The organism is Marinobacter sp. L-46, assembly GCF_056859535.1.
The window spans coordinates 1-56805 of sequence record NZ_JBSXOP010000057.1 but is presented as its reverse complement, the minus strand read 5'-3'; the positions used below and the strand labels follow the sequence as shown (position 1 = coordinate 56805).

Below are 56805 nucleotides of genomic sequence, written 5' to 3'. Positions count from 1 at the left end.
AGCCGGTGACATTCCGGCGCTGCCCCCGCAACGGTAATCAGGTGAAAGGCAATCCAGTACGCCACTGTGCCAATGGCATGGGAAGGTGGTTGCCCCGGAGCATCGGCTCCGCCTGTAAGCCCGGAGACCGGCCTGAAAGACGGAACCGTGAGTTCCGGACACCAGACGTTGCGGAGGGCGACGGCGGTGGGTGAACCTGGCTCGCAATTACTGACACGCCCTCCACCCCCGTCTGAGCAGTCTGTCTTCCTCCGCAGTTAATTGATCGACCGTACGGGTGCGTGCGGTGAACCGTGAGTGAAGCTATGAGTACTGCCAAAGCCCTTCCCGCCCTGATGTTGTTACCACTGGCGTTGCCTGCTGTTGCCGCCGATGAAGCGTCGGACGAGCGCAAGCTGGAACCGATTGTCGTTACCGCCACCCTTGGGCCTCTGACCGCGGGTGAAAGCCTGTCATCGGTCACAGTTATTGACGAAGAAACCATCCGCGAGCAAAGCCCCTCAGAATTCACCCAGCTTCTGCGAGGACAGCCCGGGATCAACGTGACCGGCAACGGCTCCTTCGGTAAAACCACCAGTGTCTACACCCGCGGTACGGCCAACGACTCCACGCTGCTGCTGGTTGATGGTGTGCGCCTGCGTTCGGCCACATCCGGTGGTCCTTCCTGGCAGTACTTCCCCGTTGAACTGATCGAGCGGGTGGAAATCGTCCGGGGCGCCCGGAGCTCACTGTACGGTTCCGATGCTGTCGGTGGTGTGGTGCAGGCCTTTACGCTGGACCCCGAAGACACGCCGGCAGGTTGGGTAGAAGCCGGTGCAGGCAATTTCAACACGCAGAAAGGCAGTGCCGGTGTTGCTGCCCGCGCCGGAAATACCCGTTTCAGCCTGAGTGGCTTGCATAAAGAAACCGATGGTACAGCGGTGATCACCGATGGTGACGACCGGGGTTTCCGCAACACCGCCGGTATCGGACGTGTAGTCCATGAGCTGGACTCCGGCGGAGAAGCCAGCCTGGTGATGGTGCAAAGCGAGGGCAACACTGAATACGAAGGCGGCGAAATTGATTTCATGATTCGCACCATTGGTTTCGGGCTGGAAACGCCAGTGAGTGACTACTGGCGGCATTCACTTCAGTTCTCTGAATCCCGGGACGAGACCGACAACGTCACGCCCACATTCAGCAGCACCTTCAATACCCGTTCACAGGCAGCGCGTTGGGACAATACCTTTACCTGGAACGTCCATGAGCTGGTGGTTGGGGCAGAGTTAATGACCGACGAAGTCAGCGGTACCACCGATTACGCTGAGACCAGCCGCACCAACACCGCCCTGTACAGCCAGTTGCGCCTGAACTTCGGCCCAACCGACCTGCAGCTGAGTGTGCGCGGTGATGACAACGAAGCCTACGGCAAGAATGAAACCGGTGGTATCGCCCTTGGCCATGCTCTGGATCGATCCCACCGAGTGCGGATCAGTTATGGTACGTCTTTCCGGGCACCCACCTTCAACGATCTGTATTTCCCGGGTGCGAACCCGGACCTGGAGGCAGAGGAGTCCGGCACGGTGGAGTTGGGTGCCAGTGGTCACTATCAGACCTGGTTCTGGGATGCAGCCCTGTTCCAGCTGGATGTGGATAACCTGATTGCCTGGAGCCCGACCCCCAGTGGCTTGTGGACGCCAATGAATGTCAATGAAGCCCGAATCCGTGGTGCCGAGTTCAGCGCGGGTTTTGAGCGGGATGGTTGGCGCGGTGATGCGGCGCTGACGCTGCTGGACCCGGAAGACCGGGAAACCGGAAACCGACTCCAGCGCAGAAGTGGCAAAACCCTGCGCCTTGACCTGAGCAAGCGCGTTGGTACCTGGGACTTCGGTGGCACAGTGGTGGCCGAAGGCTATCGTTATGATGACCGTGCCAACGACGACAGGCTGCCCGGTTTTGCGACTCTGGACTTGCGGGCCGGCTGGCGCTTTGCTCCGGACTGGTCAACCCGGTTGACGCTGGCTAACGTGCTGGATAAGGAATACAGCACCGCCCGCGATAGCCTGAATGACGTGGACTACATAGCAGCTGGCCGCACCGCCATGCTGACAGTGCGTTACGATATCCGATAAAAACCGTTAAACCGGGGGAGGCCTCTGTGGCAGATCTGAAGGAAATGGCTATGATTCTGGGCGGGATGCTGCTGGCATTCCCCGCCCTGGCATCGCCGGTCTGTGCCACGGATGATCTGGGTAAAGAGATTTGCCTTGAGCAACCGGCAGAGCGCATTGCCGCGCTTTCCCCCGGCGCCACCGAGCTGGCCTGGGCTGCAGGCGCCGGCGATCAGGTGGTTGCAGTTGTCGCCTACAGTGACTATCCCCCGGCCGCGAAAGAAGTAACTTCGGTTGGCAGCCACACTCGCATGGACATGGAGCGCCTGCTGGAACTGCAGCCGGACCTGGTGATTGGCTGGGTAACCGGTAACCCGACTGAGCAGTTGGCGACACTCAGAGAAATGGGTGTGCCTGTGTTCTCCATCGAGCCCCGCAGTTTTGAGGCGGTGTCCCACACCATTGAACGCATCTCTACCCTGGCCGGTACCGATGCCGAGGGTTTTGCCGAGGCGGAACGATTCCGCAAAGGCATTACAGACCTGCGAGCCAGGTTTTCCGATGCCGACCCAGTGCCGGTGTTCTACCAGGTCTGGGATGAGCCTTTGATGACGGTCAACCGTGACCATCTGATTGGTGAAATGATTGAGCTGTGTGGGGGTGACAACGTGTTTGGCCACCTGGAGCGGTTGGTGCCCAGAATCAGTGCCGAAGCCGTTATTGCAGCCAATCCCGAAGCTATCCTGGCGGGCGGGAAGGGGGAGGAGAACCGCCACTGGCTGACTCGCTGGCAGTCATTCCCGAGCCTGACCGCCACGGAGCGGGACAACCTGTTTTTTATTCCGCCGTCTCTGGTACAGCGACCAACACCGAGAATGCTCGAAGGTACGCGCCTGTTTTGTGAAAAACTGGAGGTGGCCCGTGACCGGCGACCTTAATGGAGTCCTTGCGTGATCCGGCCGATCACTTTGCCATTGTTGGTGCTGGCTCTGGCCGGCGTGCTGGCGATGGTGATCTCGGTCGGTGTTGGCAGCGTGGCGATATCACCTGCCGATGTGTTGTCGGTATTTCTGGGTGAAGGCTCGGACCTGCAGCGCACGCTGATCCTTGAGCTCCGGCTACCCAGAACCTTGTCGGCCTTTGCCACCGGAGGCCTGCTGGCCGTGGCCGGCGCCCTGATGCAGGTATTGCTGCGTAACCCACTTGCCGATCCCTACGTTCTGGGCCTGTCCGGCGGCGCGGCTGTTGGTGCGTTACTGGCGATGCTGGCGGGACTTGGCGGCGCGGTTATTTCCGGTTCTGCCTTTGCCGGTGCCCTGCTCGCGACCTTGATGGTGTTTGGGCTGGCCCATGGCACTGGCAGCTGGACGCCCTCCCGCCTGTTACTGACCGGGGTGGTGGTGGCCGCTGGCTGGGGTGCGGTGATTACCCTGATGTTGGCGATCAGCCCGGCCCGGGAGTTGCCGGGCATGCTGTACTGGCTGATGGGCGATGTTTCTTACGCCCGGATACCATGGCCCGGACTGGGATTGTTGACTGTTGTTTGTGTTCTGGTGGTGCCACTGGGTCGGAGCCTGAATGTGTTGGCTCGGGGACCGATGCAGGCGGCGGCATTGGGTATTTCGGTGCGCCCGCTGGAATGGCTGATTTACATACTCGCCAGCTTGCTCACCGCCACGGCGGTCACCATGGCGGGCAGCATAGGCTTTGTCGGCCTTGTGGTTCCACATATGCTCCGGTTGGTGTTGGGCAATGATCAGCGACTGATCCTGCCAGCCTGTGCCTTGGCCGGCGGCACACTGCTGGTGCTGGCGGATACCCTGGCGCGGGTGGTGATCGCGCCGGAACAGCTACCGGTGGGTGTGATCACCGCGTTGCTGGGTGTTCCCACCTTCCTGTACTTGTTGTACCGGAGTCGCTGATGAACGCCATGCAGAGCCGCCAAATGCAGACCCTGAGTACCCGGAACCTGGTGATTGATATTCCCGGCCGCGCCGATGGCTACCCGCTGGATTTAACGATCGGCTCCGGTCAGATCTGGGGCGTGCTCGGGCCCAACGGTGCCGGCAAGACCACTTTGCTGCATACGCTCGCAGGCCTTCGGCCGCCTCGCGCTGGTGCTTTGTATCTTGATGATGTTTCGGTATCCGGAATAAAGCGCCGTGTGTTCTCTCAACAGCTGGGGCTGGTGTTCCAGGACCGGCAGGACGGCTTCCCGGCAACGGTACTGGAAACCGCGCTGATCGGTCGCCATCCCTGGTTGTCTCCGTGGCAGATGGAAGGGACAGACGATCTGGCTATGGCGGAAAGAGCACTTGAAGCACTGGATGTTCTGCACCTGAAAGACCGTCTGGTCAGCACCCTCTCTGGCGGGGAACGCCAGCGTGTGGCGATTGCCACCCTGATGACCCAGTCGCCTCATACCTGGTTGCTGGATGAACCGACGAATCACCTGGATCTGCATCACCAGGTGGCCGTCATGAAACTGCTCACCGATCGTGCGGCAGCAGGGAACGCCATTTTCATGTGCCTGCACGATCTGAACCTGGCTGCCCGCTGGTGCGATCATATTCTGCTGATGTATCCCAACGGCGAAGCCTGCTGGGGCCCGGCAGAAAGGATGCTGGTGCCGAACGCTCTGGAACGTTTGTACAACCAGAAACTGGCAACGGTAGAAGTGGATGGCGCGCCTTTTTTCGTGCCAAAACGAGATTAACTCAGAAGTATCGCGAGGGTAGCGGGGCAGGGCTTTCCGGGGCCGTCTGCAGCAGGGATGCTGCAGTCAAGCGTACAGGGATGTATTCACAGCGTGTCCCGGAAAGCCCTGCCCCGCTGCCCGTCTGCACCAAACTCAGACGACAGGGAATAGCAACACATGCCAGACAACAAAATCCCGGCCGCCATGATCACAGCCCCGGGCTCCGGCCAGGGCAAGTCCATGGTCACCGCCGCCCTGGCCCGACTGCACCGGAACGCCGGCCGGAACGTCCGGGTGTTCAAACACGGGCCGGATTATCTTGATCCCATGGTGCTGGAGGTAGCCTCCGGTAACCCGGTTTACCAGTTGCACCCCTGGATGACCGGCGAGGACGAGTGCCGGTGGCGGCTGGCGGAGGCTGCCCAGAGCGCCGACCTGATTCTGGTGGAGGGCTCCATGGGCTTGTTTGATGGCAGCCCCAGCAGCGGCGATCTGGCCAAGCTGGCGGGTATTCCGGCCTTGCCCGTCATTGACGCCAAAGGCATGGCCCAGACCTTCGGCGCGGTTGCCCTGGGGCTGGCTCGCTTCGACGCGGAATTGCCGGTTCATCAGGTGATTGCTAACAAGATTGGCAGTCCCTACCACGGCGAGCTACTGCGGGAGAGCCTGCCGGAAGGTATCAGCCTGCTGGGCGCAATACCCCGAAACGATGCCATGAACATTCCGGACCGGCACCTTGGTCTGGTCCAGGCGGCTGAAATGGACGACCTGAGTGATCGACTGGATAAGGCTGCCGAAGTCCTGATGTCAGCGGGTCTGGATGTGCTGCCCGAGCCCGTGTCGTTTCATTATGAGGCACCTTCCCGGCCAGAACAGCTACTGGCGGGACATCGGATCGCGGTTGCCAGGGATGCGGCCTTCAGTTTTATCTACCGCGCCAATCTGGATCTGCTCACCGCCATGGGCGCTGAGCTGGTGTATTTCTCGCCCCTGACAGATTCGGAAGTACCGATGGTTGACGCATTGTGGCTTCCGGGCGGCTACCCGGAACTGCATGCCAGCATCTTGGCGGAGAACCTCTCCATGCTGGCGTCGATTCGCGCCTTCCACCAGGCCGGCAAGCCCATTCTGGCAGAGTGCGGTGGTCTGATGGCCTGTGCCGAAGAGCTGGCAGATAAAGACGGCAAAGTACATCGTCTGCTGGGCCTGGTGCCCGGGCGGGCGACCATGGCTAACCGACTGACCGCATTGGGTCTGCAAAGTCTGGAAACCCAGCTCGGCGGGCTGCGGGGCCACACCTATCACCATTCCAGTCTTGAGACCCCGTGGCAACCTGCCGCCAGGGCTAAGAAGCAGGCTGGCTCTGAAGGTGAGGCCGTGTATCGCGACCAGAAACTGGTGGCCAGCTATTTTCACGGATACTTCCCGTCAGCGCCTGCTTTGATTAGCGCGATCTTTCGCGGTGAGGAAGTCCGGTTTTCCTGAGCAACTCGAACGCCTTAACCCAAGGAGAGTCATCATGCGTGAACGCGCCAAAGACCCCGAACGCCATGCCAAGCGCATGGCCGCCAAACAGAAAATCATGCAAGAGCGCATTGCCAGTGCCCAGAAAGAACAGGGCGTGTTGCTGGTGCTCACCGGCCCCGGCAAAGGCAAGAGCAGTTCCGGCTTCGGCATGGTGGCCCGGGCTCTGGGCCACGGTATGAAAGTGGGCATCGTCCAGTTCATCAAGGGCGCTTTCAGCACCGGCGAGGAAGCGTTCTTCCGGAGCCTGCCGAACGTGACCTACCACGTGATGGGCCAGGGCTATACCTGGGAAACCCAGAATCGTGAGCAGGATGTGCAGAGCGCGACCGATGCCTGGGAAGTCGCAGCTGACATGCTCAAAGACGACAGCTATGACCTGATTCTGCTGGACGAACTGAATATCGCGCTGAAGTACGACTACATCGATCTGGACCGGGTGCTGGACGACCTGCAGGCTCGTCCCGAAATGCAGCATGTGGTGGTCACCGGGCGCGGGGCTCCGCAGGAACTGGTTGATCTGGCCGACACGGTGACCGAGATGGGCGTGGTCAAACATGCCTTCAAGGATCAGGGCATCAAGGCCCAGAAGGGTGTGGAGCTGTAAATGCCCACCCTGATGGTGCAGGGCACCACCTCGGATGCTGGCAAGACCACGGTGGTGGCGGCCCTGTGCCGCTGGCTGGCGCGTCAGGGGGTGTCGGTGGCACCGTTCAAACCCCAGAACATGGCCCTGAACAGTGCGGTCACCGTGGATGGTGGCGAAATTGGCCGCTCCACGGCGTTGCAGGCACTGGCCTGTGGTCTGGAGCCCCACAGTGACATGAACCCGGTGTTGTTGAAGCCCCAGAGCGATTGCGGGGCCCAGGTGATCTTGCGGGGCAAGGTCCATGGCAATATGGATGCCCTGGATTACCACGCCTACAAAGCTGAGGCGATGAATTCGGTGATGGCGAGCTGGCAGGCACTGAGTGTCCGCTACGATGTGGTCATCGCCGAAGGCGCCGGCAGCCCCGCGGAAATCAATCTGCGGGCCAACGACATTGCCAACATGGGTTTTGCCGAAGCTGCTGATTGTCCGGTGTTGCTGGTAGGGGATATTGACAAGGGCGGGGTTTTCGCCCAGCTGGTGGGTACGCTGGAGTTGATTTCCGACAGTGAGCGGGACAGGACGGCGGGTTTTATCATCAACCGGTTCCGGGGCGATATTGCGCTGTTGGAGCCCGGGCTGGACTGGCTGACGGAACACACGGGCAAGCCGGTGTTCGGGGTTTTGCCATACCTGCACGGGTTGGTGATCGACTCAGAAGACAGCGTCAGTGCCGCCGGCACCAGTGAGGCCGGCGCCCTGAAAGTGGTGGTGCCGATATTTCCGAGGATCAGCAACCACAATGATTTTGATCCGTTGCGACTCCACCCGGGCGTTGACCTGGTGTTCGTGGGGACGGATGAACCCATTCCGCCAGCGGATCTGATTATCTTGCCCGGCAGCAAAAGCACCCGGCACGACCTGCAGTGGCTGAAGCAACAAGGCTGGCCGGAAGCCATCCAGAAACACCTGCGGTATGGCGGCAAGCTACTGGGTATCTGTGGCGGCTTCCAGATGCTGGGGCTAAAAGTGGAAGACCCGGAAGGGCTGGAGGGTGAAGCCGGCACTACCGAGGGCCTGGCCCTGTTCGAAATGGTTACCCGTATGGTGCCGGGCAAGCAGCTCCGAATGGTAAATGGCGGGCTGACCTCTCATGTTGCCAGCACGGCGGTGACAGGCGCTCTGAAAGGCTATGAAATGCACAACGGTGTCACCGAAGGCGCCGCGCTGGTGCGCCCATTTGCAGAGCTGGAAGGCCGGCCGGATGGCGCCGTCAGTGCGGATGGCCAGGTGGCGGGTACCTACATCCACGGCGTCTTCGACGAGCCAGCCGCCTGCCATGCCATTCTGGCCTGGGCAGGCCTTAAAACACAGGGCGAGCAGTCGGTGGACTACCAGCGTCACCGTCTGCAGCAACTTGATCGCCTGGCCGATCAGGTGGAACAGTGCCTGGACACAGACCGGTTAAGGAGGCTGTTGCAGTTGTGAGTAACCCGAATGATCCCTTCACCGATGCCCAGCGCGAAGGCCTGTACCGGGCCATCTTCGAGCGCCGGGATGTGCGCTCCCAGTTCCTGCCGGATGCCATTCCGGAGGCGGTTCTGGCGCGCATCCTGAGAGCTGCCCACCACGCCCCGTCGGTCGGCTTCATGCAGCCCTGGGATTTCATCGTGATCGACAGCCTGGCGGTGCGCGAGCAGGTGCTGGACAGTTTTAACGAGGAAAACGCAAAGGCCTCGGAAAACTACACCGGCGAGCGCCAGCAAACCTATCGGAGCCTGAAACTGCAGGGCATTCTGGAAAGCCCCATCAACCTCTGCATCACCTGTGATCGATCCCGCGGCGGCCCCAATGTCCTGGGGCGTAATTCCATTATGGAAATGGACCTGTTCAGCACCTGCCTGGCGGTGCAGAACCTCTGGCTGGCGGCTCGGGCCGAGGGTATTGGCGTGGGCTGGGTGAGCATCCTGGATCAGGATGTGCTGTCGAATATCCTGCAGTTGCCGGATCATGTATACCCGCTGGCCTATCTCTGCCTGGGCTATGTCAGTGAATTCCTGGAGCAACCGGAATTACAGTCCAAAGGCTGGCGTTCCCGGCTGCCGCTGGAAGATCTGGTACATGGTAATACCTGGGGTGGCGCCCTTGATCAGGAGTCCCTGCTGGCCCGGTTAAAGCAGGTCTGACATCGGGGTGGACGTCAGTTTCCTATTGGCGGCAGATCCCTCACCAGTGATTGCAGCTCGCGAGTGATCGCAATCAGCTCCTTCAGCAATTGGGGGTTCACGTCCATGTGGCCCTCGTATTCGGCCAGATTGCGGGCCGAATGACACTTGTCCAATACGCGCCATTTGGCATTGGGTAAGCCAATGGTGTGTTGCAGGCACTGGAAGACGATGTAGCGACTTTCGGAACGATACCCGTGCCATCTCAGGGCGGCGAGCGATAATGCGTGGGCGGCGCCATAAGCCAGAGAGAACTGGCTGTCCTCAGACAATCCCTCAATGCAGGCGTCCCGGAGTTTGGTGTCGGCAGCCTTGAGCATGCCGTCGAACTCCCGGGCATCGGGTGGTTCTGCCTTGAGTCGTCGGATCCTGACCAGATTATCGAGTGCTTCCATGCAATGTGTCCTGTCTCAGTGGCTGAAGCGGAGGTCGAGGCGGGGTTGGTCCAGCACCCGGGTGACAAAACTCTGATTGTCTTTGATACGCTGCTCGAACTCGGCGGGAGAGTATAACGTGGGATTGATGGTTCGTTGTAATTGTTGTTCGGCGGGGGCCAGCAGTTCCATAACCTCGCTGTAACTGAGATCGTGGCCGATCAGCATGACATCGACATCGCTGCCCGCATGGGCATCCCCTTTTGCCACGGAACCGTAGATAAAGGCCTGTTCGAGGGTATCCGCCAGTGGCGCCAGGGCATTCCGGAGCACATCGGAAATACCAAAGGTTTTCTGGACGATGTGTTTCAGCTCATCGAAGATCGGGTTGTCCGGGTTGGCCTGGTAGTGGTTCTGGTTGCCTTGGCGGGTCATGACGACCAGACCGGAATCGGTCAGTTTGGCCAGCTCCCGGACAACGGTGCCGCGCCCTATATTTGCCTGCCGTACCAGTTCATTCAGGTAAAGGCTCTGGTCTGGATGGCCGTAGATAAGCGATAGCAGGCGCTGTTGGGTTTTGGTAAACAGTGCGTCACCGATACTGGTTCCGGGCATGGTCAGGTTGCATCTCATGAGTCTCAATATGGGTACTTTAGTACCTGATTTGGGTATTTTCAATCCCATATTGGGCTCTTTAAGTCCCAATTTGGGGATCCATGTGGAGGGTCTATGAATTTTTCTGTGTTTTACCAGCAGGCCTTGGCCCGGAAGGGTGGCGAGCAGGTCCTGAAATCCCTGTTGCCTCCGGTCACCGAAAAGCATCGTCTGGCGGAGATCAGCGACGACCGTTACCTGTCCGAGATCACCCGATGCATTTTCAAAGCTGGTTTTGTCTGGCGGGTGATCGAGAACAAGTGGCCGGATTTTGAGGCGGCCTTCGAAGGGTTTGTGCCCGCCTACTGGCAGCAGGTGCCGCCGGAAGTGCTGGAGCAGCTGGCTACAGACGAACGTATCGTTCGCAACATGCAGAAGATCCGGACTGTGCCGGAGAACGCCCGGATGATCATGGATGTGGCGAAAGACCATGGCAGCTTTGGTCAGTTTCTGGCCCAGTGGCCGTCGACCGATCAGGTGGGGCTGCTGCTCTACTTGAAGCGTAACGGTGGGCGTCTGGGCGGGAACTCGGCCCAGTATTTCCTGCGCCGGGTGGGTTGGGATGGCTTTATCCTGTCCCACGATGTGGTTACCGCCCTGACCCGGGCCGGAATTCTGGATGCCTCACCGGCCAGCAAGAAAGGCATGAGCCAGGCCCAGGAGGCGTTCAACCGTTGGCACGAAGAGACGGAAATGCCCATCAGCCACCTGTCCCGGATAGTGTCGTTCACGGTGGATAACTGACGATTTCCGGCGTGTTAGAGAGCCAGCAACAGCGCCAGTTCGCTGAACACGACAGCTGCGCCCAGGGTGTCGCCGGTGTAGCCACCGAGCTGGCTACGAAGATAGCTGCCCCAGAACACAGCAACCAGCAGCACGGCCGTTATGGCTGCGGGAATCAGTAACGGCTGCCAGAGTGATAATCCGGATGCCAGCAACAACACAAAGCCTGCCGCCGCCAGCAAACGGCTGCGGGAGAAACCGTCTGCCACCGGCTTGGATTTACTCTTGTCGGGGTCAGTGACGTACGGCAGGCAGGCCATCAATATCAGTGGTGTCAGCCGGGAAACCGCAGGTGCCACCAGCAACGCAAGCCAGATCAATTCAGCCTCAGCCAGCAGGGCTACTTTCAGCAGCAAGGCCATCACCAGTGCCACCGTGCCATAGGTTCCGATCCGGCTGTCTTTCATGATCTCCAGCCGTTTTTCCACGGTATAGCCGCCGCCGAGAGCATCAACACTGTCCGCCAGGCCATCTTCGTGGAAGGCCCCGGTGATAAACAGGTGCAGAATAACCACCAGGATAATGGCCGCCAGCGGGCTGGCCACCAATGAGAACAGAAGGTAGGCGGCGCAATAGCCAAGGCCGAGCAGAAGGCCCACCAGAGGAAAATAGACGCTGCTCTGGTTCATCAGGCGCTGGGAGTAATCAATCCGGACGAGCATGGGGATACGAGTCAGGAATCCCAGTGCCAGCCAGAAAGCCTGCCATTCATGTGCAATCCGCGAGCGAGGGAGCAAGGGCGCCTCCTTGAGAATTCAAAAGCGCCCATTGTACGTGAGATCAGCAAAGTTTGCGGTGTTCTCAGAGTCGCATCAGTCCAGCCACTCCCCGGGGTTTTCGGTGGTAAAGCGTGTCACCTTGTCCGGGGGTTCACAGCTGTCAGTCATGTCCTGGTCGCTCCGGAAGCGCTGGATGGCTCGGCCTACAGGTCTCTGGGTAGTCTATGCTACCAGGTGCCGGGATGTGATCCGGTGCCCGGCGTGATGCATGGGGCTTATCGCCTATATAAGAAAACAGAATTTCACCTTATATATCGTTTCAGTATATCCTTAGATCAAACCATAGATATCGGCGACATCCAAGGTGAATACCATGACCCAGCCTATCGTTCAGCATTTCTTCGACGAACCCACCAATACCTTCAGTTACGTGGTGCGTGATCCGGACAGCCAGGCTTGTGCGATCCTGGATTCGGTGCTGGATTTCGACTACGCCGCCGGCCGCACCGACGTGCGCTCCGCAGACGAGATCATTCAGTACGTGCGTGATAACGACCTGCGGGTTGAGTGGATTCTGGAAACCCACGTGCACGCGGACCACCTGTCTGCAGCACCCTATCTGCACGAACATCTTGGCGGAAAGACGGGAATTGGCGCAAAAATCGTCGATGTTCAGGAAATTTTTGGTAAAGCTTTCAATGCAGGGACCGAATTTGCACGCGATGGCAGCCAGTTCGACCAGCTGTTTGAGGAAGGCGATACCTTTATCATCGGCAACCTGCAGGGCCGGGTGCTGCATACCCCGGGCCACACCCCCGCTTGCCTGACCTACGTGATCGACGACGCTGCGTTTGTGGGCGATACCCTGTTCATGCCCGACTACGGCACCGCCCGCTGCGATTTCCCGGGTGGCGATGCGCGCACCCTGTATCAATCGATCCAAAAGGTGCTCACCCTGCCGCCGGAGACCCGTATCTTCCTGTGCCATGACTACAAGGCGCCGGGCCGGGATGAGTACCAGCATATGACCACGGTGGCGGAGCAGCGTGAGGCCAATGTGCATGTGCATGAAGGTATCTCCGAAGAGGAGTTTGTGAAAATGCGCACCGAGCGGGATGCCACCCTGGACATGCCCCGGCTGATCCTGCCCTCGGTTCAGGTGAATATGCGGGCCGGTCATATGCCACCGGCAGAGGATAACGGCCAGGTTTACCTGAAAGTTCCGGTCAACCGGTTCTGAGCCGGATATGAATCTGAAACGCTACCTGCCCATCCTGCAGTGGGCGCCACAATACGGCCGCAGTCAGGTCACCAGTGATCTGATCGCGGCCGTGATTGTCACGGTGATGCTGATTCCACAGTCACTGGCCTATGCCCTGCTGGCCGGCTTGCCTGCCCATGTCGGGCTGTATGCCAGTATCCTGCCGCTGGCAATCTACGCGGTGTTCGGCACCAGCCGAACCCTGTCGGTGGGGCCGGTTGCCGTGGCTTCATTGATGACAGCGGCTGCCCTGGCGCCACTGGCGGAGGCCGGCACGCCCGAATACGTTGCCGGTGCGGTGTTGCTGGCGGTGATGTCGGGCCTGATGCTGACTGTCATGGGGGTGATGCGGCTCGGTTTCCTGGCCAACTTCCTCAGCCATCCGGTGATTTCCGGGTTTATCACCGCCTCCGGCATCGTCATTGCCGCCAGCCAGCTGAAGCACCTCTTCGGTATCCAGTCTTCCGGCCACAACCTGATTGATATCGTCGGTTCGCTGTTAAGCGGCCTGGCTGATACCAATCTGCCCACTCTGCTGGTGGGTGGCGGTGCCCTGCTGTTCCTGGTGTGGTCCCGTCGCTATCTGAAATCCTTGCTGAACAAGCTGGGGCTGGCGCCCAGGGCGTCGGATATCTTCACCAAGACGGCACCGATTCTGGCGGTGTTGGTCACAACCTTGCTGGCCTGGGCTCTGCGGCTGGATGAGCAAGGGGTGCGGCTGGTGGGTGCGGTGCCCTCGGGTCTGCCGGCCTTCACCATGCCCAGCCTGGAACCGTGGCTGTGGTCCCAGCTGGCGGTAAGCGCCCTGCTGATCAGTGTGGTGGGCTTTGTCGAGTCGGTCTCTGTCGGCCAGACCCTGGCCGCCAAGCGCAGGCAGCGCATCGACCCGGACCAGGAACTGATCGGGCTGGGAACCGCCAATCTGGGCTCCGGATTCTCCGGTGGCATGCCGGTAACCGGTGGCTTCTCCCGCTCGGTGGTCAATTTTGATGCCGGCGCGGAAACACCGGCTGCGGGGGCTTACACGGCTGTAGGTATTGCCCTGGCCACCCTGTTCCTGACGCCTGCCATTGCCTGGCTGCCCCAGGCCACGCTGGCAGCGACGATTATCGTGGCGGTGGCTACGCTGATTGACCTGCCGGCGCTGGCTCGCACCTTCCGGTATTCCCGTACCGACTTTGGCGCCATGCTGGCCACCATTGTGCTGACCCTGGTTCACAGCGTGGAGGCAGGCATTATTGCCGGGGTGGCGCTGTCCATCGGGTTGTTCCTGTATCGAACCAGTCGGCCCCACAGTGCCGTGGTAGGGCGGGTGCCGGGCACCGAGCATTTCCGCAATGTGTTGCGCCATGACGTGGAACTTTGCCCGAAGGTAACCTTCCTGCGGGTAGACGAGAGTCTGTACTTTGCCAATGCCCGTTTCCTTGAGGAAACAGTGATGGACCTGGTCAGCCGGGAACCGGAGCTGACAGACCTGGTGCTGGTGTGCCCCGCGGTTAACCTGATTGATGCCTCGGCGCTGGAAAGCCTAGAAGCCATCAATGAGCGCCTGCACGATGCCGGCGCAAGGCTGCACCTGTCTGAGGTGAAAGGCCCGGTGATGGACCGGCTCAAGGGCACGGAGTTTCTGGAACACCTGGGCGGTGGCGTGCACCTGAGCACCTATGAGGCCTGGCAGGCACTTACCAACCGGCCGGCGATCGCATGATCTGAGCGCAGTGATCCCATTGACCGGCGCGGGGGTATGTTGAACACTGCCCCGGTGTTTCTTGGCGCTAGTAACCGGTGACCACTGATGGGAATGACTGACAACCTGCTCTCCACTGGCCAGTGGCTGTTCACGGCACTGCTGTTTGTGCTGGTTCTGATTGCCGCCCTCCGGTCCGTGGACTGGCGGGCCTTCCGCAACGATGACGCGGCCCAGCACACGCTGTTTGGCGCTGCGGTGGTGTTGGGGTTTGTCTGGCAGTTAAGGGCGGGGATATCGCCCGGGCTGGCCATTCATATTTTCGGTATCACTGTGATTACCCTGATGGTGGGCTGGGCCCTGGCAGTGCTCGCCGGGTTGCTGGCGCTGGTGATTACGGTGATTACCGGGCGCGAACCGCTGATGATGTTTGCCGCCAACGGGCTGGTCACGGTAATGGTGCCGGCCCTGGTGAGCCACGGCATCATGCTGTGGGAGCGTCGGCGTAACTTCCGAAATTTCTTCGCTTATATCTTCTTTTGCGGGTTCTTCGGTGCCGGGCTGTCAGTGGCGGCGGCCGGGGTGGTGATGTGTTTGCTGCTCTGGACCAGCGGAGCCTATAGTTTCGACATGCTGGTGCACGAATACCTGCGCTACCTGCCGCTGTTCATGATTCCCGAAGGCTTTATCAACGGAGCCTTTGTGACCGGGCTGATGGTGTTCCATCCCGACCGGTTGAGTACCCTGGACCAGCGCCGGTATCGTTAGCGGGGCGGCTCCGGCTGGGCCTTGCAGGTGGCGTTCTCGCGCCACATGGCCAGCCAGGGCAGCACCTCGGAAGCCGGCATGGGCCGGGCCACGGCATAGCCTTGCACCAGGTTGCAGCCCATGGCCATGAGCGCTTCGGCCTGGGCCATGGTTTCCACGCCTTCGGCCAGGGTCGGTTTCTCGAAGCGCTGGGCCATGAAAATCACACTTTCCACAATCGCCCGGTCGCTGTCGTCCTGCAGCATGTCGCGGATGAAACTCTGGTCGATCTTGATCATGTTGATCGGCAGGGTGCGCAGGTAAGTCAGGGATGAGAACCCGGTTCCGAAATCATCCAGGGCAACCTGGAGGCCCAGGGTCTGGCACTTTGCCAGTACGTTCTCGGCGCGCTGAATGTCTTCCAGGGCGGTGGATTCCAGCACTTCCAGTGTGATCTGTTCCGGATTTACCTCCGGGTGGCTCTGCAGGTAGCTTTCCAGATAGGGCACAAAGCTCCGGTCCATCAGGTGCGGTGCGCCGATGTTAATGCTCACCGCAAGCTGCTCGCCGGCCTCGTTCCACAGGTTCATCTGGTGGATGGCTTCTTTCAGCACCCGGCTGCCCAGCGGTACTTCCAGATGGCTGTTCTCTACCGCAGGCAGGAACTCCCCGGGCGTGGTCAGACCCCTGGCCGGGTGGTTCCAGCGGATCAGGGCTTCAAAGCCCACCACCTGGCAGTCTGCCAGCCGAACCTGGGGCTGGAAATACAGTTCGAATTCGTTGTGCTCCAGCGCATTGCCGATTTCCACCAGCTGGTTGCGGCGCTGGCGCCGGAAGGCGTCTTCACCGGGGTCGAAAATGTGGAACTGGTTACGGCCTTTTTCCTTGGCCGCGTACATGGCCTGGTCGGCGTGGCGGATCAGGCCTTCGGCGTCGGTGTTGTCGTCCGGATAAATGGCGGCGCCCAGGCTGGCGGTGATCGTAATAAAGGTATCCGCCACCGGGATCGGCTGGCTCACTTCCGACAGCAGTCGCTGATAGACGATTTCCGGGTTGTCGCTCTGAACCAGGATGACAAACTCGTCGCCGCCGATCCGCGCGATGGTGTCGCCCCGTCGCAGACTGTGGGCCAGGCGGTCGGCCACGGTTTTCAGGGCCTTGTCGCCGGCGTCGTGGCCGAATTCGTCGTTGATGGCTTTGAAACCGTCAATGTCCAGGTAACACACCGAGAGCGAACGTTTCTGGCGGTCGGCGTGCTGGCGGGCCGTGCGCAGGCGTTCCACCAGCAACTGCCGGTTGGGCAGGCCGGTGAGTTCATCGTAGTTAGCAGCCCGGTCCAGGTCCCGGGCATGGTTTTTCAGTGCGGTGATGTCGGAAAATGACGCGACGTGGAAATATTGCCCCGGCTCTTCCAGGTGAACCCGGCTGACCGACAACAACTCCACATATTCCTCGCCATTCTTGCGCCGGTTCCACAGCTCGCCACGCCAGAAATCGTTTTGCTCGATAGAGCGCCACATGGACTGGTAATAGGCCTTGGAGTGCCGGCCGGAGCTGAGAATGTTCGGGTTCAGGCCCAGCACTTCTTCCCGGCGGTAGCCGGTGATGCGGGCGAAGGCCGGGTTCACATCCATGATGCGGTTGTGCTTGTCGGTGATCAGGATGGCCTCGTGGCTGCGGTCGAATACGCTGGCGGCAATGCGCAGGCCCCGCTCACCGTGCTTGCGGTCGGAAATATTGGTCTGGATGATGACAAAACCCGGGTCTACGCCCTCTGCTTTGCCGATCGGCATGCTGCAGGTGTGTACCCAATACGGGGTGCCGCTGGCGGTGTAGTGCAGGATGTCTTCTTCGAAGGGTTCGCCGTTGGCGAAGTGCGCCCGGATGCGGGCGACGGTTTCCTTGTCGGTGCCGGTTCCGGGTAACAGGTCAAACGGCTTTTTGCCCCGGATATCGGTCAGGGGGTAACCGGTATGGGCCTCAAACGCGCCGTTTACCCATTCGATGCGGGCCTCGCCATCCAGGATCAGCACCATGTTGCTGGTGGTGGTGGCCACCAGTGCCAGCCGGGCCGGGGAAATATCAGCAGTTGGTGCGACGTGTTCTGGACCTTTGGGCATCTCGGGTAAATCCGGTAATTGGCGGTTGGCTCTCCTCCCTGTGAGTGCGCCGGAAAGTATAGCAATCGCAATCAGTTTAACCGTCCGTAGAGGCCGAGATGGCCGCAGTGACAGTCAGCGGATTATCCATTTATTGCAAAAGTCAGGCGCCGCGCAATCCTAGCGTATACGCGAATTGCGGGCATTACACATTAGTCTGACGGAATTGATGTCCGTCAAAATCGTGTGGATTGAATAGCTTGCGTTGGGGTTATTGGCGCCACCGGGAGTGTTTCTGCAGCTTCCGTTGCAGGGTGCGGCGATGCATGTTCAGGGCCCGGGCCGTCGCCGAGATGTTGCCCTCGTGCTCATTCAGCACCCGCTGGATGTGTTCCCATTCCATTTCTTCCACCGAGGGTGGCTCCGGGCGCAATTCAGGCGGGGCTTCCAGTGGTTCAAAACCACTGATCAGCTGTTGAACGGTCACCGGTTTGCACAGGTAGTTGGCAGCACCCCGGCGCATGGCCTCCACGGCAGTGGCAATGCTGCCGTAGCCGGTGAGCACCAGTACGTCCAGGTCCGGGTTGGTGTCGAGAAGTTCCGGCAGCAACTGCAGTCCGCTCTCGCCGGCCAGGTTCAGGTCGAGCACGCAGCGGCGGATGTTGTGGGCATCCAGCGCATCCAGGGCGCTGTCGTGGTTGCTGGCGCTGATGGCCTCGATACCCTGCCGGGCCAGAGAGCGGCTCAGCACCTGCAGGAAGGCCTGGTCGTCATCAACAATCAGCCACTGTTCCTGTTCAGACATATTCCGGCTCTCCTGCAGTGGATGTCACGGCCTGTGGCAAATCGATCACCATGTTGGTTCCGGTGTTGCCGGTTCGGGCTTTCAGGTTGCCGCCCAGCCGCTGGATGGTGGCATTAGACAAAAACAGGCCAACTCCCAGACCGTTCCTGGAATCGACTATATCTTCGCCGGGTGCCCCGGCCAGGGCGGCCTCCAACCCTTCACCGTGGTCTTCGACCACAATCTCTATGCGGCCGTTATCGGTTTGCCGACTGCTGACTGCTACCCACTGGGGGCTGGCGGTCAGGGCATTGGCCAACAGGTTCAGGATGGCCTGGTCGAGGGTGGCGTCGACCGCAATGCGGGCATCGGGATGATCCTTTGCCCACTGGATAGGGCCGGACGGCCACAGCAGGGTGGCGGATTCCCGCAACCTGGCCAGCCACTCACCTACTGGCAGGGTTTCCAGTTGGGCGGTCTTGGCTTCTACGGCGGTTTTGGTGAGCTGCTGCAGGTGGCTGCTGCACAGCATCACTTGCTGGCTCATCATGTCCAGGTCTTCTTCCAGCTCCGGGTTGCCCTGGCCGCTGTGGGAACGGATTTCATCCAGTAGCAAAGTCATGGTGTTCAGTGGTGTGCCGAGCCGGTGTGCAACCGCCGCCGCCGACAGGCCAAGGGCAATCACCTGCTCATCCCGCAACCGGTTTTCCCGGAACCGGGACAGCTGGCTTTGCTGGTGTCGCAGGCGACGGGCCAGGGTGCCCACCACCAGCAACAGAATGCCGGCGGTCAGGGCAAAGGTCACCCACATGCCGACAAGGTGTAGCTGGGCGAGGTCGCCACCGTGGTGATCGTGCACCACCGGGGTGTGCCAGATGACCAGGGCGGTGTACACGGCAATGCCGGTGAGCGTTAGCGCAATGCTCTGGCGGGTTGGTACCAGGATAATGGCCACGGCAATGGGCAGCAGCAATACCGACACCAGCGGATTGGCATAGCCGCCGGTGTAGAACAGCCAGAGACCGATCAGGATCAGGTCCGTGGCCAGCGTCAGGCTGACCGGAACCGAGGATTCGGGCGGTTTGCGGTTGAACCAGAGCCAGCCAAGGGTGGCCAGCACGCCGTACAGCAGGCAAACCAGCAGGGCCTCGGCCCGGTGCGCCAGGGTGATGACGGATTCGGCAACGGCAATAGCCACCAGTTGCGTGGTGATGATGGCCAGCCGCATGCCCAGCAGGTAGCGGGCAGCCTGGCGAAAACCGGTCTGAGAGTGAGTGAGCCATTCCATTGGGGCATTCTAGCAGCAAGCGGCTGCGGCGCACCTGAACAACGTGCGACCTTTTGTCAGGGGTCAATCGGTGAAATAACACACCAGTTGCTGGCTGACCACATCGCCGGTCAGTTGCAGCTGGCCCCGGGTGATGTGATGGACTTCCACGGCTTCTGCAGCTTGCCCAGCCATTCCTGAAAGCTGGCAGGGTGGCAGGCGATCAGGGTGGTACTGGCAGTGGGCGGTATCCGGGAACAGGGCCGCATAGGCTATGCCGGTTTCCACCAGGTCCTGGAAGAAATGCGAACCGTAGGACAGGTCCGGCACCATGTCGCCGGCATTTTCGGACACTTCCACCAGCGCGGCCACGCCGGCAATGTCGGAAAACCGCACCGGAACACCCAGTTCCGGGCTGCTGGTGCCCCAGCGACCGGGGCCGACCAGCATCGTGGGTTCGGCTGAAGCCCTTACGGTTTCACCAACCAGCCGTGCTACCTCGTAGCGCTCATTGGTATTCAGGCCGGCATAGATGGCGGCGTTTACCCGGATCACCCTTGTGATGGCCAGGTTGATGTTGCCGCCCATGAAATGGCCCCGGGTCCGGAACAGCAGCCGGGGCTCGGGCAGCGGGTCCGGAATCTGCACCGGGCCGGTTTCGCCAATGGTGGCCAGTGGGCGGCATTGCACCAGGTTGAAAGACGGCTCTCCCTCAGCGTTCAGGTGCAGAGTAAATTCCACATCCACCGGATGCCGGTAACCGGCTTCCAGGGTGGCCAGCAGGCTCGATAGCCGGCTGATAAACCGGCTGCCCTGCACCAGCGGCCGGAAGGTCAGGCGCCAGACCGGGCCATCAAGGCCGATCTGCTCGGCCCTGGCGGTGGCGTCCCGGTCGATTTCGGCAAGGTGGTTCATGGGCAGGTTTGGCGCAGATGGAAGCATCTGGCTCAGGGGCCGGGTTTCGAGGCCCCCGGTTTCCAGGTCCAGCAGGTCCACCAGGTGCTGGGAGAACCGGAAGCTTTCGTCCTGGTTGCGGAACGGCTGCCGAGTGGGATGGTCCAGTGCCATCACGCAGGCGTGGTCGCCTTCAATACGGTCCACCGCCCGGGTGCCCAGGCCCATCACCAACCGCACCATGCCGGCTTTCGGGTCCATGTTGCTGTCCCAGGCAAAGGTGTTTCGGGACACCCCCACGCCGGCGGCATCCGGCAGGTAATAGCGGTTGTGGAACCGGCCGTTTACCCGCTGGATCAGCAGTGCCATGGGTTCTTCCCGCTGGTCCAGGCCCCGCTGTTTGCGGTACACCAGCGCATCTGTGCTCATGGACGATGCATACACCTGCCGGATGGCATCTTCCAGCGCGGCCAGTCGCTGTTCTGGCGAGCCCTGGTTGACCAGGAACACGCTGTCGTACTTGCCCGCAAAGGCATTGCCGAAACCGTCTTCCTGCAGGCTGGATGAGCGCACCAGGATCGGGTACTGGCCGTAGTGGTCCAGCAGGCGCTCCAGGTCTGCCCGGATTTCATCGGGAAAGCGGCCTTGCAGAATACCGTTTTGCAGGGCCGGGGCTTCTGCCAGGTAACCGGTGGCGGAGCGCTGGCGCATGATCGCCGGCCACAGGCCGTTGTGCACCAGGAAGGCATAGTAAGCATCGGTGCCCAGATAGCTGGAGTCGTGGGGTTCCAGCATCTCCTGCCATTGTTGCGGATCGTCTTTCAGCAGGATGTTCCGGGCAATCAGCATACCCGTGGCCTTGCCGCCGATATATCCGCTGCCCACCAGCCGGCCGCAGATGGCCAGCAGGTCTTCCAGCGACAGATAACGGCGGGCCAGTTCCAGTATCTGCGGGTCCCGGCTGACCAGAACCTGCAGCACCTGCTCCTGCAGGTTGGCAATGGCGGCGGGATCGTTTTCGGACAGGGCCCGGCTGGCGTCCTGGAACAATCGGTCCCAATAATCCAGAAGGGGCTGCCGGTGCAGGCTTTCCTGTTCCAGGCTGGCCTGTAGCCGGGTGGCATCGCTGCTGTCGGTAATCGGGCAGAACTGGCCGTTATGCTCCCGGTGGGGCAGGAACATGGTGGGAGATTGCCGCCTCCAGGCCTTGATGGGCTGAACCTGGACGTCCTCACCATGGCGATGGACATCAATCATCACCTGAGTGGTCTGGCGGATTCGGTCCAGGGTCATGCGCGAATGGCGGTCCGGGTGAAGGGCAAACCAGGCAACGGTGTCCAGCTCGAACAGAAACGGACACACCACCCGGAAGAAATTACCCACCATGGCATCGGTGGCCCAGGCGTTGAGCAACTCGCTCAAGCTGTCGCACACGTAAAAGGCACCACGGCCATGTTGTTCGATCAGGCGCCAGACCCGGCTGGTAAAACTTTCAAAACCGCCAAGGGCGTCGATTTCGATCGTGCGGACGGCAGGGTGGTTTTCAATGATCGGCGGATGGTCGCCAAACCGGAGGTAGAGAATCTGCCGGCCGGCATCGGCGGCGGCATCAACGAAGGGAAGGACGAAACGGCGATAGTCATCAAGGTGGGAAACCCGCCAGACAACGTTATCGCCGATTCTGAGGTAATCCAGAACCTCGTCCAGTCCGGCCAGACCGGTAGATACCCGGTCTTCGGACTGGCGAGGTTCTTCGCCGTTCATGGCAGGATCAGATCACGCCCATGGCGTTCATGGCCTTGGCAACCCGCAGGAAGCCATTGATGTTGGCGCCCAGCACGTAGTTGCCTTCGGCGCCGAACTCGGCCGCGGTCTCGTAGCAGTTCTTGTGGATATCAATCATGATTTCCTCAAGGCGCTTCTGGGTGTAATCGAAGGTCCAGGAGTCACGGCTGGCGTTCTGCTGCATTTCCAGCGCAGAGGTGGCAACACCACCGGCGTTGGCTGCCTTGCCCGGGCCGTAGGCGATCTTGGCGTCCTGGAAGATGATGATGCCTTCCGGGGTGGTCGGCATGTTGGCACCTTCAGCAACGGCGATACAGCCGTTTTCGACCAGGGTCTTGGCATCGCTGCCGTTGAGCTCGTTCTGGGTGGCGCAAGGCAGGGCCACGTCACACGGAACGCTCCAGATGTTGCCGTCTTCCACGTACTTGGCGTCTTTGTGGAACTCGGTGTAGGCACTGATGCGACGACGCTCAACTTCCTTGATACGCTTGAGGGTCTGCAGGTTGATGCCGTTCTCGTCTACGATCATGCCCTGGGAGTCGGAGCAGGCAATGACCTTGGCGCCCAGCTCGTGGCACTTGTCGATGGCGTAGATGGCCACGTTACCGGAGCCGGAAACCACGACAGTCTTGCCTTCCAGGGAGTCACCACGGGCTTTCAGCATTTCGTGGGTGAAGAATACAGTGCCGTAGCCGGTGGCTTCGGTACGGGCACGGCTGCCGCCCCAGTCCAGGCCCTTGCCGGTGAACACGCCGGATTCGTAACGGTTGGTGATGCGCTTGTACTGGCCGAACAGGTAGCCAATCTCGCGGCCGCCCACGCCGATGTCGCCGGCAGGAACGTCGGTGTACTCGCCCAGGTGACGGTACAGTTCGGTTATCAGGCTCTGGCAGAAACGCATGATTTCGTCGTCGGACTTGCCCTTCGGATCGAAGTCGCTGCCACCTTTACCGCCGCCGATGGGCAGGCCGGTCAGGGCGTTCTTGAAGATCTGCTCGAAGCCCAGGAACTTGATGATGCCCAGGTAAACGGACGGGTGGAAACGCATGCCGCCCTTGTAGGGCCCCAGGGCGCTGTTGAACTCAACGCGGAAGGCACGGTTGATGTGGATCTCACCACTGTCGTCCTGCCAGGGTACACGGAAGATGATCTGGCGCTCTGGTTCGCAGATGCGCTGGATGATCTTCTTGTCGGCGAACTCGGGGTACTTCACCAACACAGGCCCCAGAGTTTCCAGCACTTCATGAACTGCCTGGTGGAACTCTTTCTCACCGGGGTTGCGGTGCAGAACGTCCTGGTAAATCGGTTCCAGCTTTTCGTCGAGTTTTGCTGTCATGGGATAAGCCCTCGGAATTCGCGTATTGAAGGCCGCAAGAATTTGCGACCACCCAAAAAAAGGGACGAGATTTCACCACATCTGACGGTAGTTTTGCAAGTGCAGGGCGAAACAATGTGCTTCTGCACCTATCGGAGATACCCCCAAAGAGGTGCGGCATTGTGTCTCAAGCCAGGCTTAAGGAAGGGTCTTACAATTCCGGATCATTAGTCATGCAACTAACTAGTGCCCATCCAGAAACTAATAAACAACTGATTTTCAGGTAATATTTCTGAGGAAGGGTAAAAGAATCCTCTTGGCTCTGGTATGTTTAAAGTGCGAACCAAAAACAGCCAACAACCAAGAGGATCCGGCATGCGAGAGACCCGCAATGCTCAGGCCAGTATATTCGAACATTACTCGAATCACGAGTATGGCGTCAGACTCTGGAAGCTATCGGAGGTCCTGGACAGGCATCCCGAGATTCTGGATCTGGTTGCCGCAGATTTAATAGACGCGTCCGCATCAGCCGTGGGACGGACGGGTCTCAGCGTAGAGAGTGTTCTGCGCTGCCTGCTGTTGAAGCAGCAAAGGGGTTTCAGCTATGAACAGCTGGCTTTTCATTTGTCGGATTCAGTGACCTATCGAACGTTTACCCGTTTGCCGGCTTACCTGTCACCCAGCCGGTCCTGCCTGCAGTCGACGATCCGCAGCATCACGCCAGAAACCCTGGAACGGGCGCATCAAGTGCTGACAAGGAGCCTGCTGGACACGGGCATGGCTTCACTGGATAAGCTGCGCATCGACAGTACTGTGGTGGCCAGTCATATTGCTCCGCCCAGTGACAGCCAGTTGCTGAATGATGGCGTTCGTGTGATCAGTCGGCTGCTGGCAAAAAGCAAAACCCAAACCGGCTTGAACATCCGCTTTACCGACAAACGTAAAGCAGCAAAGTCACTGGCCTTTCGCATATTCAACGCGAAAAAGGCGACCAAGGACGAACTCTATCCCGACTTGCTGAAGATCGCGCGAATGGTATTGAGGCAGGCGGATCGCGGACGACAGCAGGTGATCGAAGGCGGGAGTGGAACAGCGGCCCAGCAGAAATGGCTTGGCGCTCTGGCGCACTACACAGAGCTGACATCGCGTGTGATTGAGCAGACCGAACGCCGTGTCATCCAGGGTGAACGGGTTCCCTCCATGGACAAGATCGTCAGCCTGTTCGAATCCCACACAGACGTCATCGTCAAAGGGTTCCGCGACGTGCAATACGGCCACAAGATCAACCTGAGCAGTGAAGTGAGAGGTTTTATCACCGCGTTAACCATCGAAGAGGGTAACCCCGGTGACAAGACCCTGTTCCTGCCGGTTCTGGACTATCATCACTCTGTTCTGGGTAAGTTGCCCCGTTCAGTGGTCGCCGATGGCGGCTACGCCAGTCAGGCGAACGTCGCAGCCGGACGCGCCATGGGGCTTAAACACGTGGTATTTCACAAGCCCGTTGGCGTATCGCTCACCGCCATGGGCGTGAAGTCGAAAACCTTTAACGCATTACGTCATTTCCGAGCCGGAATCGAAGGCAATATCTCGGAGCTAAAAAGAGCCTTCGGAGCCACGAAAGCGAAGTGGAAAGGTCACGATGGCTTCAAAGCGTTTGTCTGGGCCTCGGCTCTGAGCTATAACCTGGTGCGGCTGGCGCGACTCAGTCCGGATTAGCCGACAGGTTTGGACTCAAAAGCTGTAAACGGGACGTATGGGAACGCCATGCAATGCACGCTCGTGGCCTGAATTTGGACTGATTGATCAAATAATGGTCAAGTTGATCGATATTCAGCTTGTCGCCAATTTATTGAAGGCACTCAGTTCAGTCCCCATTTCCAGAAATGAGCTGAACTGGCTGAAAATGCGTGTTTCTGGATGGACACTAACTAAAACGATCCAAGGACTGCCAACGGATGTTGAGACAAACCCGCCTGGCTCGCTGTATCAGCCTTGTGATGGCCGGCTATACCGTCGCTCCCCTTGCCAATGCCCAGTCCGAAGCTGAAAACCCGGTGCTCATCCGGGTAACCGAAGGCCAGTCCGCCGAAGCGGCCAGGCTTTCTGCGGCGGCTATCCAGACCGAGCCGGTACAACGGTTGTCGTCTGATGCGTCTGTGTCGTTGTCCCGTATGGGTGGCCGTGGCCTGGACCCGGTAATCCGTGGCCAGAACGAGGAGCGGGTTGAGGTGTTGCTGGACGGCATGCGGGTGGAAGGCGCCTGCCCGAGCCGGATGGACCCGCCCACCAGCCGTCTGAGTACGGCGCTGGCGCCGGTGCTGGAAGTGCGCACCAGCAACCGCACCCTGCGCTGGGGCCCGATTGCCGGTGGCCAGGTGGTGGCGACCACGGCCGCACCGGAATTTGCCGATGACAATGTGACGGCAGGCCATCTGACCATTGGTGGTGCCGATAACGGTGAAGGCAAGCTGGTGAATGGCAGCGTAGCGGCCGGTAGCAAGGAGGCCTTCATTCGATTGGCCGGCGGCTACGACGAAGCCGACGACTACGAAGGCGGCGACGGTAACGAAGTCCGCAGCTCCTACGAAAACACCGAAGGCCGGGTGGATGGTGCGTGGACAGCTGATAACGGCTTCTACATCAAAGGCATGGTCAGCCGCCAGGAAGAGCGGGATGTCAGCTTCCCGGGCCGTGGTATGGACGCGCCGAAAACCGACACCGACCTGTACCGGATGGAGCTGGGTGCGCCCGTTGCCAACGGCGGCTGGAACCTGATGGCCTGGCAGGCGGACGTTGACCATGTGATGGACAACTTCAGTCTGCGCGAGCAAACGGCTCCCATGAAAATGTTGACCGCCTCGGAGACCCGTACTCAAGGCGTGCGGCTGGTGCTGGATCAGACCATCAACTACACCAAAGACATTGCCATCGGTGTGGATGTGGAAAGCAACGACTGGGATGCCGCCCTGAACAACGTGGATAAAGATGTTGTGGCCTCTTACATGTGGCCTGGCGTTGAGCGGGATCGTGTGGGTGTGTTTGTTGAAGCCTTCCACCAGATCCGCATGAACACCCGGTTGGGTGCCGGTATTCGTTACGACCGCGTAGAGATGCAGGCCACCAAGGCTGACCAGACCTACATGCTTAAAAAGCCAGATGGAACCATGGTGTCGATGAGTGCGGCCAAGGCTTATGAGCAGGTATATGGCACCACCAGAACCGATGCCAATGATGACAATGTCAGCGGTTTTGTCAGCGGTGAGTGGCGATATGCGCCGAACCGTAGCCTGGATGTCGTGGCCAGCCACAGTGTGCGCAGCCCTGGAGTGACCGAACGCTACGTCAACAAAATGCTGGGTTGGGTGGGTAACCCGGGCCTGGATACCGAAAAGCACAACAAGCTCGAAATCAGCTTGTCGGGCCGTGAAGGCAACTGGAACTGGCGCGCCGGCAGGATCGGGTAGACATGGAGTCTGGCCTTGATCCCGGCACCTCGCCGGGCTACGGCGTGTTCAACCTGTCCGGTACCCATCCGCTGATGGCTAACCTGAGCCTGACCTGGGCGGTGGACAACGTGTTCGACAAGACCTGGGCATCTCACGTGAGCAAAGCGGATGCCCTGGGCCAGGCGTTTTTCAAGGTCAACGAACCCGGCCGTACCGTGCGCGCAGCACTCACGGCCCGGTGGTAAAGACGATTATGGCGGTTACCCGCTTCTCATAGCCGGCGGGTGACATTTATACCCCGGGCAGATGTTGAGTCTGTCCGGGTTTTTTTTGTGCTTTTCTGCAGGGGGACTAGAATGGGGCGCTATAAATTCAGCAGTATCGGATAACAGGGTGGTTATGAGTCATCGTCCCGGTTGGGTTTTCTACAGTTCATTTGTTCTTCTGGCGGTCTTTGTGGTGGCCGGCGGGCTGATGCCAGACCAGTTGTCCTCCTATGCCCACAAGGCCCTGGAGTTCACCACCCTGCACTTTGGCTGGTTGTACCTGTTTGCCACCTCGGGTTTCCTGGTGTTCTGCATAGCGATTGCTGGCAGTGACTACGGCCGGATACGACTGGGGGCCGACGGCGAGGCGCCGGAGTTCTCCTACCTGACCTGGCTGGGCATGATCTTTTCCGCCGGTATGGGGGTGGGGCTGGTGTTCTGGGCGGTGGCCGAGCCCATGAGCCACTTTGTTTCGCCGCCGTTTGGTTCTGCTGAACCGGAAAGCCCGCAGGCGGCCAGTATGGCCATGCGCTATTCGCTGTTTCACTGGGGCTTTCACCAATGGGCCAATTTCGCGCTGGTAGGGCTGGCCATTGCCTATGTGCGTTTCCGGCTGCAGCGCCCCGGCCTGATCAGTGAAGCCTTCCGCTCCACCATGGGCGACCGGGTGGATTCCGGTGCCGGCCATGCCATCAATATCCTGGCGGTGGTCTCCACGGTATTCGGGGTTGCCACCACACTCGGGCTGGGGGTTATCCAGATCAACAGTGGTCTGGGGGCGGTGGCCGGCACGGCATTCGGGGTCAGCCAACAGCTGTTCATCCTGGCGGGTGTGGCCGCGGTATTTCTGCTGTGTTCGCTGGCGCCGCTGGAAAGCGGTATCCGTTACGTGAGTGATGCCAACATGGTGCTGGCGGCGGGTTTGCTGGTATTCGTGTTTTTCTTCGGGCCCACCGATTTCATTACGGCGGCCATGACCAATGCCATCGGGGATTATTTTTCCAACATGGTGGGCATGAGCCTGGTGATGACGCCCTACACCGGCGATGACTGGGTAGAGCGCTGGACCATTTTCTACTGGGCCTGGGGGCTGTCGTGGGCGCCGTTTGTGGGCAGCTTTATTGCCCGGATTTCCCGCGGTCGCACCATCCGAGAGTTCGTGTTCGGGGTGATCGGTATGCCGGTGCTGCTGAGTATTGTCTGGTTCTCCACCTTTGGCGGTTCAGCGCTGTATTTCGAACTGTTCGAGGGCGCGGCGCTGGGCGAGGCGGTCACCACGGAAATGAGTTCGGCCTTGTTTGCCACCCTGGAATACCTGCCGGGTACTGCCATTCTGGGCGGGCTGATGCTGGTGCTGATCGTATTGTTTGTTATCACTTCTGCTAACTCGGCTACCTTTGTGTTGGGGATGTTCACCAGCAAGGGGGTGCTCAACCCGAAACGCTGGTCCCGCTTGACCTGGGGCATAGTGCAGGTGTCTGTGGCCGGTGTACTGTTGCTCAGTGGCGGGCTGGAGGCGCTGCAGACCATCTCCATACTGGCGGCCTTTCCGTTCATGGTGCTGATGATCTTCATGGCAACGGCACTGTTGAAGTCCCTTCGCAACGAGCAGCGCCAGATCGAGCTGCACGAGGCCATGACCCGGGAACGCCTGCTGCGGTTGCTGGCGGAAAGTGACGACCTGGGTGACAAAGGCTGGAAACCGGCCGAAGAGGGCGGCTCAGAGGCTCCGCCGGAACAGCCGGAAAATAACCCCCGGGCCTGATTTCATCGGGTGAAAAGGGTGCTAGAATTCGGTTATTAGCAAATACCAAAAGGGAATAAGTTGATGGCTAAGCGCGCGCTGATCGGATGGATGCTGGCACCCTGGTTACTCTTTCCCATCGCAGCTCCGGCACAGGATCTCCAGGCCACGCCGGTAAACCGGGCGCCGTTCAATGAAACCGTACATCTTGACGGGCTGATTGAGGCCGTTCAGCAAAGCACGGTGTCGGCCAAGACCAGCGGTACGGTGGTCGAGCTGCCGTTTGATGTGGACGATTCGGTAGCAGCCGGAGACCTGATCGTGCGCCTTGAAGACAGCCAGGATCAGCCCCGTCTGCGTCAGGTTCGCCTGGGTGTTCGTGAGAACGACCGGCTGGAGGTGCTGGCGGGGCTTTCGGAAGGCGAACGGGTGGTGACCAATCCGGATGAGCTGGTGGGCAGCGAACGCTTGAGCCCGTCTGAAAACGCCCGGGCTGAAGGGGAGTAATGGCCGTGAGTGATAACCTGCCGCCGGTCGGCCCGTCCGGAGCCATTGCCCGGGTATTCCAGAACAACCACCTGACGCCGCTGCTGGCGATCCTTGCGATTATTCTTGGTGTCCTGTCTGTCGTGGTGACACCCAAGGAAGAAGAGCCTCAGATCGATGTCACCATGGCGGATATCATGGTGGCCATGCCGGGCGCCAGCACCCGGGAGGTTGAAAGCGCCATTGCCACACCTGCCGAGCAGGTAATGAGCGAAATCAAGGGTGTGGAACACGTGTATTCTGTGTCCCGCCAGGGCCAGGCGGTGATCACCGTGCAGTTCGAGGTGGGCATCGCCCGCCAGGACGCACTGGTTCGGCTGTACAACCAGGTGTATTCGAACCAGGACTGGTTGCCACAGAATCTCGGCGCCTCCCAGCCGGTCATTAAGCCCCGGGGCATTGATGATGTGCCGGTGATGACCTTGACGCTGTATGACCCCACCGGCACCCACAGCGGGGAAGAACTTACCCGCCTGGCGCCGGCGTTTGCTGGCGCTTGGGGTGGTCCTGCTCACTCTGGGCGCGGCCTCTTTGCCGGTATTCCAGGCGGTGATCCTGAAAATGCTGCCTTTCGACAACAAGTCGGAATTGCAGGTGGTGGTGGATATGCCCGAGCGCACACCCATGGAGCAAACCCAGCGGGTGCTGACCGAAATGGGCCATTACCTGGAAACCGTGGACGAAGTGGATAACTGGCAGGCCTATGCCGGTACCGCTTCACCGATCAATTTCAACGGCCTGGTGCGCCAATATTATCTGCGCAGCGAGCCCTACCAGGGTGATATCCAGGTCAACCTGGCCAGTGCGGAGGCGCGCAGCCGCCCCTCCCATGACATCACCCAGGCCCTTCGTGGCCCGCTTACCGAGATTGCTGACCGGTATGGCGCCAAGGTGAAAATGGTGGAAGTGCCGCCGGGGCCGCCGGTGATGTCGCCGCTGGTAGCGGAAGTCTACGCCGCCGATGGCTTCCGCCGGGCGGAGCTGGCCAACCTGATTGCCGGAGATATGGCAAACATTGAGGGGCTGGTGGATATCGACACCACCCTGGAAGCACCTACCCGGCAATGGGAAGTGGTGGTGGACCGGGCCCGGGCGGCCCGGTTGGGTGTGTCCCAGGCCCAGGTGGTGGCCACCCTGCAGACGACACTGGGCGGCATGAATGTCAGTTACCTGCACGATGAACAGGCCAAGTACCCGGTGCCGATCCGGGTGATTTTGTCTGAGGCCGACAAGGCCCAGCCGTCTGCCCTGTTGTCGATCAAGGTGCGCAGCCGCAGTGGCGAGCTGGTGCCACTGGCCAGTGTGGCCGAGGTGCGGGAAGCGGACTGGATGGGCGCTATCTATCACAAGGACTTGCTGCCGGTGACCTACGTGACGGCGGATATGGCCGGCGAGATTGATTCACCGCTATACGGCATGTTCCGGATGGTCAGTTTGCTGAACGAGCAGGAGCAGGCACCGGAGCAGTTCTTTATCCAGCAACCGCTGCTGCCGGAAAAAGGTACCCTGAAATGGGACGGCGAGTGGCAGATCACCTACGAAACCTTCCGGGATATGGGCGCTGCCTACAGTGTGGGTGTGTTCATGATCTTCGTACTGCTGGTGGCCCAGTTCCGCTCCTACATCCTGCCGCTGGTGATCATGGCGCCGATTCCGCTGACCATGATCGGCATCATGCCCGGCCATGCCCTTCTGGGTAAGGAGTTCACCGCCACCAGTATGATCGGCATGATCGCCCTGGCGGGGATTATCGTACGTAATTCCATCCTGCTGGTGGTGTTTATCAAGCAGCTGCTGGACGAAGGCATGGAGCTGGAGAAGGCGGTGGTGCTGGCCGGTGCCGTGCGGATCAAGCCCATTGCGCTGACGGCGGTGTCTGCCGTAGTAGGAGCTTACTTCATCCTCAGTGACCCGATCTTCAACGGCCTGGCGATTTCGCTGGTGTTCGGGCTGGCCATGTCCACGCTGTTCACGGTGATTGTGGTGCCGCTGCTGTACTACACCCTGGCCCGCTGCAAGTGGGTTTGAAGCCGCTAGCGGGCGGGCCAGTAGCGCTGCATTTCCAGGAACAGGAATGAGGCGCTCCAGGTCAGCAGCAGAAACCCGGTAAGTCCCTCAATGCCTGTCAGGTAGCGCAGCTGGCCGAGGGGCACAATGTCGCCGTAGCCCAGCGTGGTGAACGTGGTGAAGGAAAAGTAGACGCAATCGAGCAGGCTGCCCGAGAAGTTACCGGTCAGCAGGCCCCAGCCGTCGGCGTGGTGCATGAACCAGAATGTGGTGGCGAACACCCATACCTGCAGTGCGTGGGAAATCAGGCACCCCAATACCGCCACAATCAGGCGGAAATGGTGGCTCTTTCTCATTTTGCCGAGCATGGTGCTCAGGCGCAGCAAGGTTTCATTATGGATAAACACCACAATGCACACCAGGGCGCAGTTGAGCAGGACAACGTTCAGCAATGTGTCGTAGGTGCTCGGCATTGAGCGGGCTTCCTGATCAAGAAGGGGGCCTGTGTGAATTTGTCGCAGGGTGCGGTCAATCGGATCCGCCCTGAAAATTGTATAGTAGTTTTAGCGCGTTAACGCTACCCTGCCAACCGGAACAAGAAACCTGGCTATGTTGAAACGTCTGTTACCCCTGATCATCCTGGCTGTCGGTGTACTGGTTTTTATTGCCCTGAAAGCCACCCGTCCGGAACCGGCGGAGGTTACGGCCACGGAACGCAGCTGGCGTGTTGAGGTGCAAGCCATTACACCGGGCAGCCAGGTGCCGGTATTGCCCCTGTATGGCGAGGTGCTTGCGCCGGACCAGCAAACCATCACTGCCACGCTGGCGGGCCGAGTGGCGGAGCGCCCGGTGTCTGAGGGGATGAGCGTGAAACAGGGCGATTTGTTGCTGGCGCTGGACGAAGCGGACATCGGCCCGGCATTGGCCCAGGCCCGGGCCCAGGTGGATGACCTGGATGCCCAGATAAGCTCCGAACAGGTGCGCTACCGCAACGACCAGGAAGCCCTGAAAAGTGAGCAGGCCATTGTTGCCAATGCCCGGCGGCAGTTTGAGCGTATTGAGTCGCTGGTGGGGCGCAACATGGCCTCCCGTGAAAACCTTGAGGCGGCAACCGATGCCCTGGCCCGTGCCGAACTGACGGTCAGCACCCGGCAGCGGGCTATCCAGGAACACCCCGCCCGCCTGCAAAGCCTTGAGGCCAAACTGGCCCAGGCCCGGGCTAACCTGGCGGCCACGGAACGGGATGTCGACCGGGCCAGGGTGGTGGCACCGTTTGACGGTGTGGTGACCGGTATTGAGGTGGCCGTAGGCGATCAGGTATCTCGCAACGAGCCTCTTCTGACGGTTTATCCCACCCGGGGCCTGGAAGTGCGAGCCCGGGTGCCCCAGGTATTCCAGAACGAACTGATCACCGCGCTTGGGCAGGGGCAAACCCTGACCGCGATTTCAGATAATGGCCATGAATTCGTCCTGGCCCGCTTTGCCGGCCTGTCGGACCCCGCCGGCACCGAAGCCGTGCTGGAATTGCAGGGTGAACCCGGCGGCCTGCGCCCCGGGGCGTTGCTGCCCCTGACCCTTGAACGACCCGCCCGGCAACAGGCGGTGGACGTACCGTTCCGTGCCCTCTATGGCGCAGACAGCGTTTACCTGATGACCGAAGACGGCCGCATGCAGCGGGTTGAAGTAGAACGCATCGGTGAGGCCCGCAGCGAAAATGGCGAACGCCGGTTGCTGATTGCCGGAGAGCAGCTCACCCCCGGTGCCCGCCTGATCACCACCCACCTGCCCAATGCCGTGACCGGTTTGAAAGTCGAACTGGCAGATGCTGACGGGGAGCCTGCCCAGTGAAGCGCAAGCAGGGCGTAATCGGCTTCTTTGTTCATCACCGGGTTGCCGGCAACCTGGTGATGCTGGTGATGTTGCTGGGTGGCGCACTGGCGCTTACCCGCATGAATATCCAGTTTTTCCCCACTTTCGCCCTGGATGTGGTCAGTGTGCGGGTCGTCTGGAGTGGTGCGTCCGCTGAAGACGTGGAGCGCGGTATTACCGACCCGCTGGAGCAGCGCCTGCGCAGCGTCGATGGCCTGAAAAAGATGACTTCCACGTCCGCCCAGAGCGTGTCCTCCATCACGCTCGAATTTCATGAAGGCACCGACCCGATCCAGGCGGTGGACGATGTGCGTCAGCAGGTGGACGAGTTCAACAACCTGCCCGGCGACGCCGAGGAACCCCAGGTAGCCCGGGTGGAGCGTTATGAACCGGTGGCCCGGCTACTGGTATACGGCGAGGTGGACCGCAGCGAACTGCGCCAGTTGGTTTACCGGTTTGAAGACGAGCTGCTGGAGCGGGGTATCGACCGCATCAATATCCGTGGCCTGCCCGAACAGCAGGTCAGCGTGGATGTGCCGGTAGAACGGCTGGAAACCCTTGGGCTGTCGCTGGAGCAGATTGCTGACCGCGTTGCTTCCCTATCCCGGGATTTGCCGGCCGGCATGATGGCCCAGCAGGATGCCACCCGGGAATTGCGTTCGGTTGAGCAGCGTCGCAGCCCCCAGGCTTTTGAAACGATTCCGGTACTCAGCGGAGACCGCATTCGCTTGCAGCTGGGTGATATCGCCATCATTCGCCAGGAAGCCCGGGACAACCAGACGGTGATGGAAAACGAAGGCCTGCCGGCGGTGGAGCTGCAATTGCAGCGGGCGGAGAACGGCAATTCGCTGGCGGCGGCCCGGGTGTTGGAAAGCTGGCTGGAAGACACCCGCCCGGTATTACCACCCACCATCAAAATGCAGGTGTATGACGAAACCTGGCAGCTGCTGGAAGACCGGATTTCCCTGCTGGTGAACAATGGCCTAAGCGGCCTGGTGTTGGTGATCGCCCTGCTGTACCTGTTTCTGCCCGGGCGGGTGGCGGCCTGGGTGGCCATCGGTATTCCCACCGCCTTTATGGCCGCGCTGGCGGTGCTGTGGCTGCTGGGCGGCTCCATCAATATGATGTCGCTGTTTGCCCTGATCATGGCGCTCGGGGTTATCGTGGATGATGCCATCGTGGTGGGCGAGGATGCCGATGCCCATGCCCGCATGGGGGAGCAATCCATCTACGCCGCCGAAGGCGCCGCCAAGCGCATGGTATGGCCGGTGCTGGCCTCGTCCCTGACCACGGTGGCTGCCTTTATGCCGCTGCTGGTGGTGGGCGGCATTATCGGCAACATTCTGGGCGATATTCCGCTGGTGATGATCTGCGTACTGGTGGCGTCGTTGCTGGAATGCTTTGTGGTATTGCCGGCTCACCTGCGCCATGCCTTTGTGGTCAAGGACAAGGGCGACAAGCTACCGGAGCAGGGCGCCCGACCGCGCGGTAATCCGGTAAGCCGGTTCCGGGACCGGTTCGAGCAGAGCTTTGACCGTTTCCGGGAAGGCCCGTTCCGCCGGTTTTCCCGGTACAGCCTGAAACACCGCGGCGCCACCGTGGCCAGCGCCCTGGCCGTGGCGATTGTGACGGTGGGCCTGCTGGCCGGCGGCCGCCTGGGCTTTAACTTCTTCCCCACACCGGAGCCTTCCGTGTTCTATGCCAATGCCAGCTTTGTGGCCGGCACGGACAAAGGCACCGTGGAAGATTTCATGCGCCAGATGCAGCAGACCCTGAACGAAACCGAACAGGCCCTGGGCGGTAACCTGATCCGCCATGCGGTAACCACCTTCGGGGCCACCCAGGGTGCCGAGGGCAGCTCCCGTAACGATGACGAACTGGGTTCCATGCTGGTGGAGCTGGTGCCGTCGGACCGGCGGGACGTTCGCAACCCGGAGTTTATGCGGGAATGGCGCAGCCGCATGGCGCTGCCCGCCGGGCTGGATGCCCTGAACATCAATGAACGCCAGGCCGGGCCTCCGGGGCGGGATGTGAACGTACGCCTGACCGGCGATAACGCAGAAAACCTGAAACGGGCCGCGGATGAAGTGGCCCAGGCCCTGAGCACCCTGCCCGGGGTGCTGGATGTGGAAGACGACATGCCCTGGGGCCGGGAACAACTGATCTACCAGGTGAGCCCGTTTGGTGAGGCCCTGGGCCTGACCACGGTGGATCTTGGCCGGCAGTTGCGGGCCGCCTTTGACGGCCGGATCGCCCAGATCTACCAGGATGGTCGCGACGAAGTGGAAGTGCGGGTGCAGCTGCCCCGGGATCAGCGGGAACAGTATTCCACCCTCGAGCGCATGACCGTGCGCCTGCCCGACGGCCGGTTTGTGCCCCTGGCCCAGGTGATGAACCTGGATCACCGTCAGGGCTTCCAGGCTCTGCGCCACGCCGATGGCAAGCTGGCGGTGGAAGTGACGTCGGCACTCAATACCCGGGTGGCCACGACCGACCAGGTGATCGAGAGCCTGCAGGCCGGCGCGCTGCCGGACATTGCCAGCCGCTACGGCGTGCGTTACAGCTTTGAAGGCCGTTCCGCTGACCAGCGCGAAACCATGGACGACATGAAAACCGGCCTGGTGATCGGGGTTGCGCTGATGTACGTGGTGCTGGCCTGGGTGTTTGCGTCCTGGAGTTTGCCGCTGATCGTGATGGCCATCATCCCGTTCGCGCTGGTGGGCGCGTTGCTGGGGCATTGGGTCATGGGGCTTCAGCTGACGATTCTGTCACTGTTTGGTCTGTTCGGCTTGTCAGGCATCGTGGTCAACAACGCGATTATCCTGGTGGCTTTCTACAACCAGCAGCGACAGAAAGGCCTGGGCATTACCGATGCCCTGAACGAAGCGGCGGTGCAGCGGGTGCGGGCAGTGTTGCTGACCTCCCTGACTACCATCGGCGGTCTGTTGCCCCTGCTGTTTGAAACCTCCCTGCAGGCCCAGTTCCTGATTCCGATGGCGACATCCATCGCCTTTGGCCTGGGGTTGGCGACCTTCCTGGTGTTACTGGTGATTCCGGCACTGTTGTCCTGGGTGGAGCAGTTCCGGGAATGGCGGGCCAGCCGTCGGGGCCAGCAGCCGGAGGTGTCGGAAGCCTGAGTGTCGTTACTCAGGTTTCCTTAAGGTCTTTCCAGGCTGCGTACTTGTGCAGGTCGGATTCCACCAGTTTCAGGCACAGGGCAACCACGCCGGCATCATCCAGCAGGCCAAAGCCGAAAATGAGGTCCGGAATCAGGTCCAGCGGGTTCATCACGTACAGCAGCGCACCGGCGATGGCAGCAATGGATTTCCAGGGAATGGCCCGGTAGTCGCCGCGCCAGTAGTCCCGGATCAGTGAAAACATCAGATGGATGTCGGTGCCAAAGCGCTTGAGCTTGCCGCTGTTTTTCACTTTGTCTTCGATGGCTTTCTGTCGCTCCAACAGGGATTGCAGGTCCTCTTTCTGAACCTGGCTGGCTTCCTTGTCCAGCTGATGCTTAGCCGTTTTATCTGTAATCCACGCCATACACTCTTACCTTACTAAATGTTGGTGCGCCCAAGATAACCCGTCAGCCGACAAAAATCCGCTTCGCCAGGCCGGCTCCCTTGTCCAGATTAAACTGGCGCAATCCACGGGGGTCTGCGCCCACGCCGGCGAGGTACTGCCAGTTGCCGTAGTTACTGGCGACATCGTAGTCCACCAGTTGCTGCTCAAACCAGGCGGCGCCGTAACGCCAGTCCTGGGCCAGTTCATTGACCAGGCAACTGGCCACCAGTTGCCGTGCCCGGTTACTGATATAACCTGTGAGCCGGAGCTGGTTCATGGCGGCGTTGACCAGCGGGTAGGGTGTTGTGCCCTGGCACCAGCTCTCGAAATCCGGCCGGTGGAAGGCGGTGTCACGGCTTTGCTGTTGTACGCCATCTCGCAGGAACAGTCGCTGGCCGTGCTTCATGGCGTACCAGTAGAAGTATTCCCGCCACAACAGCTCGAACCACAACCAGTAGGTGGAGTCGTTGCGGGTTTCGGACTGCTCGTATTCGTCGATCATGCCGGCCACCTCGCGTACTGACAGGCAGCCGTTGGCCAGCCAGGGTGACAGGCGGGATGACGCCAGCGGATCATCCAGTGCGTTGCGGGTTTCCTTGTAGCGGGCTATGCCATGGCTGACAAACAGGTATTCCCGCAATTGCCGCAGCCCGGCTTCTTCCCCACCCCGGAAGCCGGCATCGTGTTCCGGCTCGGTAATCGGTGGGCAATCGCCCCGGTTGTCCTTCGCAAATCCCGGAGGCGGCGGCAGGGCTGTCATGGTGCGGATGCGTAGCCGGTCGGTGCAGCGGTCACCCTGTTTTTCCACCAGCTTGCGGAACTGGGAGAAGGTGTGGGGTAAGTCGGCCAGGTCCATGGGCAGGGATTTTTCAGTGAACAGGCTCAGGGTTTCAAATTGCTGGAAGTGCACATCCGGCAGCTTCTCCTGAAGGCCCTGCCATTGACTAGCTTCTTCTGTGCCTGGCTGCCGGGTGCGGATTACCTGGTTGACCTGGTGTTGTTGTACCAGTTCGGGAAGCACGTTTTCTGGCTCCCCAAACGCGATGTGGAGGCGCTGGCCAAGGGGCCGGAGATTGCGTTCCAGGGTCATCAGGCTTTGCCACAGGAAACGCCAGCGGTGTTCGCCCATGGCACTGAGCCCGAGCGGCCCGGGTTGGAACCAGCGGGGCTCTACCACGTACACGCACAGCAGCATGTCTGAGCGGCCGGCGGCCAGCAGGGCGGCGTTGTCGTGCATGCGAAGATCGCGGGTAAACCAGTAGAGTGTGCGCACCTGAAGGGCCCTTTCTGACAGTTCGGGAATCTATACGCCCGCGCCTGCGTATGAGATTGCAGCGCGGGAAAGCCTGCAGCCGGCAGGCGTGTTAAAGTTAAGAGTGTATCCCGCAAGCCTGACCCGACCAAACGGAAACGAGGAGACTGAACGTGATCAAATCCCGCGCAGCTGTGGCATTTGAAGCCAATAAACCGCTGGAAATTGTTGAAGTGGATGTGGCACCACCCAAGGAAGGCGAAGTGCTGGTGAAGATCGTGGCAACCGGTGTGTGCCATACCGATGCCTACACCCTGTCCGGCGCTGACCCCGAGGGCCTGTTTCCGACCATTCTGGGCCACGAGGGTGGCGGCATTGTCGAAGCGGTGGGCCCTGGCGTAACCGGCCTGGAAGTGGGCGACCACGTGATTCCGCTGTACACAGCCGAGTGTGGCAAGTGTAAATTCTGCACCTCCGGCAAGACCAACCTGTGTGGCGCTGTGCGTGAAACCCAGGGCAAGGGTGTGATGCCGGACGGCACCTCCCGCTTCTCCTACAAGGGCCAGCCGCTGTACCACTACATGGGCTGCTCCACCTTCTCTGAATACACCGTGCTGCCGGAAATCTCCCTGGCCAAGATCCCCAAGGAAGCGCCCCTGGACAAGGTGTGCCTGCTGGGTTGTGGCGTAACCACCGGCATCGGTGCGGTACTGAACACCGCCAAGGTTGAGGAAGGTGCGACTGTGGCTATCTTTGGTCTGGGTGGCATCGGCCTGGCAGCCATCATCGGTGCGACCATGGCCAAGGCTGGTCGCATCATTGCCGTCGACATCAACCCGGGCAAGTTCGACATCGCCAAACAGCTGGGTGCTACCGATGTGGTTAACCCGAACGATTACGACAAGCCGATCCAGGAAGTCATCATCGAAATGACCGATGGCGGTGCCGACTACACCTTCGAGTGTGTGGGCAACGTGAAGCTGATGCGTGCCGCGCTGGAAGCCTGCCATAAGGGCTGGGGTGAAAGCACCATCATCGGCGTGGCCGGTGCCGGTGAAGAGATCAGCACCCGCCCGTTCCAGCTGGTAACCGGCCGGGTATGGCGCGGTTCCGCCTTCGGTGGCGTGAAAGGCCGCACGGAGCTGCCGTCTTACGTGGAAAAAGCCGAAAAAGGTGAAATCCCGCTGGATGTGTTCATCACCCACGAGATGAAACTGGAAGACATCAACAAGGCGTTTGACCTGATGCACGAGGGTAAGAGCATTCGGTCTGTGATTCACTTCTGACCTTTCCTGGCCAGAAGTGAATCGACGAGTTGCCGGGCGCGGGCGTTTGCCCGCTCCCGGTTAGCTCAGGCTTTGCAGGAGTTGCGAGGCCAGGGTCAGAGGGCATTCAACGGAAGGTACGTGCCCGATCCCATCCAGAATAACCGGCTCCGAAGCGCCACTGAACTGTGCCAGTGCCTTCAGGGACTCTGGAGGTGTTGCCAGGTCTTCAGAGCAACCAATCAGCAGTAACGGTACCTCGTGACCTTGCAGCTTTTCCCGGAAGTCTGCTTTACCCAGCATTTCGCACAGCAGTGCATAGCTGTTGGCGTCGCCCCGTCCCATAATCACTTTCCAGCCGTCCAGAAGAGCAGGCTGCTCTTGGCAGGCATTTGGGCCAAACCAGCGGGGTACGATTTCGCCGGCCATCGCCGCCAGGCCTTTCTCCCGAACATTGGCTGCACGCAGGCTCCAGGCTTCCTTGCTACCAATAATGGCGCCGGTGTTCGTCAGTGTGGCTGTTTCAAGGTGCTCGCTATGGGCGGTAATCAGCTGTTGACCGATCACCCCGCCGATAGAGGTGCCGGCAAAATGAAAGCTGGATACCCGGGCTTCTTTTGCCAATGCCAGGGCTTCCTGTGCCAGGTCTTCCGGTGTGATTTCTCCGGACGTTTCGGGCCAGGCGGCACTTGCACCATGCCCCGGCAAGTCCCAGGTCATAACCCGAAACTTTGGTAGCAGCATGGGCAGCAAGTCGTCCCAAACCCCCTGGGTCATGCCCAGAGGGTGTGCCAGCACCAATAACGGCTTTTCGCTGGCGCCAAGCAGGCGATAGCAGATGGTACGGCCGTTGTGATTCAGAAATGCCATGTTGTCTCCTCAGAATGGGTCCGGTCAGACCCGTTCAATCAGTGTAGCAATACCCTGACCCACACCCACACACATGGTGCAAAGGGCGTAGCGGCCACCGGTGCGCTGCAGTTGGTGCGCCGCAGTCTGCAACAGGCGTGCGCCGGACATGCCCAGCGGGTGGCCAAGGGCAATGGCGCCACCGTTCGGGTTCACCCGGGGGTCGTCATCGGCAACGCCCAGCTCCCGCAGCACAGCCAGGCCCTGGGCGGCGAAGGCTTCGTTGAGCTCAATCACGTCGATCTCATCGATGCTGATGCCCTGTTTTTTCAGCAGCTTCTGGACAGCCGGGACAGGGCCAATACCCATGATCCTCGGTTCTACGCCAGCGGTCGCCATGCCCAGAATTTTCGCCATAGGCTTCAGCCCGTGCTGTTTGACTGCTGCTTCGCTGGCCACCAGCATCGCGGCGGCGCCGTCGTTGACGCCCGAAGCGTTGCCGGCGGTCACACTGCCGTTTTCACGGAATGGAGCTGGCAGGGCCGCGAGTTTCTCTAGGGTACTGGCGCGGGGATGTTCGTCGGTGTCGAACACCAGCGGGTCTTGTTTGCGGCGCGGAATGGACACCGGCACGATCTCTTCGGCAAATACACCTTCCTGCTGTGCCCGAGCGGTTTTCTGCTGGGAGCGGAAGGCGAACAGGTCCTGATCTTCCCGCGACACCTTGTACTGCTCGGCCACGTTCTCCGCCGTTTCCGGCATTGAATCGACGCCGTATTGCTTTTTCATCAGCGGATTCACAAAGCGCCAGCCGATGGTGGTGTCTTCGATCTTCTGGCCGCGGGAGAACGCGGAGTCAGCCTTGCCCATCACGTAGGGCGCGCGGGACATGGATTCCACGCCGCCGGCCAGTACCAGGTCCATTTCACCGGCGCGGATGGCGCGGAAGGCAGTGCCCACGGCGTCCATGCCGGATCCGCACAGCCGGTTGAGGGTGGTGCCGGGCACGGAAGTGGGCAAGCCCGCCAGCAGCGCAGACATACGCGCTACGTTGCGGTTGTCTTCACCGGCCTGGTTGGCGCTGCCCATCATTACTTCGTCGATGGCGGCAGGGTCCAGTTCCGGCGCCTGCTCCAGCACGGCCTTGAAAATATGGGCGGCAAGGTCGTCCGGGCGCACACTGGCCAGGGTGCCGCCGAAACGGCCGATGGCGGAGCGGCGGGGATGGCAAATGAATACGTCAGTCATGGTGGGCCTCACTGTTGGCCGGAATGATGGGCATTGGTGCGGGTTTTCAGGTCCCGCAGCACTTCGAGTTCCTCGGCGGTCGGCGCCGGGGTGGTTTCCAGCTGCTCTGCAAAGCGGATGTCCCAGCCGGTCGCCTCGATCACGTCTTCCCGGGTCACGTTCGGGTGCAGGGAGGTGACCACGAGCTCCTTAGTCTCCGGATCCGGCTTGAGGATGCACAGGTCGGTGATCACTACCGTGGGGCCACAGCCAATGTTGGGTACGTTGTCCCGGGCCTTGCCGTCACGGCCGAAGCCGACGGTGGTCACGAAGTCCACATCCTTCACGAAGGTGCGCCTGGAGTGCTTCACGGTAATGAACACTTCCTTCGCGTTGGTGGCAATTTCCGGGGCGCCGCCACCGCCGGGCAGGCGAACTTTCGGCTCGCGGTAATCGCCGATCAGGGTGGTGTTCAGGTTGGCGTAACGGTCGATCTGGGCGGTGCCCAGGAAGCCAACGCTGATGTGGCCGCCCTGCAGCCAGTAGCGGAACATCTCAGGCACGGAAACCGTGGTCAAGGCCGATTCGCACAGCTCGCCGTCGCCGATGGACAGTGGCAGCACGTCTGGCTTGGTTTGCAGGGTGCCGGATTCGTAGATCAGGGTGACATCCGGAGCGTGGGTCAGGCGAGCCAGGTTGGCGGCCTCGCTGGGCAGGCCGATACCCACGAAGCAAGTCATGTCGTTGGTCAGCGCACGGGCAGCGGTAACGCTCATCATTTCTGAAGATGTGAATTCAAGGCTCATCACGCGGCTCCTTTCTCGAATACGTTTTCTTGCAGCCAGGTCTGGAAGGTCTCGCGGTCGCGGGCAACGCCGTCCCAGTCCTTATAGAAGGCGTTGTCACGGTCGTAGTAGCCCAGTGCGTACGAGGGCTTGGCGCCTTTCGGGGCTTCGGCAATTGCAGTGATCGCCCAGGATGGCAGCACGCAGGCATTAACCGATGCGCCCAGGTCATCCACGATTTCCTCGACGGTGACGATGCTGCGCTTGGCGGCCAGCACCACCTCTTTCTGAATGCCAACAATGCCTTCGATCAGCACATTGCCCTTGCGGTCGGCCCGCTGGGCATGGATTACCGCGACATCGGGGCGAATGGACGGCACGGCGGCCAGGCGCTCACCGGTAAACGGGCATTCGATGAACTTGATCTGGTCATTCACTTTCGGCAGATCGCTGCCTACATATCCGCGCAGAACTGCCAGCGGCAGGCCGGCAGCGCCAGCTTCATAGGCGTTGGCCATGGCCGCATGGCTGTGTTCGAGAATCTCCAGCTGGTTCGGCCAGCCCTTTTCAACAGCATCCCGCAGACGGTGCAGGGAGCCCACGCCCGGGTTGCCGCCCCAGGAAAATATCAGTTTCTTGGCACAGCCGGCGCCGATCATCTGGTCATACACCAGGTCCGGGGTCATGCGGATCAGGGTCAGATCCCGCTTTTCCTGACGGATGATTTCGTGGCCCGCAGCAAACGGGATCAAGTGGGTGAAGCCTTCCATCGCCACGGTATCACCGTTGTTGATGTATTTGCTCACCGCTTCCTTGAGGGGAAGAAACTCGGCCATTGCAATGCCTCCTGTGTCACTTCTGTGGATAGTTCGCTGTACGAACATAAGTTTTATATGCGAACATGATGGCGCGATTGCTTTTGGGCCGTCAAGTACAAATTTTGTCCACAAGGTAAAAATGTACAGATGTTCGTTGTGCGAACACGTGATGGGCGTGCGAAACTAAGGCCAGTAACGGTACTTAAGGAGTCAGAATGGACGAGCAGATTCTCAAGCCCGGTGATCGGGATTACGTGGGAGCGTTGGCTTCGGGGCTGGAGGTTTTACAGGCTTTTGATGCGGAGCACCCACGAATGACCCTGAGCGAAGTGGCAGCCCGCACCGAGATGGACCGGGCCAAGGCCCGGCGCTTCCTGCTGACGCTGCACGCACTGGGCTTTGTGAAGCGAACCGGCCGGCAGTTTGAGCTGACCCCCCGGGTGCTTCAGCTGGGTTATGCCTACCAGGCGTCAAACCAGTATCGGGCGGTGATTCAACAGTACCTTGAAGACGTCACAGCTGAACTCGGGGAGTCGTCTTCGCTGGCCGTGCTGGACGGTGATGACGTGGTTTACGTGGTGCGCTCTGCAGCCCGCCACCGGTTGATGGCCATTACCCTGTCTGTAGGCACGCGCTTGCCTGCGGCCTATACCTCGATGGGGCGGGTGCTGTTGGCTCAGTTGCCGGATAATGAATTGAAGGCGTATCTCGACAGGGTCAGGCTCGAGCCATTTACCGAGTTTTCCATTACCGACAAACAGGCGCTTCGGAACGAAATAGATAAGGTTCGCGAGCAGGGCTATGCAATGGTTGACCAGGAGCTGGATCAGGGATTGCGCTCGGTTGCAGTGCCAGCATTCGCTGGCAGTGGCGAGTTGCTGGGTGCCCTGAACATCAGTACCAACGCAGCACGGGTGGATATGGATACCCTGATGAACGCCTACCTGCCACGCCTTCAGGATGTTGCGGAGAAGATTCGCCAGGCCGCCCGTTAGCACTCACGGATAACGACCGGTCAGCCGGTTCTCCACCAGCTCTGCCAGAATGGTATTGGTCAGGCGCATCACCGCATTTGGGTTCTCGCCCCTGCGGCGGGAGGCAATAACAGGGGTGGTGATGTTGTCATCCTCCAGTGGCATATAGTCGACCCCTTCACGGTGCAGCCGGCGAACCTGCTCCGGTACCAGGGTAAAGCCCATGTCGGACGCCACCAGCGACAATGCGGTCTGCACATCGTTCACCTGCTGGATTACGTGGACTTTCAAGCCCCGACGGTGAAAAAGGCCCTGGGTAATATCGGAGAAGTTGGGCCCGGCGCCGGCTGGAAAGGTAACCATGGGCACCTCCGAGAGCTCTTTCATAGAAGGTGGATGCCGGGTGAGCGGATGGTTAGCAGGGACGGCAGCAACCATTGGCTCGTCAAACAGAAGTTCCTGATCTACGTCCGGATCCTGAATGTGGAGCCGGCCAAAGCCGATATCGATCTTGCCAGCTTTCAGGGCTTCCACCTGCTCCCGGGTTTTCAGCTCATGCAGCACAATTTCCAGGTTTTTGTTCTGGCGCAGTCGGCGCACCATCAGTGGCAGCTGGCCGTAAAACACTGAAGGCACGAAGCCGATCGAGAACAGGGTTTTCCGATGCTGGGCAATCCGGCGGGTGTCGTCTACGGTGGCATTTACTTTGTCCAGTACCTGCTTGGCCTGCTCCAGAAAGTACTCCCCCCCAGTGGTCAGTTCCAGGCCTCGTGGTTTACGAATGAACAATTCTACGCCCACTTCCTCCTCCAGCTGTTTGATGGCCCGGGTCAGGGGCGGCTGGGCGATAAACAGTTTTTCGGCAGCGCGGGTCAAGTTGCCGGCCTCGGCCACCGCGACGAAGTACCGCAAGTGTCTCAGCTCCATCCATACCTCCAGGGTATCGGTTATTACTTAATCAATATTGGTTCACGTTAGTGAAACTTCGTACTGTTCGAATCACAGGATTTTTACCTTGCGATTCGGAGCAGCCATGTCAGCCACCATTCAGTCCATCGAAGCGATCCTGGTCGAGATCCCGACCATTCGCCCGCACAAGCTATCTATGACAACCATGGGGGTTCAGACCATGGTGATTGTGCGTGTGAAGGATTCTGATGGCCTGGAAGGCCTCGGCGAGGCAACCACTATCGGTGGCCTGGCCTACGGCCCGGAAAGCCCCGAAAGCGTGAAGCTTACCATTGATACCTATTTCAAACCGCAACTGATTCATCAGCCAGCCAGCAACATCAATACCCTGAGGGTAATGTTAGACCGCTCCACTCGTGGCAACAACCTCGCCAAGTCCGCTATCGAGACCGCCCTGCTGGACCTTCAGGGCAAGCGCCTGAATCGCCCGGTGTCGGACCTGCTCGGCGGCGCACTGCACCAGCACATCCCGGTGCTCTGGACCCTGGCCAGCGGCGATACCGCTAAAGACATCGAGGAGGCTCTGGGGCTGCTCGAAACCCGCCGCCACTGTGACTTCAAGCTCAAGATCGGTTCCCGCCCGGTGATGGACGATGTTCGCCATGTGGCGGCGATTAAAGAAGCGGTCGGTGACAGCGCCAGTGTCCGCGTGGATGTGAATCAGGCCTGGGATGAAGCGACTGCGGCAAAAGGCATGGCCGAGTTGCAGGCTGCCGGTATTGACCTGGTAGAGCAGCCCACCCCGATGAAGGATTACGCCGCCCTGGTACGGCTGTCTGAAAAGTTCCACCTGCCCATCCTGGCCGACGAGGCCGTGGCAGACGCCAAGGATATGTTCAGCCTGGCGGCCGCGGGCTTCAGCGGCGCCGTAGCGATGAAAATTGCCAAGGCGGGTGGCCCGATGAAGGCACTGGACCAGGCGAAGGTGGCCCAGGCAGCGGGTATCGGCCTGTACGGCGGCACCTTGCTGGAAGGCACCATCGGCACTGCCGCTTCCCTGCATGCATGGTCAACCCTGGAAACCCTGCACTGGGGCACGGAGATGTTCGGCCCGCTGCTGATGAAAGACGACATCGTGGTCAAGCCGCTGAACTTCCACAACAACGGCGTCGACCTGCCGAAGGGCCCGGGCCTGGGTGTGGAAATTGATGAAGACAAGCTGGACCGGTACCGCCGCAAAGCCTGATACGCCAAAAGATTCAGTAAACGGAGGAAAGCACATGCTGTTCAAAGTTGAGATGAAGGTGAACATCCCCCACGACATGCCCGCCGAAGTGGTTGCGGACATCAAGGCCCGGGAAAAAGCCTACGCCCAGGACCTGCAAAAACAGGGTAAGTGGCGTCACCTGTGGCGGGTAGCGGGCAGCTACGCCAACGTCAGCATTTTTGACGTAGCAGACAACGCCGAGTTGCAAGACCTGATCAGCAACCTGCCGCTGTTCCCCTTTATGGATATCACCGTTGCACCCTTGTGCCGGCACCCGTCTTCCATCCATGAGGATGACCGTTAATCACACCCATTGTTGCTAACTGATGAACTGATACGAGCAACAAAAATAACAGTAACCGAGGAGAACAATCATGACCGTTAAAACCATGCATACTGCGGACGTGAAGGACCTGCTGGAGAAAGTGGCCGGCTTCAACCAGGAAGGTGGAAACGAGCGAGTAAAGAAAATTGTTCATCGTCTGATGCACGATATTTTCCAGATTGTTGAAGACTTTGACGTGACAGCCGAAGAGTTCTGGCAGGCCGTTTACTACGTTGGTGACCTGGGCAAGAACGGCGAAGCCGCCCTGCTGGCGCCGGGCCTGGGCATGGACAAATACCTGGACATCCGTATGGATGCCGAAGACGAGCAAGCCGGCCTGGCCGGTGGCACGCCGCGCACCATTGAAGGCCCGCTGTATGTAGCCGGTGCCCCCATGAGCGAAGGCTTTGCCCGCATGGATGATGGTTCCGACGAAAGTGCAGAGACCATGATCCTGACCGGTCAGGTGACAGACGAGAATGGCCAGCCGGTCGCCAACGCCGTGGTTGACGTATGGCACGCCAACACCATGGGCAACTACTCTTACTTCGACCAGTCCCAGGCAGACTACAACCTGCGTCGTCGCATCAAGACCGACGAAAATGGCCGTTACACTGCCCGGTCCATCATTCCGGCTGGCTACGGCTGCCCGCCCGAGGGTTCTACCCAGGCACTGCTGAACCTGCTGGGTCGTCACGGTAACCGTCCGGCGCATATCCACTTCTTTGTCTCCAAACCCGGTTACAAGCACCTGACTACCCAGATCAACCTGGCCGGTGATGAGTACACCTACGATGACTTTGCATTCGCCACCCGTGAAGAGCTGGTGGTTGAAGCCAATCGCATTGAGGATCCTGCCAAGGCTGAGCAATTCGGTTTGAACAAGCCGTTCACCGAAGTGGAATTCAACATCCAGCTGGTCGCTACCGACAAACCTGAGCTGCAAAGTCGCCACGAGCGCAAGCGCGCCCTGGAAGGCGAAGCGGCCTGATTTCAACCCTTTAATCCCGACGTTCTTGTGATCCGACCGGCCTGTCCATTCAGGCCGGCCAGGGGGCCCTCACGCCCGAAAAACGGTTTTCACAACAACAAAATGGAGTGACGAACATGACTCGCCAACTCGACCGACTTGAGAAAACGATCCGCAACGCGGTGGAAGCCGATGCACAAACCGGCCACTACCGCTGTGACCGCAGCATCTTCACCGACGAAGAGCTGTTTGAGCTGGAGATGAAACACATCTTCGAAGGCAACTGGATTTTCCTGGCCCATGAGAGCCAGATCGAGAATCCGGGCGACTACTACACCACCATGGTGGGTCGTCAGCCGGTGATCATCACCCGGACCAAGGATGGCGAGCTCAAGGCGATTCTGAACACCTGTACCCACCGTGGTGCCACCCTGTGCCGCAAAAAGCGCGGCAACAAGACCTCCTTCACCTGCCCGTTCCACGGCTGGACCTTCAAGAATGACGGCAAGCTGCTGAAAGCCAAGGACCAGAAGAAGGGCGGTTACCCGGAAAGCTTCGACGTTGACGGTTCCCACGACCTGAAACAGCTACCGAAGTTCGAGAACTACCGCGGCTTCCTGTTTGGCAGCCTGAACTCCGACGTATTGCCGCTGGAAGAGTACCTGGGTGAGACCACCAAGGTGCTGGATGCCATCGTCGACCAGGCGCCGGAAGGCCTGGAGATCCTGCGCGGTGCCTCTACCTACACCTACGAAGGTAACTGGAAGCTGACTGCCGAAAACGGCGCGGACGGCTACCACGTAAGCACCGTGCACTGGAACTACCTGTCCACCATGGGCCAGCGCAACTACGAGAAAGGCGGCACCGAGGCAGTAGACGCCAAGAGCTGGTCCAACGAAGGCGGCTTCTACTCCTTCGAGAACGGCCACATGATGCTGTGGACCCGCCTGACCAACCCGGAAGTACGTCCGGTATACAACCAGCTGGAGCGCCTGGAAAAGGAAGTGGGTGAGGCGAAGGCCGACTTCATCGTGCGCACCACCAAGAACCTGTGCCTGTACCCGAACGTCTACGTGATGGACCAGTTCTCCACCCAGATCCGGGTGCTGCGCCCGATCGACGTCAACAAGACCGAGATCACCATCTACTGCTGGGCACCCAAGGGTGAATCCGCCGAAAACCGCGCCAAGCGCATCCGCCAGTACGAAGACTTCTTCAACGTGTCCGGCATGGGCACGCCGGATGACCTGGAAGAGTTCCGCGCTTGCCAGCAGGGCTACTACGCCAAGGGTACCAAATGGAACGACATGAGCCGTGGCGCCCAGCACTGGATTGAAGGCGCGGACGACTGGGCCAAGGGTATCAATCTGAAGCCAATCCTCAGTGGCGCCAAGCCGGAAGATGAAGGCCTGTACGTGACGCACCACCAGCATTGGGTGGAAGAGATGACCAAGGCGATTGATACCGAGCGCGCCCGCTTTATTTCCCTGACCGAGGAGGCTTCCGTATGAGCATGTCTTACGAGCAGATCCAGGCCTTTGTCTACCGGGAAGCCCGTCTGCTGGACGACCGGGAGTGGGATGAGTGGCTGAAGTGCTACCACGAGGACGTCACCTACTGGATGCCGGCCTGGGACGATGACAACGAGCTGACCGAAGATCCGCAGACCGAGATTTCACTGATCTACTACCCGAACCGTAACGGTCTGGAAGATCGCGTCTACCGGTTGAAGACCGAGCGCTCCGGTGCCAGCTCTATTCCCGAGCCGCGCACCGTGCACCTGACCAGCAACCTGGAAATCCAGGAGCGGGACGGTGACACCGTAAAACTGCGTTTCAACTGGCAGACCAACAGCCACCGTTACCACAAGACCCAGTCCTTCTTCGGCGTGTCTTTCTACACCCTGGACTGCAGTGGCGAGCAGCCTCTGATTACCGAGAAGAAGGTGGTTCTGAGCAACGATTACATCAATCAGGTGATTGATATCTATCACCTGTAATTGATGGGGAGAGCATCATCATGAGTTACAACATCGCGCTTAATTTTGAAGACGGCGTTACCCGGGTGATCACCTGCAACGAAGGTGAAACCGTTCTAGACGCCGCCTACCGGGCCCAGATCAACCTGCCAATGGACTGCTCCGACGGTGTCTGCGGAACCTGTAAGGGTTCCTGCCACCAGGGCGAGTTCGACATGGGCGACGAGTACATCGACGAGGCACTGTCTGACGAGGAAGCCGAACAGGGCATGGTGCTGACCTGCCAGATGGTGCCCTCCAGCGACTGTGTGGTCGAGATTCCGGCGGCCGCGTCCCTGTGCAGCAAGGCCGGTAACGAGGCCGTGACCGGCACCGTGGGTGAGGTCAACCTGATTTCCCCCACCGCCATCGAACTCAAGGTTACCGCAGACGCCGACATCGGCTTCCTGCCGGGCCAGTACGTGAACATCCAGGTGCCCGGCACCGAGGAAACCCGTGCTTACTCGTTCAGCTCCCGACCGGGCAGCCGCGAGTTGAGCTTCCTGATCCGCAACGTGCCCGGCGGCCTGATGAGCTCCTGGCTGGTGGGCAAGGCCAAGACCGGCGACAAGGTGACCCTGACCGGCCCCATGGGTGTGTTCTACCTGCGCCCGGTTCAGCGCCCCGTGCTGATGCTGGCCGGTGGTACCGGCCTGGCTCCGTTCCTGGCCATGCTCGAAAGTCTGAAGGAAAAAGGCTGCGACCAGCCCACTCACATGATCTACGGCGTGACCAACGACGACGACCTGGTGGGGCTGGAAGCCCTCGAAAAGTTTGCCGAAGAGATTGAAAACTTCAGCTTCAAGACGGTAGTGGCCAGCGACGAAAGCACCCATCCCCGCAAGGGCTATGTCACCAACCACATGGAAGACGCACCCATCAACGATGGTGATGTAGATGTGTATCTGTGTGGCCCGCCTCCGATGGTCGACGCGGTACTGGGTTACTTCCGGGAGCAGGGTATCGTGCCCAACTCCTTCCACTACGAGAAGTTCACCCCGAGCGTATCCGCCGTTGAGGAGAAAGTGGCATGACCCCGCGTTTCACCGGCAAGGTGATGGTGGTCACCGGTGCTGCCCAGGGCATTGGCCGGCGAGTGGCCGAACTGGCCGCCGCCGAAGGTGCCCGCCTGGTACTGGTGGACATCGCGGACTACGTGCAGGGCGTTGCAGCCGAGTTGCGCGACCAGGGCTCTGAAGCCCTGGCCGTGCAGGCCAACCTGGAAACTTGGGAAGGTGCGGAAATGGTGATGGCCAAGGCCCATGAGCAGTATGGCCGCATCGACATCCTGGTCAACAACGTGGGCGGCACCATCTGGGCCCAGCCGTTCGAGCATTACCAGCCGGAACAGATCCAGAAGGAAATCCAGCGCTCGTTGTTCCCGACCCTGTGGTGCTGCCGGGCGGTGCTGCCTTACATGGTGGAACAGAAGGGCGGTGCCATTGTGAACGTCTCGTCTGTGGCGACCCGTGGTCTGATGCGGGTGCCCTACGGCGCCGCCAAGGGCGGGGTCAACGCCATGACCGTAAACCTGGCTTTTGAATACGCCGAGCACGGAATTCGCGTGAACGCTACAGCCCCGGGTGGGACTGAAGCACCGCCCCGACTGACGCCCCGCAACACCGAGCAGCAGGGCGAGCGGGAACAGGCCTGGTATCAGACCCTGATCGACCAGACCAACGCCACCAGCTTCATGCACCGCTACGGCACCCTCGATGAGCAGGCGCAGCCAATCCTGTTCCTTGCTTCTGATGCTGCCAATTACATCACCGGAACCATCCTGCCCGTGGCCGGGGGCGACTGCGGCTGACGGGCAACCAACCCAACCTCCGACAAAAACAAGACGTGGAGAAACAGACCGATGAGAAACATAGACGTCAACGACGTTATCGATAACGCCACCTTTACCAGATTCCACTGGCAAGTGTTGTTCTGGTGTACCCTGATCATCATCTTTGATGGGTATGACCTGGTAATCTACGGGGTGGTGTTGCCGCTGCTGATGGAGCAGTGGAACCTGAGCCCGTACGTGGCTGGACTGCTGGGTAGTAGTGCCTTGTTTGGCATGATGTTCGGGGCCATGGGCTTCGGCATGTTGTCCGACCGGCTCGGGCGCAAGAAAACCATCCTGATGTGTGTGGTGCTGTTCAGCCTGACCACCGTGATTAACGGCTTTGCCAGCACGCCGTGGCAGTTCGGTATCCTGCGCTTTATCGCCGGCCTGGGCATCGGTGGGGTTATGCCCAACGTGGTCTCGCTGATGAGCGAGTATTCACCCCAGAAAAGCCGTAGCACCCTGGTCGCCCTGATGTTTTCCGGTTACGCGGTGGGCGGCATGATGTCGGCTGGCCTGGGTATCTGGATTGTTCCTAACTTCGGTTGGGAAATCATGTTCTACCTTGCAGTCGTCCCGCTGCTGATGTTGCCGCTGATAATGAAGTTCCTGCCGGAGTCTGTGGCGTTTCTGATGGCGCAGAAGCGCGAAGGGGAGGCCCGTAGCATTCTGCAGAAAGTGGCACCGGTGCGCCAGATCAGCGAGATGGATACCCTCTCTGTGCCGCTGACTACCGTGAGCAAGGCGCCGGTTCTGGAATTGTTCCGGGGCGGCCGTGCCTTCAGCACCGCGATGTTCTGGATTGCCTTCTTCTGCTGTCTGTTGATGGTCTATGCCCTGGGCTCCTGGTTGCCCAAGCTGATGTCCCTGGCCGGATATGAGCTGAGCTCCAGTCTGATGTTTTTGATGGTTCTGAATATTGGTGCGATTTTCGGTGCGGTTGGTGGCGGCTGGCTGGCAGACCGGTTGTCGCTGCGCACGGTGCTGGTTACTTTCTTTATTCTGGCATCGGTATCACTGGTAATGCTGGGCTACGAGAGCCCGATGTGGTTCCTGTATACCCTGATGGGCATTGCCGGCGCGACCACCATTGGCTCCCAGATTTTGCTGTACGCTTACGTGGCCCAGTATTACCCGACGAATATTCGCTCAACCGGGTTGGGCTGGGCATCGGGCATCGGCCGTAATGGAGCCATTGTCGGACCAATTATTGGTGGTACCTTGCTGGCCCTGGCATTGCCGCACCAGATGAATTTCCTGGCCCTCGCTATCCCCGGTGCCATTGCCACTGTTGCCATTGCCCTGGTGGGCCGGAGGTTCGCCTCGGCGCCAGCGCGTGAGAACGCAGAGGTGAGCCTGGCAACCAGTAATTAAGAAATCAGCGTTGATGTGACCTGAGGGAGACAGTCAGTCATTCGGACCCCTCTTTGCCCCGGCACCACAGTGACCGGGGCTTTTTTGCTGTTATACGACTCAAACAGAACTCAATAACAAGGAGCTGAATATGCCCCAGCTGTTTCGGGACTTGTCTGTGTCTGCGGTTGCCGCAGGGTTTCTGGCGGTACTGGTGTCCTATGCCGGGCCTTTGGCGATTTTCTTCCAGGCCGGCGCGGCGGCGGATTTGTCACCGGAGATGATGACCTCCTGGGTCTGGGCCATCTCCATGGGGGCGGCGGTTTCCGGAATCTTCCTGTCGATCTGGCTTCGGGCGCCAGTGGTGACCGCCTGGTCGGCACCGGGCACAGCTCTGTTGGTGGTGCTGTTTCCGGAGCTATCCCTCAACGAAGCGGTAGGTGCTTATATCACCGCCGCGCTGATTATCTTTTTCATTGGTGTTTCGGGTACCTTTGATGCCTTTGTGCGTGCCATCCCGAAGGGTGTGGCAGCGGGCATGATGGCGGGCATCCTGTTTCAGTTCGGTCTCGGGGCTTTCGCTGCCATTGAAACCACGCCGGCACTGGCCATCGGCATGCTGGTCGCCTATGTGGCCTTCCGTCGCTTTACCCCCAAATACACCCTGGTGCTTTTGCTGTTTGCCGGGGTCATCCTGGCGGTGGTGCTGGAAGATGCGTCGCTGGCCGGCGTTAGCCTGGGCTTGGCGGTGCCGAAGTTCATCACGCCGGAATGGAGCTTCGGCGCTACCCTGAGCCTGGCCATTCCCCTGGTGCTGGTCAGCCTGACAGGCCAGTTCCTGCCCGGCATGGCGATTCTCCGGGGTGCCGGCTATCGGGTGAAAGCCAAACCGGTGATTGCGGTCGCCAGCCTGGTGTCCCTGCCCATGGCGCTATTTGGCGGTATCACCACAGTGGTGGCCGCCATTACTGCTGCCATTTGCACCGGTGAGGATGCCCATGAAGATCCGGACAAGCGTTATGTGGCCGGTGTATTTAATGGTGTGTTCTATCTGGTGGGAGCGATCTTTGCCGGCACCATCGTCGCCTTGTTCACCTCGTTACCTTCGGCCTTTGTTGCAGTTCTGGCGGGCCTGGCACTGCTGGGTGCCATTGCCAACAATCTGTTTGCGGCACTGGAGGAGGTCAGCCACCGGGAGGCATCGCTGATTACCTTTCTGGTAACGGCGTCCGGGTTATCGCTGTTCGGACTGTCGTCGGCTTTCTGGGGGGTGGTGATCGGTTACGGCTGTTACCGGGTACTCAACGGAGGGAAATAAGGTTGGGCTGACGGACGCCAGCCCAACCGGGACGTCAGCCTTCCTGCAGCGCCTGCAGCACAGCCTTGGCGGCCCCTTCTGAAGATGCCGGGTTCTGGCCGGTAATCAGCTTGCCATCCACCACAATGTGCGGTGCCCAGTCATCGCCGCGGCTGTAGCGGCCGTTGTTCTGCTTGAGCATGTCTTCCAGCAGGAAGGGCACGATGTTGGTGAGCTGCACGGCTTCCTCTTCGGTGTTGCTGAAGCCGGTAACTTCGCGGCCACCGACGATGTTCTGGTCCGGCTTAACGAACACATTCTTGAACACGGCCGGGGCGTGGCACACGGCACCGATCACCTTGTCCTGCTCGTAGGCGGTTTTGATCAGGGCGACAGACTTCTCGTCCTCCGCCAGGTCCCACAGGGGGCCGTGGCCGCCGGGGTAGAAAATGGCGTCGTACTGGTTCATGTCCACGTCGGCCAGTTTTTTGGTGCTGGCCAGCATTTCCTTGGCGTGGGTGTCTGCCATGAAGCGCCGGGTGGAATCAGTGAGTGCGTCTTCTGCTTCGCTGTTCGGGTCTACCGGCGGCTGGCCACCTTTGGGAGAGGCCAGGGTGATATCCGCGCCAGCATCCTTGAATACGTAGAAGGGCGCGGTGAATTCTTCCAGCCAGAAACCGGTTTTATGGCCAGTGTCGCCCATCTGGTCGTGGGATGTCAGTACCATCAGAATTTTCATATCGGTCGATCCTCCTGTCGGGAATCGGGGAGTTTGTTCGGGCGTTACTCCACAATTAGTGGTGGCCCGGGATGCAAATTTCAACAGGAATCACGGCAATAAGGCGGGAATGGATGCCCGGAGTGTCTATACTCCGGTTACATATTGCTCAATGGGTCAGGGAAAGTGTCCGCAATGAAGGTAACGCTCATCAAGGCAGCCATGCTGTGCCTGGTCGTGCTGGCTGCAGCGCCGGCATGGTCGCAACAGGGGACAGAAACCGTGGAGCCGTTGACGGTGGTGGTCGGTGTGGATCACGCGCCACCTTACCGGATCCTGGAGCCGGACCGGAAGACCGGGCTGTACCTTGATATGTTCGAGGAAATGACCAGTCGCCTTGGCTGGGCGGTCGAATACCGGGAAGCACCGTTTCGCCGGCTGCAGCTGATGCTGCAGCAGGGCGAGATCGACATGATGCTGGGCCTGGTGCGCAACGGTGCCCGGGAGCAGTGGATGGAGTTTGTGGCGCCGGCCTTCCCGCCTGAGCGGCGGTTGTTTTTCTACCTGGATGACGCCAATCGTGTAGATCGCTACCAGGACCTTTATGGCAAAGCCATCGGCGTATTGGAAGGTGGTAGCTATTTCAGCCGGTTCGACAAAGACCCCGAATTGATGAAGGCCTCTGCTGTCCATTACGAAAACCTGATGCTGATGATGCAGAAGGGCCGGGTGGATGTGGTCATTGCGCCGGAGTTGGTGGGGCTGTATACAGCAAAGAATCTGGGTATTGAGGCCCGGGTCTCACCGTTTTTTGTGCCGGGGGAGCGATCCTGGATTGTGGTGTCCGGGCAATCACCGGCCGTTCGCTATGCCGATGATATCCGGGCTGCCCTGAAGCTGATCGAGCGTGAAGGCATCCGGGAGAACCTGGTGCTGAAGTACCTGGAACAGCCGCTTCCCTGACACGCCTGTCGGGAGCCCCTCCCTTATCGGAATTTGATCCCGGTCTGCCCACCATTAACGGAACTTAGTATGCTCACGGTTGTCTTGAGGCAGAACCTGTTGTGAGCATAAGGAACTCGTATGACAACCATTCGGTTATGGGATTTACCGACACGCCTGTTTCACTGGTTGCTGGTACTGGCGGCTGTGGGTGCCGTGATCAGTATTAAATCGGGCGCGATTGACTGGCATGAACGCTTTGGCCTGGCAGTAGTCGGGCTGTTGTCGTTCCGTATTATCTGGGGTTTTACCGGCTCTACCTATGCCCGGTTTGCCAGCTTTGTTCGTGGGCCGGGAGCCATCATCGATTATGTGCGCGGACGCTGGCAGGGGGTAGGCCACAACCCGCTGGGGGCGCTTTCCGTGCTGGCGCTGATCGGCCTGTTCGGCTTCCAGGCGGCAAGCGGGCTGTTCGCCAACGATGAAATTGCCTTTAACGGCCCACTGACTCCGCTGGTGTCATCGGCCTGGAGCGATACCCTCAGCAGTTGGCACCGTTTGACGGAATGGTTCTTGTACGGGCTGGTCATCCTGCACGTGGCAGCGGTAGTGCTGTACTCAAAAGTGAAGAAAGACAATCTGCTGAAGCCGATGATCACCGGTAAAAAGCCGGTTGAGAAAGGCCTGGCGGAAGATGCCCGAGGCGGTGGTGCGGTAGCGTTTGTGATTTCACTGGTGCTGGCGGGGATTGTGGTTGTCGGTGCCAGTGGCAGCTTTGTCTCGCCGCCACCGGCACCGGAGCCCGCACCCCAGAACCTGGGGTGGTAAGCCCGGGGCAGTCTTACTTCGCGCGGAAGTTGTCGTGGCAGGCCTTGCAGGTCTCGCCCACGGCAGCAAACTGGCGCGCCAGGGCGGCTTTATCACCGCTAGGAGTCTGCGCGGCAGAAGTATTTTGAGCAAGTGACCCCGCCGCGTCGAATCACAGTTCGGCCCGAGAACGTATCCACAATATCCAGCCGAATAGAGTCTCGATTCTCTCTATTCAGTCAGTCAAGACGGTTATCAG

At 60.0% G+C, this 56805-nt stretch carries 50 protein-coding genes, 2 pseudogenes and 1 riboswitch (1 of these 53 only partly in view); of the genes and pseudogenes, 34 read left to right on the top strand and 18 right to left on the bottom strand.

What is annotated here, in order from left to right; all coding sequences use genetic code 11:
- Window positions 1-150: riboswitch (cobalamin riboswitch) on the top strand (it extends 56 nt beyond the left edge of the window).
- A 155-nt stretch (window positions 151-305) separates the two neighbouring features.
- The 8 genes from AC13DJ_RS08640 (at window position 306) to bluB (ending at window position 9087) form a co-directional block, all read left to right on the top strand.
- Window positions 306-2111, top strand: a complete 1806-nt coding sequence (locus tag AC13DJ_RS08640; RefSeq protein WP_482934114.1) for a TonB-dependent receptor domain-containing protein — start codon at window positions 306-308, stop codon at window positions 2109-2111.
- A 26-nt stretch (window positions 2112-2137) separates the two neighbouring features.
- Entirely contained in the window at window positions 2138-3028 is an 891-nt protein-coding gene (locus tag AC13DJ_RS08635; protein ID WP_482934113.1) for a cobalamin-binding protein, read from the top strand.
- Window positions 3029-3097: 69 nt separating this feature from the next.
- Entirely contained in the window at window positions 3098-4012 is a 915-nt protein-coding gene (locus AC13DJ_RS08630) for a FecCD family ABC transporter permease (protein WP_058342478.1), read from the top strand.
- On the top strand, window positions 4012-4806 hold the full coding sequence (locus tag AC13DJ_RS08625; RefSeq protein ID WP_482934112.1) for an ABC transporter ATP-binding protein: 795 nt from the start codon (window positions 4012-4014) through the stop codon (window positions 4804-4806). Before AC13DJ_RS08630 ends, AC13DJ_RS08625 begins: the two co-directional genes overlap by 1 nt.
- A gap of 159 nt (window positions 4807-4965) precedes the next feature.
- Window positions 4966-6273 carry a cobyrinic acid a,c-diamide synthase CobB gene (locus AC13DJ_RS08620; RefSeq protein ID WP_482934111.1) on the top strand — a complete coding sequence of 436 codons (1308 nt, stop codon included), beginning with the start codon at window positions 4966-4968 and terminating at the stop codon, window positions 6271-6273.
- 34 nt (window positions 6274-6307) lie between these two features.
- Complete coding sequence (gene cobO, locus AC13DJ_RS08615) at window positions 6308-6919, top strand: cob(I)yrinic acid a,c-diamide adenosyltransferase (protein ID WP_482934110.1); 612 nt, start codon at window positions 6308-6310, stop codon at window positions 6917-6919.
- Window positions 6920-8389 carry a cobyric acid synthase gene (locus AC13DJ_RS08610; protein ID WP_474541285.1) on the top strand — a complete coding sequence of 490 codons (1470 nt, stop codon included), beginning with the start codon at window positions 6920-6922 and terminating at the stop codon, window positions 8387-8389.
- Window positions 8386-9087, top strand: coding sequence for a 5,6-dimethylbenzimidazole synthase (gene bluB, locus AC13DJ_RS08605; RefSeq protein WP_445481413.1), 702 nt, complete (start codon window positions 8386-8388; stop codon window positions 9085-9087). Before AC13DJ_RS08610 ends, bluB begins: the two co-directional genes overlap by 4 nt.
- Before the next feature lie 14 nt (window positions 9088-9101).
- Here the strand turns inward: bluB and AC13DJ_RS08600 are convergent, their stop codons facing one another.
- The gene (locus tag AC13DJ_RS08600) at window positions 9102-9521 is read right to left on the bottom strand and encodes a hypothetical protein (RefSeq protein ID WP_224851607.1); all 420 of its coding nucleotides are present in this window, start codon (window positions 9519-9521) and stop codon (window positions 9102-9104) included.
- A gap of 15 nt (window positions 9522-9536) precedes the next feature.
- A complete protein-coding gene (locus AC13DJ_RS08595; RefSeq protein WP_474541289.1) occupies window positions 9537-10115 on the bottom strand; it encodes a nucleotidyltransferase domain-containing protein in 579 nt (192 codons plus the stop codon).
- 114 nt (window positions 10116-10229) lie between these two features.
- Here AC13DJ_RS08595 and AC13DJ_RS08590 point away from each other — a divergent pair, with 114 nt between their 5' ends.
- On the top strand, window positions 10230-10898 hold the full coding sequence (locus tag AC13DJ_RS08590; RefSeq protein WP_482934109.1) for a DNA-3-methyladenine glycosylase I: 669 nt from the start codon (window positions 10230-10232) through the stop codon (window positions 10896-10898).
- Window positions 10899-10912: 14 nt separating this feature from the next.
- Here the strand turns inward: AC13DJ_RS08590 and cobS are convergent, their stop codons facing one another.
- Window positions 10913-11674 (bottom strand): adenosylcobinamide-GDP ribazoletransferase, encoded by a 762-nt coding sequence (gene cobS, locus AC13DJ_RS08585; RefSeq protein ID WP_482934108.1) that lies wholly within the window; start codon window positions 11672-11674, stop codon window positions 10913-10915.
- 355 nt (window positions 11675-12029) lie between these two features.
- Here cobS and AC13DJ_RS08580 point away from each other — a divergent pair, with 355 nt between their 5' ends.
- From AC13DJ_RS08580 to AC13DJ_RS08570, 3 genes are all read left to right on the top strand, one after another.
- On the top strand, window positions 12030-12896 hold the full coding sequence (locus AC13DJ_RS08580; RefSeq protein ID WP_482934107.1) for an MBL fold metallo-hydrolase: 867 nt from the start codon (window positions 12030-12032) through the stop codon (window positions 12894-12896).
- 7 nt (window positions 12897-12903) lie between these two features.
- On the top strand, window positions 12904-14625 hold the full coding sequence (locus AC13DJ_RS08575) for a SulP family inorganic anion transporter (RefSeq protein ID WP_482934106.1): 1722 nt from the start codon (window positions 12904-12906) through the stop codon (window positions 14623-14625).
- An 87-nt stretch (window positions 14626-14712) separates the two neighbouring features.
- Window positions 14713-15372, top strand: a complete 660-nt coding sequence (locus AC13DJ_RS08570; RefSeq protein ID WP_022990581.1) for an energy-coupling factor ABC transporter permease — start codon at window positions 14713-14715, stop codon at window positions 15370-15372.
- On the opposite strand, the gene AC13DJ_RS08565 is transcribed toward AC13DJ_RS08570, so the two are convergent.
- The 5 genes from AC13DJ_RS08565 to gdhA form a co-directional block, all read right to left on the bottom strand.
- Entirely contained in the window at window positions 15369-17471 is a 2103-nt protein-coding gene (locus tag AC13DJ_RS08565) for a putative bifunctional diguanylate cyclase/phosphodiesterase (RefSeq protein WP_482934105.1), read from the bottom strand. The genes AC13DJ_RS08570 and AC13DJ_RS08565 overlap by 4 nt on opposite strands.
- Before the next feature lie 250 nt (window positions 17472-17721).
- Window positions 17722-18255, bottom strand: coding sequence for a response regulator transcription factor (locus tag AC13DJ_RS08560; RefSeq protein ID WP_232901682.1), 534 nt, complete (start codon window positions 18253-18255; stop codon window positions 17722-17724).
- Window positions 18248-19522: a sensor histidine kinase gene (locus AC13DJ_RS08555; protein WP_482934104.1), complete on the bottom strand. Its 1275-nt coding sequence runs from the start codon at window positions 19520-19522 to the stop codon at window positions 18248-18250. The genes AC13DJ_RS08560 and AC13DJ_RS08555 overlap by 8 nt, the downstream gene beginning before the upstream one ends.
- Window positions 19523-19585: 63 nt before the next feature.
- Window positions 19586-22159: a PEP/pyruvate-binding domain-containing protein gene (locus tag AC13DJ_RS08550; RefSeq protein ID WP_482934103.1), complete on the bottom strand. Its 2574-nt coding sequence runs from the start codon at window positions 22157-22159 to the stop codon at window positions 19586-19588.
- A gap of 7 nt (window positions 22160-22166) precedes the next feature.
- Window positions 22167-23516: an NADP-specific glutamate dehydrogenase gene (gene gdhA / locus AC13DJ_RS08545; RefSeq protein ID WP_482934102.1), complete on the bottom strand. Its 1350-nt coding sequence runs from the start codon at window positions 23514-23516 to the stop codon at window positions 22167-22169.
- 354 nt (window positions 23517-23870) lie between these two features.
- Between gdhA and AC13DJ_RS08540 the strand changes: the two genes are divergently transcribed.
- The 7 genes and pseudogenes from AC13DJ_RS08540 to AC13DJ_RS08510 all read left to right on the top strand — a co-directional run bounded on the left by AC13DJ_RS08540 (window position 23871) and on the right by AC13DJ_RS08510 (window position 31525).
- Window positions 23871-25211, top strand: coding sequence for an ISNCY family transposase (locus tag AC13DJ_RS08540; RefSeq protein WP_482934101.1), 1341 nt, complete (start codon window positions 23871-23873; stop codon window positions 25209-25211).
- 239 nt (window positions 25212-25450) lie between these two features.
- The gene (locus AC13DJ_RS08535; protein WP_482932810.1) at window positions 25451-26959 is read left to right on the top strand and encodes a TonB-dependent receptor domain-containing protein; all 1509 of its coding nucleotides are present in this window, start codon (window positions 25451-25453) and stop codon (window positions 26957-26959) included.
- A 2-nt stretch (window positions 26960-26961) separates the two neighbouring features.
- Window positions 26962-27186: a TonB-dependent receptor gene (locus AC13DJ_RS08530; RefSeq protein ID WP_228285853.1), complete on the top strand. Its 225-nt coding sequence runs from the start codon at window positions 26962-26964 to the stop codon at window positions 27184-27186.
- 154 nt (window positions 27187-27340) lie between these two features.
- Window positions 27341-28972 carry a BCCT family transporter gene (locus AC13DJ_RS08525; protein WP_474540973.1) on the top strand — a complete coding sequence of 544 codons (1632 nt, stop codon included), beginning with the start codon at window positions 27341-27343 and terminating at the stop codon, window positions 28970-28972.
- Between the two features lie 63 nt (window positions 28973-29035).
- Window positions 29036-29458: a permuted SH3 domain-containing protein gene (locus AC13DJ_RS08520; protein ID WP_482932811.1), complete on the top strand. Its 423-nt coding sequence runs from the start codon at window positions 29036-29038 to the stop codon at window positions 29456-29458.
- Window positions 29458-29916: pseudogene (locus AC13DJ_RS08515) on the top strand (efflux RND transporter permease subunit); the annotation flags it as partial. The gene AC13DJ_RS08520 and the pseudogene AC13DJ_RS08515, both read left to right, overlap by 1 nt.
- Before the next feature lie 13 nt (window positions 29917-29929).
- Window positions 29930-31525 (top strand): efflux RND transporter permease subunit, encoded by a 1596-nt coding sequence (locus tag AC13DJ_RS08510; protein ID WP_482932812.1) that lies wholly within the window; start codon window positions 29930-29932, stop codon window positions 31523-31525.
- A 5-nt stretch (window positions 31526-31530) separates the two neighbouring features.
- On the opposite strand, the gene AC13DJ_RS08505 is transcribed toward AC13DJ_RS08510, so the two are convergent.
- Window positions 31531-31977 carry a potassium channel family protein gene (locus AC13DJ_RS08505; protein ID WP_482932813.1) on the bottom strand — a complete coding sequence of 149 codons (447 nt, stop codon included), beginning with the start codon at window positions 31975-31977 and terminating at the stop codon, window positions 31531-31533.
- Window positions 31978-32113: 136 nt separating this feature from the next.
- Between AC13DJ_RS08505 and AC13DJ_RS08500 the strand changes: the two genes are divergently transcribed.
- Complete coding sequence (locus tag AC13DJ_RS08500; protein ID WP_482932814.1) at window positions 32114-33352, top strand: efflux RND transporter periplasmic adaptor subunit; 1239 nt, start codon at window positions 32114-32116, stop codon at window positions 33350-33352.
- The gene (locus AC13DJ_RS08495) at window positions 33349-36510 is read left to right on the top strand and encodes an efflux RND transporter permease subunit (protein ID WP_482932815.1); all 3162 of its coding nucleotides are present in this window, start codon (window positions 33349-33351) and stop codon (window positions 36508-36510) included. Before AC13DJ_RS08500 ends, AC13DJ_RS08495 begins: the two co-directional genes overlap by 4 nt.
- 10 nt (window positions 36511-36520) lie before the next feature.
- Here AC13DJ_RS08495 and AC13DJ_RS08490 read toward each other — a convergent pair whose 3' ends face one another.
- On the bottom strand, window positions 36521-36916 hold the full coding sequence (locus tag AC13DJ_RS08490; RefSeq protein ID WP_022990594.1) for a YkvA family protein: 396 nt from the start codon (window positions 36914-36916) through the stop codon (window positions 36521-36523).
- Between the two features lie 43 nt (window positions 36917-36959).
- Window positions 36960-38210, bottom strand: coding sequence for a DASH family cryptochrome (locus AC13DJ_RS08485; RefSeq protein ID WP_482932816.1), 1251 nt, complete (start codon window positions 38208-38210; stop codon window positions 36960-36962).
- Window positions 38211-38362: 152 nt separating this feature from the next.
- Here AC13DJ_RS08485 and AC13DJ_RS08480 point away from each other — a divergent pair, with 152 nt between their 5' ends.
- Complete coding sequence (locus tag AC13DJ_RS08480) at window positions 38363-39475, top strand: S-(hydroxymethyl)glutathione dehydrogenase/class III alcohol dehydrogenase (protein ID WP_094624449.1); 1113 nt, start codon at window positions 38363-38365, stop codon at window positions 39473-39475.
- Window positions 39476-39535: 60 nt separating this feature from the next.
- Here AC13DJ_RS08480 and AC13DJ_RS08475 read toward each other — a convergent pair whose 3' ends face one another.
- Genes AC13DJ_RS08475 through AC13DJ_RS08460 form a run of 4 tightly spaced genes read right to left on the bottom strand, consistent with a single transcriptional unit; the run spans window position 39536 to window position 43151 of the window.
- Window positions 39536-40324 (bottom strand): alpha/beta fold hydrolase, encoded by a 789-nt coding sequence (locus AC13DJ_RS08475; RefSeq protein ID WP_482932817.1) that lies wholly within the window; start codon window positions 40322-40324, stop codon window positions 39536-39538.
- 24 nt (window positions 40325-40348) lie between these two features.
- Entirely contained in the window at window positions 40349-41551 is a 1203-nt protein-coding gene (pcaF, locus tag AC13DJ_RS08470; RefSeq protein WP_232901693.1) for a 3-oxoadipyl-CoA thiolase, read from the bottom strand.
- Window positions 41552-41559: 8 nt separating this feature from the next.
- The gene (locus tag AC13DJ_RS08465) at window positions 41560-42336 is read right to left on the bottom strand and encodes a CoA-transferase subunit beta (RefSeq protein ID WP_289101410.1); all 777 of its coding nucleotides are present in this window, start codon (window positions 42334-42336) and stop codon (window positions 41560-41562) included.
- The gene (locus tag AC13DJ_RS08460) at window positions 42336-43151 is read right to left on the bottom strand and encodes a CoA transferase subunit A (protein ID WP_289101411.1); all 816 of its coding nucleotides are present in this window, start codon (window positions 43149-43151) and stop codon (window positions 42336-42338) included. The genes AC13DJ_RS08465 and AC13DJ_RS08460 overlap by 1 nt, the downstream gene beginning before the upstream one ends.
- 197 nt (window positions 43152-43348) lie before the next feature.
- On the opposite strand from AC13DJ_RS08460, the gene AC13DJ_RS08455 reads away from it, so the two are divergent.
- Entirely contained in the window at window positions 43349-44128 is a 780-nt protein-coding gene (locus AC13DJ_RS08455) for an IclR family transcriptional regulator domain-containing protein (RefSeq protein WP_289101412.1), read from the top strand.
- Window positions 44129-44131: 3 nt separating this feature from the next.
- On the opposite strand, the gene AC13DJ_RS08450 is transcribed toward AC13DJ_RS08455, so the two are convergent.
- Window positions 44132-45034, bottom strand: a complete 903-nt coding sequence (locus AC13DJ_RS08450) for a LysR family transcriptional regulator (protein WP_286816953.1) — start codon at window positions 45032-45034, stop codon at window positions 44132-44134.
- Window positions 45035-45140: 106 nt separating this feature from the next.
- On the opposite strand from AC13DJ_RS08450, the gene AC13DJ_RS08445 reads away from it, so the two are divergent.
- The 9 genes from AC13DJ_RS08445 to AC13DJ_RS08405 all read left to right on the top strand — a co-directional run bounded on the left by AC13DJ_RS08445 (window position 45141) and on the right by AC13DJ_RS08405 (window position 54100).
- On the top strand, window positions 45141-46262 hold the full coding sequence (locus AC13DJ_RS08445) for a muconate/chloromuconate family cycloisomerase (protein ID WP_289101413.1): 1122 nt from the start codon (window positions 45141-45143) through the stop codon (window positions 46260-46262).
- Window positions 46263-46296: 34 nt separating this feature from the next.
- Window positions 46297-46587 carry a muconolactone Delta-isomerase gene (catC, locus tag AC13DJ_RS08440; RefSeq protein WP_482932818.1) on the top strand — a complete coding sequence of 97 codons (291 nt, stop codon included), beginning with the start codon at window positions 46297-46299 and terminating at the stop codon, window positions 46585-46587.
- Window positions 46588-46657: 70 nt separating this feature from the next.
- Window positions 46658-47599, top strand: a complete 942-nt coding sequence (gene catA, locus AC13DJ_RS08435; RefSeq protein WP_482932819.1) for a catechol 1,2-dioxygenase — start codon at window positions 46658-46660, stop codon at window positions 47597-47599.
- 116 nt (window positions 47600-47715) lie between these two features.
- Window positions 47716-49089, top strand: coding sequence for a Rieske 2Fe-2S domain-containing protein (locus AC13DJ_RS08430; protein WP_482932820.1), 1374 nt, complete (start codon window positions 47716-47718; stop codon window positions 49087-49089).
- A complete protein-coding gene (gene benB / locus AC13DJ_RS08425) occupies window positions 49086-49577 on the top strand; it encodes a benzoate 1,2-dioxygenase small subunit (RefSeq protein ID WP_482932821.1) in 492 nt (163 codons plus the stop codon). The genes AC13DJ_RS08430 and benB overlap by 4 nt, the downstream gene beginning before the upstream one ends.
- A 20-nt stretch (window positions 49578-49597) precedes the next feature.
- On the top strand, window positions 49598-50629 hold the full coding sequence (gene benC, locus AC13DJ_RS08420) for a benzoate 1,2-dioxygenase electron transfer component BenC (RefSeq protein ID WP_482932822.1): 1032 nt from the start codon (window positions 49598-49600) through the stop codon (window positions 50627-50629).
- Window positions 50626-51405, top strand: coding sequence for a benzoate diol dehydrogenase BenD (gene benD, locus AC13DJ_RS08415; protein WP_289101418.1), 780 nt, complete (start codon window positions 50626-50628; stop codon window positions 51403-51405). Before benC ends, benD begins: the two co-directional genes overlap by 4 nt.
- A 51-nt stretch (window positions 51406-51456) precedes the next feature.
- On the top strand, window positions 51457-52803 hold the full coding sequence (locus AC13DJ_RS08410) for an MFS transporter (RefSeq protein ID WP_482932823.1): 1347 nt from the start codon (window positions 51457-51459) through the stop codon (window positions 52801-52803).
- A gap of 130 nt (window positions 52804-52933) precedes the next feature.
- Window positions 52934-54100, top strand: a complete 1167-nt coding sequence (locus AC13DJ_RS08405) for a benzoate/H(+) symporter BenE family transporter (RefSeq protein WP_482932824.1) — start codon at window positions 52934-52936, stop codon at window positions 54098-54100.
- Between the two features lie 34 nt (window positions 54101-54134).
- Here AC13DJ_RS08405 and AC13DJ_RS08400 read toward each other — a convergent pair whose 3' ends face one another.
- Entirely contained in the window at window positions 54135-54818 is a 684-nt protein-coding gene (locus AC13DJ_RS08400) for a type 1 glutamine amidotransferase domain-containing protein (RefSeq protein WP_286816962.1), read from the bottom strand.
- Between the two features lie 174 nt (window positions 54819-54992).
- Between AC13DJ_RS08400 and AC13DJ_RS08395 the strand changes: the two genes are divergently transcribed.
- Both AC13DJ_RS08395 and AC13DJ_RS08390 read left to right on the top strand, forming a co-directional pair.
- A complete protein-coding gene (locus tag AC13DJ_RS08395) occupies window positions 54993-55760 on the top strand; it encodes a substrate-binding periplasmic protein (protein ID WP_474540719.1) in 768 nt (255 codons plus the stop codon).
- 120 nt (window positions 55761-55880) lie between these two features.
- On the top strand, window positions 55881-56567 hold the full coding sequence (locus AC13DJ_RS08390) for a cytochrome b/b6 domain-containing protein (protein ID WP_094624452.1): 687 nt from the start codon (window positions 55881-55883) through the stop codon (window positions 56565-56567).
- 13 nt (window positions 56568-56580) lie between these two features.
- Here AC13DJ_RS08390 and AC13DJ_RS08385 read toward each other — a convergent pair.
- A pseudogene (locus AC13DJ_RS08385) lies at window positions 56581-56676 on the bottom strand (cytochrome c); the annotation flags it as partial.
- Window positions 56677-56805: the final 129 nt, after the last annotated feature.

Coding starts and splice junctions, on each gene's coding strand:
- AC13DJ_RS08490 (WP_022990594.1), bottom strand. CDS start 36,916: ATGGCGTGGATTACAGATAAAACGGCTAAGCATCAGCTGGACAAGGAA.
- AC13DJ_RS08520 (WP_482932811.1), top strand. CDS start 29,036: ATGGCTAAGCGCGCGCTGATCGGATGGATGCTGGCACCCTGGTTACTC.
- AC13DJ_RS08640 (WP_482934114.1), top strand. CDS start 306: ATGAGTACTGCCAAAGCCCTTCCCGCCCTGATGTTGTTACCACTGGCG.
- AC13DJ_RS08475 (WP_482932817.1), bottom strand. CDS start 40,324: ATGGCATTTCTGAATCACAACGGCCGTACCATCTGCTATCGCCTGCTT.
- AC13DJ_RS08600 (WP_224851607.1), bottom strand. CDS start 9,521: ATGGAAGCACTCGATAATCTGGTCAGGATCCGACGACTCAAGGCAGAA.
- AC13DJ_RS08455 (WP_289101412.1), top strand. CDS start 43,349: ATGGACGAGCAGATTCTCAAGCCCGGTGATCGGGATTACGTGGGAGCG.
- AC13DJ_RS08570 (WP_022990581.1), top strand. CDS start 14,713: ATGGGAATGACTGACAACCTGCTCTCCACTGGCCAGTGGCTGTTCACG.
- AC13DJ_RS08400 (WP_286816962.1), bottom strand. CDS start 54,818: ATGAAAATTCTGATGGTACTGACATCCCACGACCAGATGGGCGACACT.
- AC13DJ_RS08590 (WP_482934109.1), top strand. CDS start 10,230: ATGAATTTTTCTGTGTTTTACCAGCAGGCCTTGGCCCGGAAGGGTGGC.
- pcaF (WP_232901693.1), bottom strand. CDS start 41,551: ATGACTGACGTATTCATTTGCCATCCCCGCCGCTCCGCCATCGGCCGT.
- AC13DJ_RS08525 (WP_474540973.1), top strand. CDS start 27,341: ATGAGTCATCGTCCCGGTTGGGTTTTCTACAGTTCATTTGTTCTTCTG.
- AC13DJ_RS08625 (WP_482934112.1), top strand. CDS start 4,012: ATGAACGCCATGCAGAGCCGCCAAATGCAGACCCTGAGTACCCGGAAC.
- AC13DJ_RS08460 (WP_289101411.1), bottom strand. CDS start 43,151: ATGGCCGAGTTTCTTCCCCTCAAGGAAGCGGTGAGCAAATACATCAAC.
- catC (WP_482932818.1), top strand. CDS start 46,297: ATGCTGTTCAAAGTTGAGATGAAGGTGAACATCCCCCACGACATGCCC.
- AC13DJ_RS08575 (WP_482934106.1), top strand. CDS start 12,904: ATGAATCTGAAACGCTACCTGCCCATCCTGCAGTGGGCGCCACAATAC.
- AC13DJ_RS08535 (WP_482932810.1), top strand. CDS start 25,451: ATGTTGAGACAAACCCGCCTGGCTCGCTGTATCAGCCTTGTGATGGCC.
- AC13DJ_RS08450 (WP_286816953.1), bottom strand. CDS start 45,034: ATGGAGCTGAGACACTTGCGGTACTTCGTCGCGGTGGCCGAGGCCGGC.
- AC13DJ_RS08465 (WP_289101410.1), bottom strand. CDS start 42,336: ATGAGCCTTGAATTCACATCTTCAGAAATGATGAGCGTTACCGCTGCC.
- AC13DJ_RS08580 (WP_482934107.1), top strand. CDS start 12,030: ATGACCCAGCCTATCGTTCAGCATTTCTTCGACGAACCCACCAATACC.
- benB (WP_482932821.1), top strand. CDS start 49,086: ATGAGCATGTCTTACGAGCAGATCCAGGCCTTTGTCTACCGGGAAGCC.
- AC13DJ_RS08560 (WP_232901682.1), bottom strand. CDS start 18,255: ATGTCTGAACAGGAACAGTGGCTGATTGTTGATGACGACCAGGCCTTC.
- benD (WP_289101418.1), top strand. CDS start 50,626: ATGACCCCGCGTTTCACCGGCAAGGTGATGGTGGTCACCGGTGCTGCC.
- AC13DJ_RS08405 (WP_482932824.1), top strand. CDS start 52,934: ATGCCCCAGCTGTTTCGGGACTTGTCTGTGTCTGCGGTTGCCGCAGGG.
- AC13DJ_RS08510 (WP_482932812.1), top strand. CDS start 29,930: ATGACCCCACCGGCACCCACAGCGGGGAAGAACTTACCCGCCTGGCGC.
- AC13DJ_RS08395 (WP_474540719.1), top strand. CDS start 54,993: ATGAAGGTAACGCTCATCAAGGCAGCCATGCTGTGCCTGGTCGTGCTG.
- AC13DJ_RS08445 (WP_289101413.1), top strand. CDS start 45,141: ATGTCAGCCACCATTCAGTCCATCGAAGCGATCCTGGTCGAGATCCCG.
- AC13DJ_RS08555 (WP_482934104.1), bottom strand. CDS start 19,522: ATGGAATGGCTCACTCACTCTCAGACCGGTTTTCGCCAGGCTGCCCGC.
- AC13DJ_RS08565 (WP_482934105.1), bottom strand. CDS start 17,471: ATGCCCAAAGGTCCAGAACACGTCGCACCAACTGCTGATATTTCCCCG.
- AC13DJ_RS08500 (WP_482932814.1), top strand. CDS start 32,114: ATGTTGAAACGTCTGTTACCCCTGATCATCCTGGCTGTCGGTGTACTG.
- benC (WP_482932822.1), top strand. CDS start 49,598: ATGAGTTACAACATCGCGCTTAATTTTGAAGACGGCGTTACCCGGGTG.
- gdhA (WP_482934102.1), bottom strand. CDS start 23,516: ATGACAGCAAAACTCGACGAAAAGCTGGAACCGATTTACCAGGACGTT.
- AC13DJ_RS08595 (WP_474541289.1), bottom strand. CDS start 10,115: ATGCCCGGAACCAGTATCGGTGACGCACTGTTTACCAAAACCCAACAG.
- AC13DJ_RS08550 (WP_482934103.1), bottom strand. CDS start 22,159: ATGAACGGCGAAGAACCTCGCCAGTCCGAAGACCGGGTATCTACCGGT.
- AC13DJ_RS08430 (WP_482932820.1), top strand. CDS start 47,716: ATGACTCGCCAACTCGACCGACTTGAGAAAACGATCCGCAACGCGGTG.
- AC13DJ_RS08390 (WP_094624452.1), top strand. CDS start 55,881: ATGACAACCATTCGGTTATGGGATTTACCGACACGCCTGTTTCACTGG.
- AC13DJ_RS08540 (WP_482934101.1), top strand. CDS start 23,871: ATGCGAGAGACCCGCAATGCTCAGGCCAGTATATTCGAACATTACTCG.
- AC13DJ_RS08530 (WP_228285853.1), top strand. CDS start 26,962: ATGGAGTCTGGCCTTGATCCCGGCACCTCGCCGGGCTACGGCGTGTTC.
- AC13DJ_RS08620 (WP_482934111.1), top strand. CDS start 4,966: ATGCCAGACAACAAAATCCCGGCCGCCATGATCACAGCCCCGGGCTCC.
- cobO (WP_482934110.1), top strand. CDS start 6,308: ATGCGTGAACGCGCCAAAGACCCCGAACGCCATGCCAAGCGCATGGCC.
- AC13DJ_RS08505 (WP_482932813.1), bottom strand. CDS start 31,977: ATGCCGAGCACCTACGACACATTGCTGAACGTTGTCCTGCTCAACTGC.
- AC13DJ_RS08630 (WP_058342478.1), top strand. CDS start 3,098: ATGGTGATCTCGGTCGGTGTTGGCAGCGTGGCGATATCACCTGCCGAT.
- catA (WP_482932819.1), top strand. CDS start 46,658: ATGACCGTTAAAACCATGCATACTGCGGACGTGAAGGACCTGCTGGAG.
- AC13DJ_RS08410 (WP_482932823.1), top strand. CDS start 51,457: ATGAGAAACATAGACGTCAACGACGTTATCGATAACGCCACCTTTACC.
- AC13DJ_RS08610 (WP_474541285.1), top strand. CDS start 6,920: ATGCCCACCCTGATGGTGCAGGGCACCACCTCGGATGCTGGCAAGACC.